Genomic DNA, 54,914 nt, shown 5'->3' with positions numbered 1-54,914 from the left:
CCGCGCCGCGATCGAGACCTATGACATGATTCGCCCCGGCGACCGCTGGCTGGTCTGCCTGTCGGGCGGCAAGGACAGCTATACGCTGCTTGCCGTGCTGCACGAGCTGAAATGGCGCGGGCTCCTGCCGGTGGAACTGCTGGCCTGCAATCTCGACCAGGGCCAGCCGGGCTTTCCGGCCACCGTGCTGCCGGAGTTCCTGACCGAGCGCGGCGTGCCGCATCGCATCGAATACCAGGACACCTATTCCATCGTGAAGGAAAAGGTGCCCGAGGGCCGGACCTATTGCAGCCTGTGCTCGCGTCTGCGCCGGGGCAATCTCTACCGCATCGCGCGCGAGGAGGGCTGTCAGGCCGTGGTGCTGGGGCATCATCGCGACGACATCCTGGAAACCTTTTTCATGAACCTGTTCCATGGCGGCAGGCTGGCCTCGATGCCGCCGAAGCTGTTGAACGAGGAGGGCGACCTCAACGTGCTGCGCCCGCTGGCCTTCGTGGCCGAGGCCGATTGCGAGCGTTTCGCCCGGGCGATGAACTATCCGGTGATTCCCTGCGACCTTTGCGGCAGCCAGGAGGGCTTGCAGCGCATGCAGGTCAAGAAGCTGCTGGACGAATGGGAATCGCGCAGCCCCGGCCGCCGTCAGGTGATGTTCCGGGCACTGATGAACGTGCGCCCCTCGCACCTGCCGGATCCGAAGCTGTTCGATTTCACCGCGCTGATGCCGGATCCGTCGGATTTTAGCGAAAAAGACGTGCCGAAGCTGCGCGAACATTAACGGAACGAAAAGCGTCGCCGGCCTAGGCTGCGATCCGTGCAACAAGATTCGGATCAGGCAATGGCTTACGGAATCGCGGCGGCCGCGTCACGGCTGGCAAGGCTTGTCAGGGGCGAGGGGGCGGCGCAGGGCAGGGTCCGGCTTGCCCTGGTGCTGCGGGTCGAGAATATCGAGATGCTGCGTGCCAGCATCGGCCCGGCGATGCTGGAGCAGATGCTGGACCGGCTCTTGCTGCGGCTGGTGGCGGATCTGCGGCTGCTGCCGCAGGGGCGCAGTCGCGGCTGCGGCGAAATTCTCGGGCTTTTCGCCATCGGGCGCCAACAGGCGGTGCCGGGCCTGCTGGCGCGGTTGCAGACCATCTGTTCGGAGGGGATCGACCTGCCGGATCTGCGCATCTGCCCGGTGGTGAATGTGGCGATCGTCAGCGACGACACCGGCCGGCAGGAGCCGGCGGCGCTCTATACCTATGGCCGCATGGCCCTGCACGGGCTGAGCCCGTTCTCGCCCACGGGACAGATCCGCTTTGTGGAAATGGGACGGCAGGCCGAGCCGGGGGTGGGGCCGGCCTTGGCGCTCGACCGGGTCGGGCTGTTGTTCCAGCCCCAGCTTTGCTGCGACACCGGCCAGATGCCGGCGCTGCGGGTCCTGCCGCGCCTGCGGATGGACGACCGGAACAGCCATGATCTGGCCGAACTCGAGGCGCGGCTCGATGACGGCACGCTGGGCCGGATCACCGCCGATGTGCTGCGCCAGGCCTTTGCCAGCCTGCGGGGCTGGGACCGGCTTGGCACGCCGGTGCCGCTGCTCTCGGTGCCGCTGTCCGACCGGGTGCTGGGGGATGCCGCCATCGCCGATACGATCCTGTGGGAGCTGGACCGGAACGACCTGTCCCCGCAGCGGCTGGAAATCGAGGTGAGCGAGCCGATCGGCCGCGGCGGCGGCCGCATGCTGGTGACCGCCAGCTTGCAGCGGCTGGCCGCCGCGGGCTGCGCCTTGGCTTTGGGCGAGTTCGGCACCGGCAGCGCCGGGCTGGACGATCTGCGCCGCTTCGGCATCGGCCGGGTGCGGATCGGCCGCGCGTTCACCGCCGAGTGCGACCGGCGCGCCGACCAGCAGCGGATGATCCTGGCCATCCTGGCGCTGGCAGAGCATCTGGGCCTGGCCGCCTTGGCCGATGGCGTGGCGACGCAGGAGGAGAATGCCTTCCTGGCCCAGATCGGCTTCAACGCGGTGCAGGGGCCGGCCGTGGCACCGCCGCTGGAGGCCGGGGCGGTCGATGAGTTCCTGCTCGAGCGCGACCATGCGCTGCCTGTGCCTTTCGACCTGCGCCGCAAGGCGTGACGGCCGGGGCCGATCCGGCATGCGGCGGCGGCCCGGGCGAAATCCGCGTCGGCCGTGCGGCGGGCCGGTCCCATGGCGAGGCAGGGCGGGGCCAGGCGGCCGGAGCGCCGCGTCGGGGTGGAAACCGACCCGGTTTTCCGGCAAATTCCCTTGACCTTTGCCGGTCGCTTCTGTTGAAGCGGCCCGAACCCTCAGACTGGGTGACGACGAAGGGCTGGTCCGGAATGCAAGACAACAACCGCAACCTCATCCTGGCGATGGTGCTTTCCGCCCTCGTCATGCTCGTCTGGTCGATCTTCTTCGCCCCCGAGCCGGTGCCGCCCGCGCAGGATACGCCGCCGGCCAGCACCCAGGGTGTGACCCAGCCCGAGACCGGCGCCCCCGCGACGCCGGGCGCGGTGCCGCAGGGCGCGGCGCCGGAACTGGAAGCCGCGGCGGCCAGCAGCGACCCCTCGGCCAATGCCGGGCGGGTCAAGATCGAATCCCCTTCGCTCGCGGGCACGATCTCGCTGGCGGGCGGTCGTATCGACGACCTGGAGCTGACCGGCTATCAGGAGACGCTCGATCCCCGGTCGCCCTTCGTGCGCCTGCTGTCGCCCACCGCGCAAACCACCGTGCAGGCCCAGGGCAGCCCGGTCGCGCCGGGTGGCGATCCGCAGCTGGCAGTGCAGAAGCCCTATTACGCGGTCTATGGCTGGATGCCGGCCGCCGGCACCGATCCGGCGCTGGTTCCCGGCCCGGCCACGGTGTGGGAGGTCGAATCCGGCTCGACCCTCGCCCCCGGCCAGCCGGTCACGCTGCGCTGGGACAATGGCGCCGGCCAGATCTTCCGCCGCACCTATGAGCTGGACGACAAGTTCCTGTTCACCGTGACCCAGGCGCTGGAAAACACCGGGGCCGCGCCCTTCTCGGCGGCGCCCTATGGCATCCTGGCGCGCCACGGCCGGCCCGACACCCAGAATTTCTTCGTCCTGCACGAGGGCGCGGTCGGCATGACCGACGGTAAGCTGCTGGAGGAGAAATACAAGGACATGGCCAAGCTCGACCCGCTGCCGGGCGAGGGGCCGGCGCAGCTGATCGAGGTGCAGGAGAACGGCTGGATCGGCTTTACCGACAAATACTGGATGACCACGCTGGCGCCCGCGCCGGGCCAGGCCTTCACCGCGGTGGTGAAATACGCCCCCGGCGCCGACATCTACCAGACCGAGGCGCGGATGCCGGTGCAGACCGTCGCCCCGGGCGCCACCGGCACCAGCTCCAGCTATCTGTTCGCCGGCGCCAAGGTCTGGGAGGTCATCAACGGCTATCAGGAAAATCCCGGCATCGACCGTTTCGTCGATTCCATCGACTGGGGCTGGTTCTATTTCCTGACCAAGCCGATCTTCCGCCTGCTGCACTGGCTGCATGGCATGATCGGCAACATGGGCTGGGCGATCATCGCGCTGACCTTCGTGCTGAAGCTGCTGGTCTTCCCGCTGGCGCGCAAATCCTACATCTCGATGGCGAAGATGAAGGAGCTGCAACCGCAGATGGAGGCGATCAAGGAACGCACCGGCGACGACCGGATGAAGTTCCAGAAAGAGGTGATGGAGCTTTACAAGCGCGAAAAGGTGAACCCCGCCGCAGGCTGCCTGCCGGTGCTGTTGCAGATCCCGATCTTCTTCGCGCTCTACAAGGTGATCTTCGTCACCATCGAGCTGCGCCATGCGCCCTGGATCGGCTGGATCCGCGACCTCGCGGCGCCCGACCCGTCGAGCCTGTGGAACCTGTTCGGCCTGCTGCCCTGGGCGGCGCCGGGCCAGGGCAGCTTCCTGCACAGCTTTACCCTGCCGGTGCTGGCGATCCTGCTGGGCATCTCGATGTGGATGCAGCAGAAGCTGAACCCGGCTCCGACCGATCCGGCGCAGAAGATGATCTTCGCCTGGATGCCCTGGGTGTTCATGTTCATGCTGGGCGGCTTTGCCTCGGGTCTGGTGCTGTACTGGATCACCAACAACACCATCACCATCATCCAGCAGTACACGATCATGTCGATGCATGGCCACCGGCCCGACTTCTTCGGCAATATCCGCTCCAGCCTGCCGTCACGGGCCAAGGCCGAAGACAAGGGCGGGGACAAGGGCGGCAAATGACCGCCCGCATCGCCCGGATACGCCGGCATCCGATCAAGGCGATCGGCGGCGAGGATCTGCGCCACACCCGCCTGGATGCGGCGCGGCGCCTGCCGGGCGACCGGCTCTGGGCGCTGCTGACCGAGGGCGGCGAGCGTCACGCCGGCGAGGTGCCGGGTCGCTGGCTGCCGAAATCCTGCTTCCTGCGCGGCGCGGCCTCGGCCGGCTTGCAGGCTGTCCAGGGCGGCTGGGGCGAAGGCGCGGAAGGCGGCCGGATCCGTCTGACCCATCCCGACCTGCCCGATCTGGACTTCGACCCCGAGACCGAGGGCGCGCGGCTGGTGGACTGGGTCCGTCCGCTCTGGTCCGAGGGGAAACCCGCCCCCACCCGCCTGGTGCGGGGGCCGACCGGCTGGACCGATGTGAACCAGCCCTGGGTCTCGATCCTGTCGCTGTCGAGCCTGGCCGATCTGGAATCGCAGCTGGGCATGAGCGTGGGTGTGGAGCGCTGGCGCGGCAACCTGTGGCTGGACGGCTGGGCGCCTTATGCCGAGCGTGACCTGATCGGCCATGTGCTGACCGTGGGCGCGGTCGAGCTGCGGGTGACCGAGACCATCGGCCGCTGCCCGGCGACCAGTGCCGATCCTGCCACGGGTCGCATCGACATCGACATGCCCGAGGCGCTGGAGGCGCAATTCGGCCATCGCGATTTCGGCATCTATGCCGAGGTGGTCACCGGCGGCGATATCGCCCTTGGCGATGAGGTCTGCGCATGAAGGTCGCCTTTCCCGTCGCCCCGGAACCCGATGCCGAGACCGCCGAGGCCGCGCGCCAACTGTTCGCAGGCCCGGTCGATTTCCTGAAGGGCGTGGTCGCCATGGACGGGCTGCCGCCCGCCGATAGGCCCGAGGTCTGTTTCGCCGGCCGCTCGAACGCCGGAAAATCCAGCCTGATCAACGCGCTGACGGGCCGGAAATCGCTGGCGCGCGCCTCGAACACCCCGGGCCGCACGCAGGAGATCAACTATTTCACCCTGGGCGAGCGCGCCTATCTGGTGGACCTGCCGGGCTATGGTTTCGCCAAGGCGCCGGTCGCGGTGGTGGCGAAATGGCAGGCGCTCTTGAAGAACTATCTCGCCGGCCGGCCGACCCTGCGCCGCGCCTTCGCGCTGATCGATTCGCGCCATGGCGTGAAGGACGTCGACCACGAGATCATGAAGCTGCTCGACCGTTCGGCCGTGCCCTTCCAGGTGGTGCTGACCAAGGCCGACAAGATCGGCGCACAGGCCATGCAGGCCACCGTCGCGCAGGTGCAGGAGGCGCTGCAAAAGCACCCCGCCGCCTACCCCGAGCTTGTGGTCACAAGCTCGGACAAGGGGCAGGGCATCGCCACGCTGCGCGCCATCATTGCCGGTCTGGACTGATCGGCACCCGCGTCCTAGGGTCGGGCGCGACGAACAGGGGCCTTCGATGAGAAAGCAGAAGATGAACCGTGACTGGATCGCCACCGCCCGCACCCTTTCCGAGGCGTTGCCCTATATGCAGCGTTATTCCGGCGCCGTGGTGGTGGTGAAATTCGGCGGCAATGCCATGGGCGACGACGAGGCCATGGCCGAGTTCGCCCGCGACATCGTGCTGATGAAGCAGGTCGGCATCCATCCGGTCGTCTGCCATGGCGGCGGCCCGATGATCAACGACCTGCTGGGCAAGCTGGGCATCGAAAGCCGCTTCGTGCGCGGCAAGCGCGTCACCACCCGCGAGACGGTCGAGGTGGTGGAAATGGTGCTGTCGGGCCTGGTCAATAAGCGCATTGTGCAGGCGATCAACGATGCCGGCGGCCGCGCGGTCGGCATTTCCGGCAAGGACGACGACCTGATGGTCTGCGAGCCGGACGACCCGGAGCTGGGCTTCGTCGGCCGCCCGGTCGAGATGAACGTGCAGATCATCCGCGACCTCTACAATGCCGGGCTGATCCCGGTCATCGCCCCGGTGGCGACGGGGATGGAGGATAACGAGACCTTCAACGTCAACGGCGACACCGCAGCGGGCGCGATCGCCGGCGCGCTCAAGGCCGACCGGCTGCTGCTTCTGACCGATGTATCGGGCGTCAAAGACGCTTCGGGCGAGGTGCTGACCGCGATGCATCCCGACCAGGTGCGGGCGATGATCGCCGACGGCACCATCGCAGGCGGCATGATCCCCAAGACCGAAACCGCGCTGAAGGCGCTGGAGGAGGGGGTGCGCGCCGTGGTGATCCTGGACGGGCGGGTGCCCAATGCCTGCCTGCTGGAGCTGTTCACCGAACATGGCGCGGGGTCGCTGATCCGCTCGACCGAGCCGCGGGTCAAGCCGCGCGGCTTGCGCCAGGGCGACAGCGGGCTGTAGGCGGCGCGACATCGCCTGAAAGAGAAGGCTTGCCCGCCCGGCGGAAGCTATGGCAGGCTCGGTTCCGCTGCCCAACCTTAACCGCATGGCCGAAAAGGCAAATCGATGACTCCACTCGGACACCGCCGTCTGATCCTGACCCGTCATGCCAAATCGTCCTGGGACGATCCGGCGCAACCGGATCACGACCGCCCGCTGAACGCGCGCGGCCGCCGCTCGGCGCGCGAACTCGGAGACTGGCTGGCCAGCCGGGGCTATGAGCCCGAGGAGGTGCTGTGCTCGACCGCCGAGCGCACGCGCGAGACCTGGGCCGGCATCGCCATGGCGCCGCTGGAGGTGCGGCCGCATCTCCGTTACGAGCCGGGGCTTTACCATGCCGCGCCCGAAAAGATGCTGGAGATCCTGCGCAGCGCCTCGGCGCCGACGGTGATGATGATCGGCCACAATCCCGGCATCGCCGAATTCGCCGCCATGCTGCCGGCGCGGGCGCCGCTGGACCCGGATTTCCGCCGCTATCCGACGGCCGCGACGCTGGTCGTCGATTTCCAGATCGACGACTGGTCGGAACTGGCCCCGGCGCAGGGCAGCGTGCTGGATTTCGTGCGCATGGACGGGCGCGCCTAGGCGCCCCGTCAGGCCCGCATCCGCGTCACCACGCGGGCGGCGAACAGCCGCTCGACATCCTCGCCCCGGCACAGCTCGGTCGCGGGCGTCTGCACCGTGGCCGAGGCGGCGGCGGCCGCCAGCCCCAGCGCGTCGCAGACTGGCCAGCCGCGGGCATGGCCCAGCGTGAAGCCGGCCAGGAAACTGTCGCCGGCGCCGACCTTGCTGACCACCTGCACCCGCGCCGCCTCGGCATGCCAGATGCCCTGGTCGGTGGCGATGATGTTGCCGTCGCGGCCGCGCGCCACGATCACCCCATGCGCGGCGCCCGAGGCGACGAGGCTGGCCGCGAAGGCGGCGGTATCGGCGCGGAAGGGCAGGGGATGGCCGGCCAGCCCCTCGGCCTCCTCGTCGTCCATGCGCAGGATCTCGACCCGCCGGTCGGTGGCGGCGGCGACCTCGGCCAGCGCCTTGCCCGAGGTATCGACGATCAGCCGCGCGCCGCTGCCGCGCAGCCGCTGGGCCAGCATGGCGGCAAAGCCCGCCGGCACGCCGGGCGGGTTCGAGCCCGACAGCACCACCAGCGCGCCGGGTTCGGCGGCGCCGGTGGCGGCCTCCAGCGCGGCCTCGACATCGGCCGCGGACCATTCCGGGCCGGGCATGACGAAGCGGTATTGCTGGCGGATGGTGCGGTCGTCCACGGTCAGCGACTGCCGCGTCTCGCCCGGGGCGGGCAGGGTGTGCAGCGGGATGCCGGTTTCCTCCAGCAGCGCGGCGATGCGCTGACCGGTGGCGCCGCCAAGCGCGACCAGCGCCGTGCTGTCGCCGCCCATGGCGCGGATCGCCCGGCTGACATTGATGCCGCCGCCGCCCGGATCGAAGCGCGGCGCCTCGCAGCGCAGCTTGACGTCGGGCACCACCTGCCGCGCTGCGGTGGTGACGTCCAGGGCGGGGTTCAGGGTGATGGTCAGGATCGGCGCCTGGTCCATCATTCCCACCAGCGGTCGATGGTGGCGATGTCCTCGTCGGACCAGCCGAAATGATGGGCGAATTCATGCACCACGACATGCGCGACCAGCTGGCCCAGCGTCACGTCCCCGCGCGAGGCCCATTCGTCCAGGATGGCACGGCGGAACAGCCAGACCGTGTCGGGAAAATGCTGCGGGTCGCTGGCCGATTTTTCGGTCATCGGCACGCCGTCATAGAGGCCGGTCAGCTCCAGCGGGTCGTCGATCTCCAGCTCGTCGAGGAATTCCTCGCTGGCGAAATCCTCGACCCGCAGCACCACCTGCGCGGCGGGACCGGCGAATTCCGGCGGCAGGCCGGCGATGGCCTCGCGCGCCAGTTCCTCGATCATGGCCGCGTCGGGGGCCTCGGCATTCTTCCAGTCAAGCATCGGTTAACCTCTGTCTTTGGTCCCGATATGGACAAAAACCGCTGTTTGTGAAAGAGCGAAGCCGACAGGAGAGCTCCCATGACCATCACCCGTTTCGCCCCTTCGCCCACCGGCCACATCCATGTCGGCAACCTTCGCACGGCGCTGATGAACTATCTGATCGCGCGCAAGGCGGGCGGCACCTTCATCCTGCGCCTGGACGATACCGACCGCGAGCGGTCGAAGCAGGAATATGCCGACGGCATCCAGCGCGACCTGGAATGGCTGGGCCTGACCTGGGACCGGATCGAGCGGCAGTCGGACCGGCTGGACCGCTATGCCGAGGCGGCCGAGGGGCTGCGCGCGGCCGGCCGGCTCTACGAGGTGTTCGAGACCCCGACCGAGCTGGACCTGAAGCGCAAGAAGCAACTCAACATGGGCAAGCCGCCGGTCTATGACCGGGCGGGCCTGAAGCTTTCGGCCGAGGACAAGGACCGCCTGCGCGCCGAGGGCCGCGACGGCTACTGGCGCTTCCTGCTGGATCAGGAGCGGATCGAGTGGCCCGACGGCATCCTGGGCGAGATTTCCATCGACGCGGCCTCGGTCTCGGACCCGGTGCTGATCCGTGCCGACGGGCAGGTGCTCTACACCTTCGCCAGCTCGGTCGATGATGCCGAGATGGGCGTCACCCATATCGTGCGCGGCGCCGACCATGTGACGAACACCGCGACCCAGATCCAGATCATCCGCGCCCTGGGCGCCGAGCCGCCGGCCTTTGCCCATCACAGCCTGCTCACCGGTGCGCAGGGCGAGGAGCTGTCCAAGCGCCTGGGCACGCTGTCGATCAAGGACCTGCGCGAAAGCGGCGTGGCGCCCGAGGCGCTGCTGTCGCTGATGGCGCGGCTGGGCTCGTCGCAGCCGGTCGAGCTGAGGATGTCGCTGGACGAGCTGGCCGAGGGGTTCGAGTTGTCGCAATTCGGCGCCTCGCCCACCAAGTTCGACGCCGAGGACCTGTGGCCGCTGACGCGCGAGGCGAACCAGTCGCGCCCCTTCGCCGAGGTCAGGGACCGCATCGCCGCGCTTGGCGTGCCCGATGCGCTGGCCGAGCGGTTCTGGCGCGTCGCCTCGCAGAACATCACCAAGCTGGACGATCTGGCCGGCTGGTGGGAGATCTTCTCGAACGGCGCCGAGCCGCAGGTCGATCCCGAGGATGCCGATTTCATCGCCGAGGCGATGAAGCTGCTGCCGCCGCCGCCCTATACCGATGCCACCTGGGGTGAGTTCACCAACGCGGTGAAAACAGCGACCGGCCGCAAGGGCAAGGGCCTGTTCATGCCGCTGCGCAAGGCCCTGACCGGCCAGGCGCATGGGCCGGACATGTCCGAGGTCATGCCGCTGTTGCAGGTCGTGCGCGCCCGCGGCTGAGTCGCCCGGGAGGAATGACGCGAAAAGGCCGTCTGTAAGGGCGGCCTTTGCCATTTCGAGAACTGCTGTCTCAAGGGCCAATTTTGTAGTTTTTGTCTGATGGGTGCGGCGGGCGCGGAATCGTCAAGCGCGAGTTGGCCCAGATACTGCCCAAAAATCAAGCAACCGCGACAGGGGGAAGCCGGCAACGCCTGGCAGATTCACAACCGGGCGGGAGCAAGAACGCGCCCCCGCCCGGTCAGGTCTGAAAACACAACCAAAAACCGCTTACCAAGGTTAACAAACAACCGCTTACGGAACGATGCCTGTATGCACTGTCGGGGTGGAGAAGGGAACATGTCCATAAGTTAGGTTCCGTTGGCTGACCTAACGGAGGCAGCCCGTTGATTTTCCGGAGGGTGCAACTTCTGGGTGCAGAGCCCGGCTTTGTGGCGGATGACCGCTCATCAGGGCTTGCCCAGCGTCGACCGATCCGGGCAGCCGGGTTGCTTGCATGAGACCATTATGCTCAATTCAACCAAGAGATGTTTCGATGCCCGACTCTCCCGCTGTGCGGGCGGGGCGGGGGCGGGACTCTCGCGCCTGACCTCTGGCGGCGCGCAGCCCGAAACCCGGCGGGAGTGCGGCAAATCCTGCCTTCGTCCTTGCTATGCGGGCTGAAATCCCATAGCTAGCGCGCTGAAACAGGCGGAGGCGCGGGACGGCAGGTTCTGGCGCCGGCGAGGCTGTGATGCCTCGGACCCGCGCGATGGTTCGTGGATGAAGGAAGACAAATGCAGGTCAAGGAAACCCAGAACGAAGGGCTGAAGCGGGGCTATGAATTCACCCTGCCCGCAGCGGATCTGGCGGCGCAGGTGGATGCGAAGCTGAAAGAGGCCCAGCCCGAGGTCGAGATGAAGGGCTTCCGCAAGGGTAAGGTGCCGATGGCGCTGCTGAAGAAGCAGTTCGGCCAGCGTATCATGGGCGATGCCATGCAGGAGGCCATCGACAAGGCGCTGCGCGACCATCTGGAGAAATCGGGTGACCGTCCGGCCCTTCAGCCGAAGATCGAGATGGTCAATGGCGAGACCTGGAAAGAGGGCGACGATGTCGTCGTCACCGTCGCTTATGAGGCCCTGCCGGCCATTCCGGAAACCGACCTGTCGGGCGTCGAACTGGAGCGGCTGGTGGTCGAGGCCAGCGAGGAGCAGGTGACCGAGGCGCTGGAGAACCTGGCCAAGAACGCCCAGAGCTTCGAGGACCGCAAGAAGGGTACCAAGGCCAAGGACGGCGACCAGGTCGTGATCGACTTCAAGGGCATGGTCGATGGCGAGGCTTTCGAGGGCGGCACCGCCGAGGATTACCCGCTGGTGCTGGGCTCCAAGAGCTTCATCCCCGGTTTCGAGGAGCAGCTGGTCGGCGCCAAGGCCGGCGACGAGGTCAAGGTCGAGGTGAAATTCCCCGAGGATTACGGCCATCCGGCTCTGGCCGGCAAGGACGCGGTCTTCGAAACCACTGTCAAGGCGGTGAAGGCCCCGAAAGCGGCCGAGCTCGACGATGAGCTGGCCAAGAAGTTCGGTGCCGAGAGCCTGGACGCGCTGAAGGGCCAGATCCGCGAGCGGCTGGAGGCCGAATACAAGGGCGCCTCGCGCCAGGTGCTCAAGCGCGCCCTGCTGGACAAGCTGGACGAGCTGGTCAAGTTCGACCTGCCCGATTCGCTGGTCGAAGCCGAGGCGCATCAGATCGCGCATCAGCTCTGGCACGAGGAGCATCCGGAGGAGCACGGTCATAACCATGGCGAGATCGAGCCCACCGACGAGCACAAGAAGCTCGCCGAGCGCCGCGTCCGCCTGGGCTTGCTGCTGGCCGAGATCGGCCAGAAGGCCGAGATCACCGTCTCGGATCAGGAGATGACCCAGGCGGTGCTGCGCCAGGCCCGGCAGTTCCCCGGCCAGGAGCGCGCCTTCTTCGAGTTCATCCAGCAGAACCCGCAGGCGCAGCAGCAGCTGCGCGCGCCGATCTTCGAGGACAAGGTCGTGGATCATATCGTCGAGGGCGCCAAGGTTTCGGACAAGACCGTGACCAAGGACGAGCTGGAAAAAGCCATCGAGGCGCTGGATCAGGCCTGATCCGCCGCTTTGCTTGCAATGAGAGAGGCCGTCCCGTGGGGGGCGGCCTTTTTCGTCGCGGCCGGGGCCTGCGGCGCGGCGTGGCGGCTGAGTATTTGCAGAACGAAGATGCGGAAGCCCGGGGGCGGCGCTGCCCCGGCATTCGAGTATCTGGAAAACGGTGAAGCGCCCGTCGAGGGCTCAGAGCCGGTGCACGCGCGGGTCGTGATCGGCCGGGCCGCCGGGGTCGGGTCCCTCCATCGGATCGTGCAGCAGCGGGTCGTCGCGCAGGTCCGGCATATGCGCCCCATGCCGGTCGTCGGGGCGCGCTTGCGACCGGGTTCGGGACGGTGGGGCTCCGGGGCGGCGGTCGATGATGTCGCGCACCATGGCTGCAGCATCGCCGAATTCCTGCATGATGGTGCTGGCCTGCCCGGCGACGGTGCGGAAGCCGGTCACGGCGGCGGTCAGCGCGCGCATCACGTTTTCGACGCCGCTGGTCAGGCTGGCGGTGTTCGCCTCGACCTCTTGCAGCAGATTTTGGCGCGGCGGACGACGGGCAGGGCGGGGCGTGCGGTCGCGTTCCGCCTGGGGGCGGATACGCACGGGACGGCGGGTTTCCTCGTCCTGCTGGCCGGCCCCGACAGGCATGGCCCTGCGTCCCGTGGCAGCGGGTTCGGCCTGGGTGCCGCGGCGGCGCGACGGCGGTCCGTCCTGCGAGACGAGGTCGAGAACATGGCGCGCGGCAAGGACCGTGCCGGCGGTGAGCGCCGCGGCGGCCAGGCCGGTACCGCCCAGGACCAGCCATTTCGCCCCGCGCGAAGGGCGTGGCCAAGGCCGGCTGCCATCGGGCGAGACATCGCCATGCGGGGGGATGCGGCGCGATTCCACCGGCCCGGGCGGGCGGCGATGGCCCTCGGGCACCGGGCGGGGGCCGAAACGGGTCTGGCTGGTCTCGTCGGCCTCGGTATGGGTGATGGGCGGCAGGTCGTCCTGATGGTGCATCCGGCAATTCCTCTGGCGAAGGGGCGCTTTGCGGCTCAACCCGCGACCCCGGGGGAATGTTCCGGCGGGCGCGGCGCGCAGGCAAGGGCCGGGCATGAAAAAACGCGCCGGGTCGCGGCGCGTCCTTTCGATTTGCGGTGAAGGCGCGATCAGTTCGCGGCTTCGTCCTCGTCGCGGCCGGCCGAGCCGATATCGTCGAAGAGCTCGGCGATCTCGAATTCCGCGGCGGCTTCCTCTTCGGCGGCCAGTTCCTGGATCGACTTGCCCGAAGCCTGCAATTCGGCCTCTTCGGCCGAGCGGGCAACGTTCAGCTTGATCGTGACATCGACTTCCGGGTGCAGGTGCACGCGGACCTCGTGCAGACCCAGATCCTTGATCGGGGCGGTCAGCACGACCTGGCGGCGCTCGATCGCGAAACCTTCGGCATTGGCGACATCGGCGGCGTCGCGCGGCGTGACCGAGCCGTAAAGCGCGCCGGCATCCGAGGCGGAGCGGATGATGACGAAGGTCTGACCGTCGAGCTTCTCGGCGATCTTCTCGGCTTCGGCGCGGGTTTCGTCGTTGCGCGAGGCGAGTTCGGCCTTGCGGGCTTCAAACGCCTGGATATTGGCGTCCGAGGCGCGCAGCGCCTTGCCTTGCGGCAGCAGGTAGTTGCGGGCAAAGCCGTCCTTGACTTTGACCACTTCGCCCATCTGGCCCAGCTTGGCCACGCGTTCCAGCAGGATGACTTGCATGGTCGTCTCTCCTTACTTCACGGCATAGGGGAGCAGGGCGAGGAAGCGGGCGCGCTTGATGGCGCGCGCCAGTTCGCGCTGCTTCTTGGCCGAGACGGCGGTGATGCGCGAGGGCACGATCTTGCCGCGTTCCGAGATGTAACGCTGGAGCAGGCGCGTGTCCTTGTAGTCGATGGCGGGGGCGTTGTCGCCCGAGAAGGGGCAGACTTTCCGGCGGCGGAAGAAGGGTTTGTTGGCCATGATCCTGGTTCCTTTCCCTTAGTTCCGGTCGTCGCGGTCACGACGCTCGCGCCGCTCGCCGCGATCACCGCGGTCGCCACGATCACCGCGCTCGCGCTCGTCGCGCTTTTGCATCTGGATCGAGGGGCCGTCCTTGTGCTCGTCCACGCGGACGGTCAGCACGCGCATGACATCGTCATGCAGGCGGGCCAGGCGCTCCATCTCCTGCACGGCGGCCGAGGGGGCGTCCGAACGCAGGAAGGCGTAATGGCCCTTGCGATTCTTGTTGATCTTGTAGGCGAGCGTGCGCACGCCCCAGTATTCGTTGTCCACGACCTTGCCGCCATTGTCGGCGATCACGGTCGAGAAATGTTCGATCAGCCCTTCGGCCTGCGCGTTCGACAGGTCCTGACGGGCGATCAGCACATGCTCGTAAAGCGGCATGTCTGCACCTTTTTTCGGGGCGCACTTCAACGGCGGGACAACCCTTCCGCGCCCCGCCACGAGAGGCTGCGCCGGTTTCGCATTTGCGGAAGGATGCGGCCTTATAGCGACCAGGCCGGGGAATGCAAGGCAAAACCCCGGGGAGCGCCGGAAAATCGCCGTCGCGGCGACACAGTTTCCGCGCTGCGGCGAAACACGAAAATGTCAGGGATCTTGTTGGAAACCTTTGTTGATGCTGGGCCATTTTCTGGCAGAACCGTTCGTGACCTTTTTCAATCCGGAGTTCAGCATGAAATCCATCTTCGCCCCTGTCGCCGCGATCACCCTGCTTGGCGCCACCGCCGCCATGGCCGAGCCCGTGGTCTATGATTTCGACCCGTCGCACAGCCAAGTCGTCTTTGAATACAACCACATGGGCTTCTCGACCAGCACGGGCATCATCAACGGTGTGACCGGCAAGCTGACGCTGGATGCCGAGAACCCGGCTCAATCCAGCGTTGAGGCGACCATCCCGCTTTCCGGCCTGCGCACCCCTGCGGAAGAGCTCGACAAGCACCTGTTCGGGCCTGATTTCTTCAATACCGATGCCAGCGGCGCGGTTGCGACCTTCAAGTCCACCAAGGTCGAGCCCGACGGTGACAAGGAAGCCAGGGTTACCGGCGACCTGACGCTGAACGGAGTGACCAAGCAGGTCGTGCTGGACGTCGATCTGAACCAGATCGCCCCCCATCCGATGACCGGCAAGGAAGCCGCCGGCTTCGATGCCGAGGCCGAGATCAAGCGTTCGGAGTTCAACCTGGGCAAGTTCGCCCCCGCCGTCGGGGACGAGGTCGAGATCAAGATCACCGTCGAGGCCGTCAAGGCCGAGTGATCCGCCGGACGGAGCGCAAGCGAAAGGGGCCCGCGAGGGCCCCTTTACCATTCCCGCCTGCGCACGCCTTACATCGGCGTGGGCAGCGGCGTCGTGTCGGTGCGCACCGGCAGGATCGGGTGGTCGATCACCGGTTGTTCGCCCGTCAAGGCGCCCAGGAAGGCGGTGATGTCGTCGGCCTGCTCATCGGTCAGTTCGGTGCCGATCTGCGCCGAGGACATGATCTGCACCGCTTCCGCCAGATCCCAGACCACCCCCGAGTGGAAATAGGGCGCGGTCAGCGCCACGTTGCGCAAGGGCGCGGCCCGGAAGACATATTCGTCATCCACGGTCTGGCTGATCTCGTAGCGCCCCTTGTCGCCCACGGGCAGCACCTCGGCGCCGGGCTTGGCGATCAGGCCGAAGGGATGGTAATCCTGCCCGCCCAGGTTCACGCCGTAATGGCAGGCGGTGCAGCCGGTATCCATGAAGGCTTGCAGCCCGCGCTTCTGCTGGTCGGACATCGCCGCATCGTCGCCGGCCAGGTAACGGTCGAAGGCGCTGTTCGGGGTGATGAGCGTGGCTTCGAACTGCTCGATCGCGGCGGCGAAGTTGTCGAAACTCACCGGATCCTGCTCGTCGGGGAAGGCGGCCTGGAAGGATTCGACATATTCCGGCATCGAGTTGATGGTCTTGACCACCTGATCGGGGGTATTGCTCATCTCGACGCCGGCCTGGACCGGCCCCTTGGCCTGTTCCGCAAGGTCGGCGGCGCGTCCGTCCCAGAATTGCGCGGCGTTGAAGATCGCGTTCAGCATGGTCGGCGCGTTGCGCGGCCCCTTCTGCCAACCGTGCCCGATCGAGGTCGGCAGGCCGTCCACCCCGCCCAGGCCGACGTTATGGCAGGTCTGGCACGAGATCAGCCCGGAACTGGACATGCGCGGGTCGAAGAACAGCATCTTGCCCAGCTCGATCTTCTCGGCGGTCAGGGGAGTGCCCTCGGGATTGTCCTCGGTCTGCTTGATGGCGGTCATCGTCTCGGGAATAGCCTCGAACACCCCCTTGGCTTCCTCGCGCAGGGCGCTGTCGTCGATGGCTTCGGTCTGTGCCATGACCGGCAGAGCGGACAGGGCAAGACTCGTCGCTGTCAGAAAGGGGACGAGTTTCACGTTTGGCCTCCTTTGGCTTGGTGGGCGCGTCTTGCAATAGTCTGCACCACGACGGCCTGCCGTGCTTTGATCTGCATCAGATGTTCCCGAGGTTCCCGCTTGTCGGCTACCCGCGCAACGGCTAATTGCGTCAAATGCTGCCGAAAGACCGCCTTATCCAGATCGTCGAGCGTTTCGAATATCTCGAGGCGCGGCTGAACGCCGGGCCTTCGGCCGACGAAATCGCCGCGATCAGCCGCGAATATGCCGAGCTGAAACCCGTCGTCGCCCAGATCGCCGAATGGCGCGCCGCGCAGGCCGGCATCTGCGAGGCCGAGGCCCTGCTGGCCGATCCCGAGATGCGCGAACTGGCGCAGGACGAATTGTCGCGCCTGCGCGCCGCGCTGCCCGATCTGGAACATGCGCTGCGCATCGCGCTGTTGCCGCGGGATGCCGCCGATGCCCGTCCGGCGATCCTGGAGATCCGCCCCGGCACCGGCGGCGAGGAGGCGGCGCTGTTCGCGGGCGATCTGCTCGACATGTACCGCCGCTTTGCCGAGTCGCAGGGGTGGCAGTTCCAATTGCTGGAGCTGGTCCAGTCCGATCTGGGCGGCGTGCGCGAGGCGGTGGCGCGGATCGAGGGCGAGGGCGTGTTCGCCAAGCTGAAATACGAATCCGGCGTGCATCGCGTCCAGCGCGTGCCCGAGACGGAATCGGGCGGCCGCATCCATACCAGCGCTGCTACCGTCGCCGTGCTGCCCGAGGCCGAGGAGGTCGACATCGACATCCCCGCCAGCGACATCCGCATCGACACCATGCGCGCCAGCGGGGCGGGCGGCCAGCACGTCAACACCACCGATTCGGCGGTGCGCATCACCCACCTGCCGACCGGAATCGTGGTGACCAGTTCGGAAAAGTCGCAGCACCAGAACCGCGCCAACGCCATGGCGGTGCTGCGCGCGCGACTCTACGACATGGAGCGGTCGCGTGCCGATGCCGAGCGCGCCGCCGACCGCAAGTCGCAGGTCGGCTCGGGCGACCGCTCGGAACGCATCCGCACCTATAATTTCCCGCAGGGCCGCATGACCGACCATCGCATCGGCCTGACGCTCTATGCGCTGGACCGCATCATGCAGGGCGAGATCGGCGAGATCGTCGATGCGCTGACCGCCCATGACCAGGCTGCGCGGCTGGCCGCGCAGGGCGCGTGATTCCATGACCGGGGCGGAGGCGCTGCGCCAGGGCACCGGCCGACTCGCCGCAGCCGGGGTGCCGACCGCGGCCGAGGATGCCCGGCTGCTCCTGGCCCATGCCCTGGAACAGCCGCGCCACCACCTCGCCGCCGCGCTGGCCGCGCCGCTGCCGGCCGAGGCGCTGCGACGTTTCGACGCAGCGCTTGCCGCCCGGGCCGCGCGCCAGCCGGTCAGCCAGATCCTTGGTCGCCGCGCCTTCTGGAAGCACGAGTTCCGCGTGACCCGAGACACGCTCGACCCGCGCCCCGAGACCGAAACGCTGGTCGAGGCGGCGCTGGCAGAACCCTTTGCCTCGGTCCTGGACCTTGGCACCGGCACGGGGGCGATCCTGATCTCGCTTCTGGCCGAGCGGCCGGGCGCGCGGGGGACGGGCACCGACATCTCGCCCGCCGCGCTAACGGTGGCGCGGGAAAACGCGGTGCGGATCGGGGTTTGCGCGGATTTCCTTGAATCGGACTGGTTCGCCTCGGTTGCGGGGCAATTCGACCTGATCGTTTCGAATCCGCCCTATATCGCGCTGGACGAAATGGCGGATCTGTCGCCCGAGGTGCGGGAATGGGAGCCGCGCCACGCCCTGACCGATGGGGCGGACGGGCTTTCCGCCTATCGCGCCATTGCCGCCGGTGCGCCGGCGCATCTGTCGCCCGGCGGCCGTCTGCTGGTCGAGATCGGCCCGACCCAGGGCCGCGCCGTGGCGGCGCTGATGCAGGCGGCCGGGCTGGTTGAGCCCCGGATTCTGCCCGACCTGGACGGGCGCGACCGCGTCGTCGGCGCCCGCAAGCCGCTTTGACCCGGCAAGGATCCGCGTCTTTCGCGGGTTTTGACGAAATTTTCGCTTGTAAGCGACGCTGCGGCGTGTTTATTCGCAGTTGTGACGGGGGCGCACCGCCCACGCACGGGTCAGTCACACTCAGATAACCCAGCCTTTCACTGGTGACGCGGGAGCCGGAGCCAAAGCCGCACCTGCGCTGACGCCCGCCTTAGGAATGACCCCAACCTCAGCCGGCCTGTGCCGGGTATAAACTGACAACAAGCTGATGAGATCATCCAAATCCCGTTCGCGTAACAAGTCGAACCGACAGCGTTCGCTGGGCAATGTCGTCAACCGCGTCTTCGATTCCTCGGGTCCCGAGGGCAAGGTGCGTGGCACGCCCCAGCAGATCATCGAGAAATACCTGACGCTCGCCCGCGACGCCCAGCTCTCCAACGACCGGGTGGCCGAGCAGAGCTTCCTTCAGCATGCTGAGCACTATACCCGCATGCTGGGCGAGGCGCAGCGCGAGCAGGCCGAGCGCCAGAGCCAGCAGCATCAAAGCCGCGATGACGATTTCGAGGCCGGCGGCCAGACCGCCGCGGCCGAGAACGGCAACGGCCATAACGGCCACCGCCATCATCAGGACCGCCAGGAGCGTCGCGACGACCGGCGCGAGGATCGCCGTGACGAACGTCGCGATGATCGCCGCGATGATCGCAAGGACGAGCGCCAGCCCGCGCCCCGGGCGGAAGAGCGCGCCGCGCCTGCCGAGCCCGGGCTGCCCCCGGTGATCGCCTCGGACGAGGAGGCCGCCGGCCCGGTCGAGACCCCGGAAACCGCCGCTACGCCTGCCGAGCCTGCTGCGACGCCGGAAGCCTCTGCCGCGATCCCCGAGGAGCCCGCCGCCGCGGCCGAACCGGCCCCGCGCCGCCGCAGCCGCAGCACGACCGCAGCGCCGCGCAGCCGCAAGAAACCGGCCGAAGACGGCGGCAAGGCCCCTGCCGCGAAATCCTCGGGCCGTGGCGCCAAGGCCGCCAAGACCCAGCCGGAAAGCGCCTCGGGCGAATAAGTTCAGCGCGGCGCGGCGGCCAGGCCCCGCGCCAGCGTGCAGAACTGCTCCAGGCCGATCTCCTCGGCCCGCGCCGTCGGCGCGATGCCGGCCTCGACCAGCAGCGCCTCGATATCCGGGTGCAACCCCTTCAGCGAGGCGCGTAGCATCTTGCGGCGCTGGTTGAAGCCCGCCGCCACCACCCGGTTCAATACCGCCGGATCGGCCGGATAGCGCGGTCCGGGCAGGGCGGTCAGATGCACCACCGCCGAATGCACCTTGGGCGCCGGCACGAAGGCTTCGGGCGGCAGGGTCATCACGATCCGCGCCTCGGTGCGCCATTGCGCCAGCACGGCGAGCCGGCCATACGCCTTGCCGCCCGGCTGCGCCACGATGCGCTCGGCCACTTCTTTCTGGAACATCAGCGTCAGCGACTGCCAGAAGGGCGGCCAGGCGGCCGGCGTCAGCCAGCGGATCAGAAGCTCGGTGCCGACATTATAGGGCAGGTTCGCCACGATGCGGATCGGCGGCGTCAGATGCGCCAGCGGATCGACCTCCAGCGCGTCGCCATGGATCACCTCCAGCCGGCCCGGATAGGCGGCGGCGATCTCGGCCAGGGCTGGCAGGGCGCGGGCATCCTTCTCGATCGCCAGGACATGCCGCGCGCCCTCGGCCAGAAGCCCGCGGGTCAGCCCGCCCGGGCCGGGGCCCACCTCGATTACGTCGCAGCCCGTCAGATCGCCGGCGGCGCGCGCGATCTTGGCGGTCAGGTTCAGGTCCAGCAGGAAGTTCTGCCCCAGCTGCTTCTTGGCGCGCAGATCGTGCCGCGCGATCACCTCGCGCAGCGGCGGCAGACCGTCGATGGTGCTCATCGCCGCCCCGCCATCTCATGCGCCATGCGCAGCGCCGCGATGACGCTTTGCGCATCGGCGATGCCCCGGCCGGCGATGTCGAAGGCGGTGCCGTGATCGGGCGAGGTGCGCACGAAGGGCAGGCCCAGCGTCACGTTCACCCCGCCGGCGAAATCCAGCGTCTTGATCGGGATCAGCGCCTGGTCGTGATAGGTGCAAAGCGCCGCGTCATAGCGCGCCCGCGCCGCCGGGTGGAACATGGTATCGGCGGGCAGCGGCCCGCGCAGGTCGAAGCCCTCCCGACGCAGCCGCTCGATCAGCGGCACCATCCAGCGCGCCTCCTCGTCGCCCATCACGCCGTTCTCGCCGGCATGGGGGTTCAAACCGGCAATCGCCAGCCGCGGCCGCGCCAGGCCGAAGTCGCGCCGCATCGCGGCATCGGTGATGCGGATCGCCTGCTCCAGCCGCAGGGGCGTCAGCGCCAAGGGCACTTCGGACAGCGGGATGTGGATGGTCACCGGCACCACCCGGCAGGGCGGCTCGACATTGGTCGAAGCCAGCATCATCACCACCGGCACGTCGCCGGCCAGATGCGCCAGATATTCGGTATGGCCGGGAAAGCCGAAACCGGCGCCGCGCTTCAGCGCTTCCTTGTTGATCGGCAGGGTGCAGATGCCGCCGGCGGCACCCGACATGGCCAGATCGACGGCGCGCGCGATGACCTCGACCACCGTGGGCGCATTGGCGGGATCGGGCCGGCCCGGCACCGCCGGCGCCGGGAAGTCATGCCGCAACACTGCCAGCATGCCTTCGGCCACCGGCTGGTCCGGCGCATCGACCTCGGCCCAAGGCGTGCCCTCGGGCAGATGCCGCGGATCGCCAAGAAACACGAAAGGCAGGCCGGCGGCCAGCGCCTTGGGCGCAAGCTCCGGCCCGACGCCCGCCGGCTCGCCGCAGGTCAGGATGATGGGGCGGGCTTCAGTCATTTTCTCCGTTTCCCAAATACTCTCTGGGGGTCCAGGGGCCGAAGCGCCCCCGGTGCTTCAGCCGGGATCACGGCCGCCGGATGATCGCATTGGCCCGCAACTCGGCCAGATAGTTGTCGGCCGCCTGTCCGACCTTGCGGCTGAAGATCTGGTTGCGCATTTCCTCGCGATCCGGCGGCGCGTCGGGATCGGGCGCCGCGGCCTCCTCGCCCTCGGCGGTGACCGGCACAGGCGCCTCTTGCCCTCCACCCGCCAGCAGCGCCGGCTGGCGCTTGCAGAGCATCAGCAATTCGGCCACCCCGCCCTGACTGACCACCGAGGTTTCGTTGTCGTCCAGCACCGCCAGTCGGATTGCCTCTGCGGACGGGATCTGGCCCTGGGACAGGGTCTGGCGCTGGATCTGTTCGGGCGGCAGGCCGCGGGCATGCACGAAAAGATCGGCGCATGTGTCGGAAAGCGCGGCGATCCGGTTCGCCTCGGCGGTGCTCGACAGGCGGAAGCGGACGTAATCCAGCACCTGTTCCCTGGCGCCGGGGCGCAGCGAGCCGCGGCTGTCGCGCAGGTAGAACAACACCACCGCGCCCTCCACGGTCAGCGGCTGGCTGATCTGGCCGTGCTTCATCGACAGGATGATCGGCCGCAGCGAGGGCGGCAGGTTCTCCAGCGGCATCCAGGGCAGGCGGCCGCTGTTCTCGGCCGAGGGCGTCACGGAATGGCGCCGCGCGGCCGCGGCGAAATCCGCCTCCGAGCGCACGCTCTGCACCAGCGATTCCGCAAGACCCATGGCCTGCGCCTCCTGGCCGGGCGGGGCGGGGATGATCAGCTCGGACAGGGCGACATGGGTGATGCGCGGCGTCTCGATCAGGCGCTGCATCTCCTGATCGACCTCGGCATCGCTGACCGATATCTGCGGCACGATGCGCTGGCGCACCACCTCGCGCCAGACGACGCCGGCGGCGATGAAATCGTGGAAGGTCTGTCGCTCGACCCCGGCCTGGGCCAGGGCGCGGGTGAATTCCTCGACGCCCAGATTGGCGCGGCCGGCGAATTCGGCCAGGCCGGCATCGATCTGTTCATCGCTGGCGGCGATGCCCATCTGGCGCGCGGCAAACAGGCGCAGGCGGTCGTCAATCAGCGCCTGTTCGGCCGAGGCCCGGTCGGCATCGGGCGCGCGCAGGATTTGCAGAAAGCGGATGCGCTGGTCCAGTTCGTAGCGGGTGACGGCCGAATCGTTGACATGGACCAGCGGCTGGAACGGATTGCCCTGCGCAAAGGCCGGGGCGCCCCCGCCTGCTGCCAGCATCGCGGCCATGGCCGCCCCCAGAAGAATTCGCCGCATCAGCTCCCTCGCCACATGGTTTCGCCGGACATTAGCGCAGGCAGGCGCGGCGCGCCACCGTTCCCGGACCGGGCTCCTGCCGGCCGAAGCCGCCCAGCCGGATGCCCAGGTCGAAACGGGTGTCGGGCCGCACCTCGTCCGAAGAGGTAAAGCGCCGCTCGACCGACATTTCGACGGTTATGCATTCGTTGCGATATTCCATGCCCAGCTGTGCCTTTTGTGCGCGATCGGCGGTGAAGTCATAGCGCGTTTCGGTCGTGGCCCACCAGCCGCGCGCCACCTGCCAGCCCCCGGCCATAGTCAGTTCCGACACATCCTCGGGCCGGCTTTCGCCTTTATCAGAATCAAGCCAGAGATAGCCGGCCGAAACCTGCAAGTCAGGCCTGAACCAGCCCAGGCGCAGCTCGTTGCGGCTGATCGAGAAGCCGTCGTCGAACAGCGCCCGGTTGGCGATGGCAAGCCCGTTCGACCCCGAGTAATGCGCTGCCAGCAGCCAATCCGAGCGCTTGCCGCCCAAGGGGCCGCCGTCCCAGAATGTCGGATCGGTGGCGCCGCTTTCGAAGGCTGCGTCGGCCTCGTCGCGAAAGACGCGCCCGGCGGTCAGGCCGATGGACCAGCCCTCCGGGTCGATCCGCGTCCAGCCGATGCCCAGATTGGCGCGCCAGCCCGATTCGCGCGCGTCCCAGCCGGGAAAGCGGTCCAGCGCGAACAGGTTGCCTTCGTCGAATTCGATCAGCCGGCTGTCCTCGTTCGGCACCTCGTCCTCGGCATCGCGTTCGGGCGACCAGACCAGCTGCGCCACCGGCTCGACGATATGGGTCACGCCGCCGGAATGGCGGGCGAAGGGCCAGCGCAGCTCGGCGGCCAGCACCGGGTCGGCGCGCATCACCCAGTCCTCGTAGTCGCTGTCCTGGTTGATCCGGTAGAAATCGGCATCCAGCCGGGTCTCCACGGCGCCCACCAGGCCGCCGGGCAGGATGGTGCTGCGATACCAGTCCAGCGCGACCGAGCCGCGCGCCATGTCGCGGCCAAGCTTGTCCTGGCTGGACGAGCGGCGATGGGCGTGCAGCGACCATTCCAGGCTGGCGATGCCGCCGATCTGCCCGGGGGTCCAGCGCCGCTTCCACAGCGCATCGGCGACGACCGAGGGCGTGAACTCCTCTGCCTCGTCCTCGCGCAGCGATTCGTAATTGCCGATCCGCGCCATCATCATGCGGTCGCGGCGCACGCGGTCCAGCGTCAGCCCGCTCCACAGCCGGTCGGCGTCCGAGATGTCGTAATCCAGCAGATAGGCGCGGTTGCTGGCCATCTGGATCTGCAAGCCCAGCATATAGCCGCGCGGCAGCTCGAACCGGGCGCCGCCGAACAGATAGCCGCGGGTCTCGCCCTCCTCGATGTCGTCGCGCGAGATGGCGCCGTTCCATTCCATCGCGCCATTGCTGAAGGCCTGGCGATAGCGCAGCTCCAGCGTGCGGGTGCGCGAGGTGGCTAGATAGGGCGTCAGCGTGATGTCGGCATGATCGCCCAGCGTGACGAAATAGGGCAGCTTGATGCCGAAGCCCAACCCCGAGGTGGTGCGGAGCTGCGGCCGCAGAAAGCCGGTCATGCGCTCGACGCTGGGATCGGGCGCGGTCAGCCAGGGCAGGCTGGCGACGGGCAGCCCAAGGGCGCGGAGCTGCGGGCGGTCGAAATGCAGCTTGCTCGTGCGCGCGTCATGGGTGATGGCGCGGGCGCGGATCTCCCACAGCGGGATCGGATCCTCGGCGCAGATCTGGCAGCTCGAGGCGACGACATTGTCCAGCCGGGTGACGGCGCCGTTCTGGCTGCGGCGCATCTCGCGCGCGGCCATCTGCATCTCGCGCGCCAGCACCAGCCGCGCGCCGCGCAGGATGCCGTCCTGCATGTTCGGGTCCAGCTGGGCGCTGTCGGCGATCAGGATGGTCTCCTGGGGCGTGCCGGCGCGGGCGGGCTCGGTCAGGTGGATCGGCCCCTCGATCAGCGCCGCGCCGGTGTCGTTGTCATAGATCACGCGCGAGGCGATCAGCCGCGCCCCGCGATACCAGATCACCACCCCGCCCGAGGCGGTCAGCTTGTTGTCCGCGCCCAGCGTGACCTGGTCGGCCAGAAGCGTGGCCGGGCTGCCGGCGCCCTCGGCCTCGCCGCCGGCGATGCGCACCGCGCCGGGCCGCGTGGCGATGCGGGGCGTATGCGAGGCCTCGGTGCCGTCGGCGAAGCGGGCATTGCTGTCGGGATCCTCCGTCGGGGCCAGGGCGGGTCCGGCCGGGGCCAGCGGCACGTCCTCGGGCTGGTCATAGACCGGCAGGGTCTGGCCGTCGGGCGTCAGGCTTTGCCCCAGCGCCACGCCGGGCAGGAACGCCGCCAGCAATGCGGCGCGTGCCGCCGTGCCGGCCCTTCCCCTTCGTCTCTTGTGCCTGCGCGCCATCAACCGTCCTCCAGCCGCAAGAGTGCCCCAAGGGCAAAGAGCAGCGCCACGATGGGCGGCGCCCAGCCGGCTAGGGCCGGCGGAATGCCGCCATTGTCGCCCAGCACCTGCGCCAGGTTGCGCAGGAAGAACAGCCCGATGCCGCAGCCGAAGGCGCCCAGCACCAGAAGCCCCATCCGGCGCCCGCGCATGTGGCGCATGGTGAACACCGCCGCGATGGCGATCATGGCCGCCATCAAGAGCGGCCGGGCCAGTTCCATCTGGAACCAGACCTTGTGACGCTGGGCCGAGAAGCCTGCCCGCTCCAGCCCCTGGATGAAGGCCGGCAACTGCCAGACCGGGATCGCCTCGGGCCGGCCGAAACTGTCGCGGATGCGCGCGGCGGTCAGGTCGGTCGGCAGTTCCAGCCGCGGCGCGGTGCGGGCCATCGCCTCGGGGTTTGGCTGGGTCAGCGGCCATTCCTTGGTGTCGGTCAGCTCCCATGCGCCCTCGGTCAGCCGCGCGCGCGCCGCGTCGATGCGGCGGGTCGGGCCGGTCTCGGGCGAAAACACCATGAAGGTCGCGTCGTAAAGCGTGGTGGCGTCCGGGCTGGCGCGACCGGCGCGGATCACCACCTGGCCCGAGGTCTCGGCCCCGTTCGCGTCGCGCGCGGGCAGCGCCTGGCGCAGCCAGACCGCATTGTCGCCGACGCTGACGGTCTGTCCGCCGCCGCTGCGCATCTGCGCGACCGCGTCGTCATAGCGTTTCGTGGTCGCCGCCACCACCGGGTTCAGGATCGCGACCGCCAGCATGCCGGCCAGCGCGGCGGTCACGGCCGGCGCCGCGAGCACCCGGATGCCCGAGCGGCCCGAGGCGCGGATCGCCACCAGTTCCGAGGTGCGCGACAGGCCAAGAAACAGCGCGATCCCTGCCAGCACGGTAATCAGCGGCAGGATGGAATAGAAACTGGCGGTGATGTTCAGGAGCGACAGCCCCGCCGCGCCCGAAAGGCCGATATTCTCGTCCGAGAAACGGCGGATCTGCTCGACGATGTCGATCAGGAACAGGATGGCGCCGAAGATCGCCGCGATCATTGCCAGCATGCGCAGGAAGCGCCGCGCGACATAGGTGGACAGGATCATGCCGCGCCCCCTTTCGCCGCCGCCTTCGGGCTGCTGCGCAGGCGTCGCGGCCGGGCGGCGAGCCACAGCACCCCGACGCAGATCGCCGCTCCGACCAGGGGCGAGACATAGATCAAAGGCCAGCGCGCGGCATTGCTGGCCACCTGGTTCTCGGCTGCGGTGCTCAGGAACTGCACCACGATCAGCGCGATCACCGCCCAGATCACCTGCCGCCAGACGCCGAAGCGGCTGAACCCGCCCAGCAGCAGCATGCCGAAGCCCAGCAGCGCCGCGACCGGCGCCTGGAAGGGCTTGGCCAGCCGCTCATGCGCCTCGGCCAGGGCCCGGTCCGGGGTGGCGCCGGTCGCGGCCAGCAGTTCGGGATCGGGGTCCAGAAGGCGCAGCGTCGAATAGGCGCGCAGGTCGCGCATGCGGCTCGCCCCCGTGTCGATCAGCGTGCCGAGGTCATAGGCCAGTTCGGAAAACCGCGTCACCGACAGGCTCTGCCGGCCGCCGGAATGGCGCAGGTTCTGCACCATGCCCTGCATCATCACCAGCCGCGGCCCCTCGTCGGTCCTGACCAGCAGCGCCTCGGTCGCGGTATAGGTGGTCTGGCTGTCGGGGTCGCGGGCATCCTCGAGGAAGAAGTCCACCAGCCGCCCGTCCGCCGCGATGTCGCGGATGTAAAGCGTCACGCCCTGCACCGGATATTGGAACGCGCCGGCGCGCAGGAATTGCGCGGTGACATTCTGCGCGATCTCGGCCTGGCGGTCGGCCAGCCGTCCCCGCGCCATCGGCACGATGGCATGCACCAGCAGCGCCACCATCAGCGCCACCAGGACGCCGAAGACCAGCACCGGCCGCGCCAGCCGCCAGGGCGAGATGCCGGTCGCCTGCATCGCCACCAGCTCGGATTCCGAGGCCAGCCGGTTGGTGCCATAGGCGCTGGCCGCGAAGGCCGCGATGGGCAGCACGACCGAGATCACCAGCGGCAGGGTCAGCGCGGTGAATTCCAGCACCACCAGCGCGGTCTGCCCGTCCGAGATCAGCTGCTCGAACAGCGACACGGCGCGGTTGATCCAGTAGACCGAGACCAGCACCAGCGCAAAGAACCCGAACAGGGTCAGGAATTGCGACAGGATGTAGCGGTCGATGCGGGGCATGGGGGCTTTCGCGGGCTCGGACCCCGCCTGATTAGCCGCTGCGCGGGCGTTGGGAAAGCCCCGGCTCTGGTCAAGCTGCCTGCGCGTGACTAGTTTCCGCCCATATGGAGCAACGCGAGGGGCAGGAGCATGACTCATCCGGTCGAAATTTCCTTTACGGCGATGGATGTCGCAGGGCTGGCCGAGCGGTCCGGCCGCGTCGCCATCCTGGTGCCGAAGGCCGGGCGGCTGCCCGCCGGCCTGCCGCGCGCCACGCGCGAGGCGCTGACCCGGGCCCTGGCCTCGGAAGCATGGAAGGCGGTCAAGCCCGGCAAGGCGCTGGAGCTGGCCTTTCCCGCCGGGCTGAAGGCCGAGGCGCTGCAACTCGTCCTGCTGCCGGCCGATGCCGATGTGGCGACGGCGCGGGCGGCGGGTGCCAGCATCGGCGCGAAGCTGGGCAAGGCCGAGACCCTGGTGCTGGCCGGCAGCCATGCGCGCGCGGCCGAGGTGGCGTTGGGGCTGGCGCTCAGGGCCTATGACTTCTCGGCCTACAAGACCAGGAAATCCGACGACGGCGCTGCTGCCGGAAGCGATGCGCCGGCCGAGCCCGCCGCCAGCACCAGCCGCACCGGCGCGCCCGAGGACGCACGGCTGTCCGATGCGGCCGGCGGTGCCGAGCCGGCCCCCGACGCTGCCCCGGGCACCACGCCGCGCGGCCGGGTGGTCTTCATGCACAAGGACCCCGAGGCGCTGGCCCGCGCCGCGGCCGATGGAGCCGCCCTGGCCGAAGGCGTGTTCTTCACCCGCGACCTGGTGAACGAGCCGGCGAACGTGCTGACCACCAGCGATTTCGCCGACCGGCTGCTGGCCATGCGCGAGCTGGGGCTGGAGGTCGAGGTGCTGGAGGAGGACGAGCTGGCCCGGCTGGGGATGCGGGCGCTTCTGGCCGTGGGGCAGGGGTCCGAGAGCCCGTCCAAGGTCGTGGTCATGCGCTGGAACGGCGGCGGCGAGGCCGCGCCGCTGGCGCTGGTTGGCAAGGGCGTGGTCTTCGACACCGGCGGCATCTCGATCAAGCCGGCCGCCGGCATGGAGGAGATGACCATGGACATGGGCGGCGCGGGCGTGGTCGCCGGCGTCATGCGGGTGCTGGCGCTGCGCCGGGCCAAGGCGAATGTCGTGGGCCTGGTCGGGCTGGTCGAGAACATGCCGGACGGCCGCGCGCAGCGCCCGGGCGACATCGTGCGCTCGATGAAGGGCGACACGATCGAGGTGATCAACACCGATGCCGAAGGCCGTTTGGTGCTGGCGGATGTGCTCTGGTATGCGCAGGACCGCTTCAAGCCCGCCGCCATGGTCGACCTGGCGACGCTGACCGGCGCCGTCATCATCGCGCTGGGGCACGAGCATGCCGGGGTGTTCTCGAATGACGACGCCTTCGCCACGGCGGTGCTGGATGCCGCCAAGGCCGAGGGCGAGGGCGCCTGGCGGCTGCCGCTGGGGCCGGCCTATGACAAGCTGATCGATTCCCGCCTGGCCGATATCAAGAACACCGGCGGGCGCCCGGCCGGCTCGATCACCGCCGCGCAGTTCTTGCAGCGTTTCGTGCGCGAGGACACGCCCTGGGTGCATCTGGACATCGCCGGCGTGGCCCTGCCGCCCGCCGAGACCGGGCTGGCGCCCAAGGGCGCCTCGGGCTGGGGCGTGATGACGCTGGACCGGCTGGTGCGCGACCGCTTCGAGAAGCAGGGCTGATGGGCTCGGCCCTGTTCTACCACCTGACGCGCTCGGGTCCGGCGCAGCTCTTGCCGATGCTGATCGGCAAGAGCCTGCAAGCGGGCTGGCGGGTCGAATTGCGGGGCAGGGACCGGGCGCGGCAGGTGGCCCTGGACGAGGCGCTGTGGCTGCGCGAGGGGTTTTTGCCGCATGGCCTGGCCGGCGGGCCGCATGATGCGCGCCAGCCGGTGCTGCTGACGGTCGAGGGGCAGGCGGCGGTCAATGCGGCGCGCTGCCTGATCGCGCTGGAAGGGGCCGAGGTCTCGGGCGCGGAATGCCTGGCGCTGGAACGGGCCTGCATCGTTTTCGACGGCAATGATGCCGAGGCGCTGGAGCGGGCCCGCGCGCAATGGCGGGTGCTGAAGGACGGGGGCGTGGCGGCGGAATATTGGTCCGAGGCCGGTGGGCGCTGGGAGCGCAAGCAGTAGCGCGGCGCCTTCGGGGGGCTCTGCCCCCCGCGTCTTGCCCGCCCCTCGACGGGGCGGGCAAGACGCTCCCCCCGGGATATTTGGGCACGAAAGAAGCCGGTCAGCGTTCGAGGATGAGCCGGTTGCCCTCGATGCTGACCCGGGCGAAGCGCGACAGGTAGGACATGCCCATCAGCGACTGGCTGAGATCGGCGCGCAGCACCACGGCGGGGACCCGGGTGTCGCGGATCTCGCCGATGGCGACCGAATCGAGCAGCACGGTGGCGGTCTGGACGATGCCGTTCGCGGTGCGCGCCTGGCCGGCATAGGCGAGCCCCTCGGGATCGATGCCGACCCGCGCCGCATCCCTCGGTCCCAGCGCGATGGTGCTGGCGCCGGTGTCGATGACGAAGCGGATGGGCGTGCCGTTCACCTCGGCCGTCAGGTGGTAATGGCCGTCATTGCCGATGGGCACCTCGATCCTGCCGCCTTCGAGCATGCGCGCCTGCGGCGAGACCGTGCTGCGGATATCGTCCCAGAGCCCGGCCAGCGCCACGACGCCCAGGAAGATCAGCGCCCAGGCCGCCGCCTGCCGCAGCGCCTGGCCCGGCCGGTTGCGCAGCTCGACCAGAAGGAAGCCCCCGACGGCGACCAGGAGCAGCGCGAGATAGGCGAAGCGGCCGAACTCCTCGCCCATCAGACCAGCCCCGAGCCCTTGAGCCCGTCGATCACGAACTGGATCGACAGCGCTGCCAGCAGCATGCCGAAAAGCCGGGTGACCACCATGGTGCCGGTGCGGCCCAGCACATGGGCGATCGGCCCGGCGATGGCGAACAGCGCCGCGGCGATCCCCAGCACGGCCAGCATGACCCCATGGATCATCAGCGTATGGGCGGGGCTCGCATCCTGACCGACCAGCAGGATCATCGTGGCCAGCGCCCCCGGACCGGCCAGCAGCGGCGTCGCCAGCGGAAAGACCGAAGGGTCGTCGTCATCGTCCCTGGCCTGGCCCTCGCGCCGCTCGGTGCGGCGTTCGAACAGCATGTCGAGCGCGGTCAGGAACAGAAGCAGCCCGCCGGCGATGCGGAAGGCGGAAAGCGAGATGCCGATGCCGGTCAGGATCGCCTCGCCCGCCAGGCCGAACAGCGTCATCAGCGCCGCGGCGATGGCCAGGGCCCGCCAGCCGATTCGCCGCCGCCGCTGCGGCGTCATGCCGCGCGTCAGCGCGATGAACAGCGGCGCCAGCCCCACCGGGTCGATCACCACAAACAGCGTGACGAAGGCGCTGATGATCTGTGTGCTTTCCATGGCCGGCAGTATTGCGTGGAACCTTCGCGCAGGGAAGCGCGGCGGCGGGGCGGGCGGCGCGATCACGCGTTTGGGGGTTTCGAATGAGGCGATCCCGACCTATATCGGGACAGATAGATGCACCGCAAGGCCCTCGGGGGCCTGCCACGGAGGTAAAACAGATGCACGCACCTTCACCCATGGCGCTATTGCTGATCGCAATCGTCGTTCTGGTTCTTTTCGGGCGCGGCAAGGTCTCGTCCCTGATGGGCGAGGTCGGCAAGGGGATCACCGCCTTCAAGAAAGGCGTCAAGGAAGGCGCCGAGGATATCGACACCGCCGCCCGCAGCGAGCCCAAGGAACTGGAGCAGCTGAAGACCGCCGACGATATCGAGCGCGCCCGTGCCGAGCTTGCCGCCGACCGCGCCAAGCTGGAAGCCGACCGCGCCCGCACCGCCGCCGACAGCGGGCTGCGCGACGTGACGCCGACCGACACGACCAAGCTCTGATCCCCTGGCCCGACGGTCATGCTGGATATCGGCTGGAGCGAATTGCTGCTGATCGGCGTGGTGGCGCTGATCGTCATCGGCCCCAAGGATCTGCCCAAGCTGTTCCATACGCTGGGCCGGATCACCGCGCGCGCGCGCGCGATGGCGCGCGAGTTCAGCAGCGCGATGGAGGATGCGGCGAAAAGCTCGGGTCTCGATGATGCGGCCAAGACGCTCAAGGACGTGAACGCGCTGACCTCGAAGCGCGGGCTGGGGCTTGACGCGCTGGAACGCGCGACCGAGCGGTTCGAGAAATGGGATCCGCTGAATCCCAAGGACGAGGCCGCCCGCAAGGCGCCGTTGCCCGATCCTTCGGCCCCGCTGCCGCCGCAGCCCGCGGCGAATGGCGGCGATGCGCCGGCCGCCCAGCCTTCCGCCTTGCCGCCCGCGCCGGGTGTCGCGGCCCCGCCGATCCCGGCGGAGGAGGCGCTGGACACCGCCGATGGCCGCCGCCGCCTGCATGCCGTGCGCCGCTCGGACCGCGCTTGACAAGACTGACATGAGAGGCCGCTTCCGTGGCGATGAAATCTGCCAAGCCGGACGATATTGACGACACCTCCGCCCCGCTGATCGAGCATCTGGCCGAGCTGCGCACGCGGCTGATCTGGTCGGTCCTCGCCTTCGTCGTGGCGATGGTGCTGTGCTATTTCGTCTGGAACCCGATCTTCGATTTCCTGACCCAGCCGATCTGCCAGGCGCTGGAAAAGCGCGACCAGGCTTGCGGGCTCATCCTGCTGAAATTGCAGGAGGGCTTCTTCGTTGCCATGCGCATCGCCTTTTTCGGCGGTTTCGTGCTGGCTTTTCCGGTGGTCGGCTATCAGCTTTGGCGCTTTGTCGCGCCGGGGCTTTACCGCAGCGAAAAGAACGCGCTGCTGCCCTTTCTGATCGCCTCGCCGGTGATGTTCCTGATCGGCGCGGCCTTTGCCTATTACATCATCCTGCCCTGGGCCTTCGATTTCTTCCTGGGCTTCCAGCAGGGGCCGCTGGTGCAGCCCGCCGATCCGGCGGCGGCGCAGGGCGCCGGTCAGGCGGTGGCCGCCAATCCGGCCGCGCCCGCGGCCGAACAGCCTTGGGCCGGCATCGTCTTTCAGGGCTCGGTCGAGGAATATCTGAGGCTGACGACCAAGTTCATCCTGGCCTTTGGTCTGTCCTTCCAGCTGCCGGTGGCGCTGACGCTGATGGGCAAGGCGGGGCTGGTGTCCTCGGAGGGGCTGGGCAGCGTGCGGCGCTATGCCGTTGTGGTGATCCTGATCCTGGCCGCCATGGTTACGCCGCCCGACGTCATCAGCCAGATCGTGCTGTTCTCGGTGATCTATGGGCTTTACGAGGTGTCGATCTTCCTCGTGCGCCGGATCGAGAAGAAGCGCGAACTGGAGGAGCAGGCCGATGTCTGAGCAAGCCCTGCTGCGCATCGCCGCGGCGCTGGAGCGCCTCTCGCCGCCGCCGGCGTCCGAGCCGAGTTTCACCGAGGCGACGGCCTATGTCTGGCAACCCGATCCCGACAGGCTGGAGCCGGTCGCCGAAGTCAACCGCGTCGATCTGGTGCAGCTGATCGGCATCGACCGCGCCCGCGACACGCTGCTGGCCAACACGCTGCAATTCGCCCGCGGTCATGCGGCGAACAACGCGCTGCTCTGGGGCTCGCGCGGCATGGGGAAAAGCTCGCTGGTCAAGGCCGTGCATGCCGAGGCGGTGCGCCAAGGCCTGCCCCTGGTGCTGGTCGAGATCGCGCGCGAGGATCTGGGCTCGGTCGGGCGGTTGCTGGCGATCCTGGGCCGGGCGAGGGACCGCCGTTTCGTACTGTTCTCGGACGACCTGTCCTTCAGCCATGACGACACGCAATACAAGTCGCTCAAGGCGGTGCTGGACGGCGGCATTTCGGGCCGGCCGGCGAATGTGATCCTTTACGCCACCTCGAACCGGCGGCACCTGATGCCGCGCGACATGATCGACAACGAGCGCTCGACCGCCATCCATCCCGGCGAGGCGGTCGAGGAAAAGGTCTCGCTCTCGGATCGCTTCGGGCTGTGGCTGGGCTTCCATCCCTGCTCGCAGGACGAATACCTGGCCATGGTGCGCGGCTATTGCGACGCCTATGGCTTGCAGGTCCCCGAGGAGCAGTTGCGTGCCGAGGCGATCGAATGGCAGGCGACGCGCGGCTCGCGCTCGGGCCGGGTGGCCTGGCAGTTCTTTACCGATCTGGCCGGGCGCCACGGCATCTCGGTCTGATCCTTCGCGGCGGGACGGGCGGGGGCCTTGGCCGGGGCTCGGTCGCGCCAGGTTTCCTTGGGTATTTGGGCAACGGTGAAGGCCGGTGGCGGGCTGTCCCGGTCGCGGGCCTGGCTCTGGGGCGGGGGCGAGCGGCGGCGGGGCAAAAACTTTGACAAAGCTGCTTTCGGCCCCTTGACGCCCCCCGCCGCGCACCGTAAATCGCACGCACTCCGTGGCGGAGTAGCTCAGCTGGTTAGAGCAGAGGAATCATAATCCTTGTGTCGGGGGTTCAAATCCCTCCTCCGCTACCACTTCCCCTTATAAAAGAGTGATCTTGCTAGGAGTTTTTCCTAGCAGACGGCTTTCGCTGCCTGGATGGCTGCCGAGCGGTGGCGGCTTTCGTGGCCTATAAGCCCACACGGGCGGCGTTGCCCGTCCCTGCGGGGGCCGCAAGCAGGTGCAAAGGCGGGCGATAGCTGCATCATCATGCACCCAGGGGCTGCGCCTGCGATGGCGAGGGAGCGTCACAAGGGGCGGTAGACCGCGATCAGCGCAACCATCACCCAAAGTGCCACCGCCGCGGCCATACCACCAAGCCCAAAGGCCAGGAGACGGATTGTTCCCTTGCGGTCGAGACCGACAAGGAACGCGGCAAGCGCCGTCATGGACAAGAAAAGCGTGGTTCCCATGCGGGCTAGCTTAAAGCGCCCACCCCGCCAAGGGCAGCCATGTGCGAATCGCACGGCTCGTTCCTGCCCAAACGGCCCCAGCGGATGCGCAAGGTTTTGCTCGGACTGGTCGCGTGAACCTTGATGGATTAATGGTCTTGAGGAACGATTTTTCAGGACGCAATGACCGACGACCCCCTCATTCTCAAGCAGATTTCCGAAGGGCGTGACAGCACAAGGGCTTATTTGCACATCGGCAAGACGGGCGGGACGACCTTCCGGGCAGCCGCCGAAAGGGTCGCTTCATCCGAGCCGTCTCGCGTGCCGCTGATCTTTCATCATGACTGGACCGTGCCAAAGATCAGGGCGGCGTTTCCCGGTATCAAGATATCCTTCGTCTTGCGCGATCCGCTGGAGCGCATCGTCAGCGGGTTCATGTCGCGCCTGCGGCAAGGGCGCCCGACATATCAAAGCCCCTGGACTGTGGAGGAGGCCACGGCCTTTCTGTACTTCAGGGACGCGCGCAGCTATCTTGATGCGATACTGTCGGCGGGGGAATATGAAATGTCCGCCGTCGATTTTGCCACCAGGTCAATCGCTCATATCCGGCGCGGCTATCGCTTTCACATCCCCAACACCGGCACGGCATCGAAATGGCTTGGTTCCGTTGGAACCTTGGCGAGTCTGGAGCATTTTGCACAGCAGCTGCTGGGCTGTCCTGGGGAGTTGGGGCATGCGCATGGCAATCCGGTTCCGGCCGACGATGTCCTGAAAAGCTACCAAGCCGATGAGCTCGACCGGCTTCGTCAGCACTTTGCGCAAGAATACCAGGTGTTTGACGATGTGATGAGGGCTGCCGGCCTATAGATCGGGATCACTGCCGACGGACTCGCGATAGGCGGGGGTTCCGGGCTAGGATCGGACAGCAGGGAAAGGGGAGGGTTCCGGCGATGCATCTCGATCCGACGGCCGATCTGGGAACGCATGAAGTCCTGAACCAGCCGGCGGACCCCGGCGACCGCGACCTGTGGCGCGATGACCCCGCCCTGCGCGCGATGCTGGAGGCGGGCGGTGTGCAGGTCGAGGGACTGGCCCGTTATGGCGCATTCCTGGGCCGGGCCGAGGCGCGTGAGGCGGCGCGGGATGCGAATCGCTTTCCGCCCGAACTGAGGCTGTTCGACAGCGGCGGCAGGCGGCTGGACGAGCTGCGTTTTCATCCCGCCTGGCACCGCTTCATGCGCGATTCCACCGCCGCTGGCTATCATTCGGTGGCATGGGAGGGAGGGCCGGCCGGCCATCTGACCCATGCTGCCATGGTCTATCTGGCCAGCCAGGTCGAGCCGGGCCATTGCTGCCCCCTGACCATGACCTATGCCGCTGTCCCGGTGGTTTCGGCGGCCGGCCATCTGCCCGGCGACTGGCGCGCGGCGCTTTTGTCGCGGCGTTACGACCCGGCGGTGCGGCCGCTGGCGGCCAAGCAGGGCGCGACGCTGGGCATGGCGATGACGGAAAAGCAGGGCGGTTCCGATGTCCGCGCCAACACCACGCGGGCCGAACGCGACGGCGGCGCCTGGCGGCTGACCGGGCATAAATGGTTCTGCTCGGCGCCGATGTCGGACGGCTTCCTGACGCTGGCGCAGAGCGGGCGCGGGCTGACCTGCTTTCTGGTGCCGCGCTGGCTAGAGGGGGGGCGCAACGCCATCCGCATCCAGCGCCTCAAGGACAAGCTCGGCAACCGCTCGAACGGCTCGGCCGAGATCGAATACCAGCGCGCCCTGGCCTGGCAGATCGGCGAGGAGGGCGACGGCATCCGCACCATCGTCGAGATGGTGCATCACACGAGGCTCGATACCGCCATGGCGCCGGCCGGGCTGATGCGGGCGGCGCTGCGCGAGGCGCATCACTGGGCCGCCCATCGCAGCGCCTTTCAGCGCCGGCTGATCGACCAGCCCCTGATGCGGGCGGTGCTGGCCGATCTGGTGCTGGACTGGCAGGGCTGCCTGGCGCTTGGCCTGCATGTCGCCGCCAGCTTCGACGGCCGCGGCGCCGAGGATCGGGCCTTTGCCCGCATCGGCGTGGCGCTGGCGAAATACCTGTCGAACAAGCTTTGCCCCCAGGTCGTCGCCGAGGCGATGGAGGTGCTGGGCGGCATGGGCTATGTCGAGGACACGCCCCTGCCGATGCTTTACCGCGAGGCGCCGCTGAACGGCATCTGGGAAGGCTCGGGCAACGTGATCTGCCTCGATGCGCTGCGCACGCTGGCGCGCGAGCCCTTGGCGGCCGAGATGCTGGCGGCGCGGCTGGATGCCGCCATGGGGCAGGAGCCGGCCTATGACGCCGCGCTGGCCGCGCATCGCGACCGCTGGGCGGGGGGCGTGCCCGAGGCCGAGGCGCGCTGGTTCGTCGAGCGTAGCGCCCTGCTGCTCGCCGCCGCCGTGCTGCTGGCTCAGGGCGATGCCGATCTGGCCGGGGCCTTCGTGCGCACGCGCCTTGGCGCAGAGCGGGGCCGCACGCCGGGCGCCATCCCCGTCACCCTGGCCGAGCCTATCCTGGCGCGGGGGTTTCTTCCGGTGGCGGAGTGATGCCGGTCAGCGCGACAGGTAGAAATCCGCGGCCCTGCCGACGGCGATTTCCATGTCGGGCGAGGCGCCGGCCATCACGTCCAGTTCGGCATAGGCGGCAAGATCCAGCCCGCTTTCCTGCGCGATGGCGCGGATCGGCACCTGGCTGTCGCGGAAATCGCCGAAGACGACGCGCCCGCCCGCCGGCCGGGGCAGGTAATCCATTTGCGAGCGCCGATAGCCGATGGTGGTCAGCTCCCCCGTCCCGGCATGGACGAAGACCAGGATCTTCCAGAAGGCGGTGGGGATCCGGCGGTTGTAATAGACCGGATCCTGGTCCGAGAGCATGGGGCCGGTGATGACCGTCACCTTCAGATTGGCGCGGTCGGTATTGTCCAGGACGTAATCTTCGAGCGCGAGCCAGACGCCGCCGTTGAAGCCCTGCCGCTGCGGAGCGGCGTTGGTGATGTGGAAGGTGTCGGCATCGGCCTGGCGCGCGATTTCCGGCGGGCCCCAGTTCGGGTCCTCGCGCCGGGTCATGTGGCCGCGGCTGAACAGGCCCTGCCGGTCGTGGCCATAGCCTTCGCGCAGGTTCTGCACCTGCGGGTCGATGCGCGGGTCGCGGCGCCAGACGTCGCTGCGCGGCACGTTGCGGTCTGACCGGCTGCCGTCGATGTTGCAGGCGCTGCAAAGCGGCAGGGCGCGCGAACGCGACATGCGGACCGAGAAATGGGTATAGCGGATCTCGGTCTCGTCCCGGCCCGGATGCCGGGCCTCGGGGACCAGGCCGACCAGGTCATCCGCCCAGCGGCCCGGGCCGGGCAGGGGCAAGGGGTGGTCCGGCAAGACGAAGCCCGGGTCGTAGCCCGGGCGGTCGTCATAGCTTTCCAGCGGCAGCAGCGCCTCGCTCACCCGCAGCGGGTCCAGCCCGGCGGGCGGACCGAAGCCGTGCCGCATCAGCGCAGCTGCGCCTTGTGCGGGGGATTGAGCCGGAAGATCTTTTCCTGCGCCAATTGCCAATGCGCAAGATCGCCCAGGCATTTGCGCACCTCGGTCATGCTGCCCTTGACCCGGATGGTGCCCGGCACGACCTCTTCGGCGGGCAGCGGCTTCAACTGGTCCAGCACCTCGGCGGTTTCCTCGCGGCTGGGGTCGCGGTCATCGGAATAGACGAGCACGCAGCTCGGGGACTTCTTGTGTTGCGCCTTCATGGTCATCACCTCTGGGCCATCATCTCTGGTCGATCAGGCCGGCGCCTTCGTATTCGGGGCCGAAACCGATCGGAACGGCGTGGCTGTTCGCCATCTTCATAATGTCGTCAGAACGCTGCTGGTTGCGCTCTGCCGAAAGGATCTCGGGGGTGCGGGACAGCAATCGCGCCACCAGCCCGGCCACGGCGGGACAGGCCATCGAGGTGCCGTCCATCACCCCTTTCGAGGTCTTGTTGACCCAAGATATAATCCCCACCCCCGGTCCGATAAAGTCCACTTCCGGGCCGATATTGCTGAATCTGGCAAAAAAGCGGTCCTGGATGGGGGCAGGGTCGTCTGCGACGTTCCGGCCGGTGATCGCGCCCTCGGGCCAGGCGTCCAGCATGCCGCCGGCCGAAACCGCCGCCACCACGCCCGAGCGCGCCGGGTATGAGACGGGCGACATGTAGTCGTTGCCGGCCGCCGCGATGCAGACCACGCCCATGGCGCGCGCCCGCCGCACCTCGCGCGAGATCGAAATCGGCTCCGAGGACTGGCCGAGGCTCAGGTTGATGATGTCGCAGCCGTCCTCGATCGCCTGGCGGATGGCGCGGGCGATGGCGAATTCGCTGGCCCCGCCGTCGCCCTTTTCGAAAACGCGATAGGAATGCAGCACGACCGCGGGCGCGACCCGCGCCACGATGCCGGCGACATGGGTGCCATGGCCGGTGCCGTTGTCGAACCATTCGTCGGCGGGTTCGGTGCCGGTGGTGTTCAGCCCGCGTTCCAGGTTCAGTCCCTTGGCGGGATCGACGCCGGTATCGACGATGGCGACCCTGACGCCGCGGCCGTCGGGTTTTTTCGCCGGCGCCAGCATCCGCTCCAGCCCGTCCTGGAAATCCGCCTGGATCGGCACCAGCGACAGAGTCAGCTCGGTCAGGCCCTCCTCCTTGACAGGGATGTTCTCGTCCCCGCCGGGCCAATGGTCGGAGAAGGGCTGGCAGATCACCGCGTCGATCCGGGTCTGGCCGGCGGGCAAAGGCGTGCGGAACCGGCCGTCCTTGTCCGTCACCGCATCCGAGATGCCGAAGCCGCGCCGGCTGTCCAGCACCACCACCACCGAGACCCCGGCGACCGGCTTGCCGCTGGCCGCATCGACGCAGCGCAGCTCAAGCTCCTTGGCCGAGCGGAAGGCGGCGGGCTTCGCCTCCTTGCGGATGATGTTCATCTGGCCGTAGCGCAGCGGATAAAGCCGCAACTCACGCCGCACGCGCAGCCCGGGATAGGCGCGTTGCAATTCGCGCGCCTGCTCGGGTGTCATGCTGACGAGCGATGCCTCGTTCTCGCCGATCGAATCGAGCAACCGGATGCGGCCGACCTCGGTGTCCAGCAGCCGCAGGCGCGGCCGCACCGCCGGCGCCGATCCCTCGCAGGCGCCCTGCGCCGTGCTGCTTGCCGGCTTTGCGCCGGCTGCGCGGAACAGCTGCCGATGCATGGCACGAAACAGTCGGAAACTGGTGGTCTCCATGCTGTCGTTGAAGACGTTGTCGTCGGGGACGATCACATAGCGGGCGGTCTTTCGGGACATGCGCATCTGCTCCTTCCTGCAATCACAAGGCTACACCTTTGACGCAGTTTCGCCAGATGCGGTTTGCGGCCCGGCAGAAAGATGCGCCGGGCCGCGCCGGTCAGCCGCATTTCGAATGGCCGCAGGAGGGGCAGGTCATGCAGCCCTCGATCATGCGCATGCCGTATTGGCCGCAAGCCGGGCAGGCCGGACCGCGCGGGCGTTCGCCCACCGCCATCACTTCGGCCTTGGGATCGGATTTCAGCCCCATGCCCTCGCCGGCCAGGAAGCCGGTGGCGATCATGTGCCGCTCGATCACCCCGCCGATGGCGGCGAGAATCGAGGGCACGTAGCGCCCCTCGATCCAGGCGCCGCCGCGCGGGTCGAAGACCGCCTTCAACTCCTCGACCACGAAGGACACGTCGCCGCCGCGCCGGAACACGGCCGAGATCATCCGCGTCAGCGCCACGGTCCAGGCGAAATGCTCCATGTTCTTCGAGTTGATGAACACCTCGAACGGCCGGCGATGCCCGCCCTGCACGATGTCGTTGATGGTGATGTAGATCGCATGCTCGCTGCCGGGGAATTTCAGCTTGTAGGTCGCGCCCTCCAGCGCCGCCGGCCGCTCCAGCGGCTCGGTCAGGTAGACCACGTCGGCGCCCTTGTCGGCTTGCGGCGCGGCATCGGTCTTTTCGCTGACCGACAGGACCGAGCCGGTGACGTCGTTCGGGCGATAGGTGGTGCAGCCCTTGCAGCCCTTGTCCCAGGCGGCCAGGTAGACGTCCTTGAAATCCTCGAAGGAAATGTCCTCGGGGCAGTTGATGGTCTTGGAGATCGAGCTGTCCACCCATTCCTGCGCCGCCGCCTGCATCGCGACATGGTCCAGCGGTGCCAGGGTCTGGGCGTTGACGAAACAATCGGGCAGGGGCGCGTCGCCCTTCAGGTCGCGCCACATCTGCACGGCGTAATCGACGACCTCTTCCTCGGTGCGCGAGCCGTCCTTTTGCAGCACCTTGCGGGTATAGGCATAGGCAAAGACCGGCTCGATGCCCGAGCTGACATTGCCGGCATAGAGGCTGATCGTCCCGGTCGGCGCGATGCTGGTCAGCAGCGCGTTGCGGATGCCGTGTTGCGCCACCGCCTCGCGCAGATCCGCATCCATGCGCTGCATGAAGCCCGAAGCGAGGTATTTCTTCGCATCGAACAGCGGGAAGGCGCCCTTTTCGCGGGCGAGATCGACCGAGGCGAGATAGGCGGAACGCGCGATGGCCTTCATCCAGGCCCGCGTCTGCTCGACCGCATCCGCCGCGCCATAGCGCAGGCCCAGCATCAGCAGCGCATCGGCCAGCCCGGTGACGCCCAGGCCGATGCGGCGCTTGGCCTGCGCCTCGGCCGCCTGCTGGGGCAGCGGGAATTTCGAGGCGTCGACGACGTTGTCCATCATCCGCACCGCGGTGCGGACCAGTTCGTCCAGCGCCTCGGGGTTCAGGCGCGCATCGGCGGTGAAGGGCGCCTCGACCAGCCGGGCCAGGTTGACCGAGCCCAGGAGGCAGGCGCCATAGGGCGGCAGGGGCTGTTCGCCGCAGGGATTGGTCGCCGCGATGGTCTCGGCATAGTTCAGGTTGTTCTGCTGGTTGATGCGGTCGATGAAGATCACGCCCGGTTCGGCATAGTCATAGGTCGCGCGCATGATGCGGTTCCACAGGTCGCGCGCCCGCACGGTGTGATAGACCTTGCCGTCGAATTGCAGGTCCCAGGAGGCATCCGCCTTGACCGCCTGCATGAAGGCGTCCGTCACCAGCACCGACAGGTTGAACATGCGCAGCCGGGCGCTGTCCTGCTTGGCCTCGATGAAGGCCTCGATGTCGGGATGGTCGCAGCGCATGGTGGCCATCATCGCGCCGCGGCGCGAGCCCGCCGACATGATGGTGCGGCACATGGCGTCCCAGACATCCATGAAGGACAGCGGCCCCGAGGCGTCGGCGGCCACGCCCTTCACCTCGGCGCCGCGCGGGCGGATGGTGCTGAAGTCATAGCCGATGCCGCCGCCCTGCTGCATGGTCAGCGCGGCCTCCTTGAGCATGTCGAAGATGCCGGCCATGCTGTCGGGGATCGTGCCCATGACGAAGCAGTTGAACAGCGTCACCTCGCGCCCGGTGCCGGCGCCGGCCAGGATGCGGCCGGCGGGCAGGAACTTGAAATCCTCCAGCGCGGCATAGAAGCGGTCCTCCCACAGCGCCGGCTCCTTCTCGACGCGGGCGAGGTCGCGGGCGACGCGGCGCCAGCTGTCCTCGACCGACAGGTCGATCGGCTGGCCCTCGGCGTCCTTGAGCCGATACTTCATGTCCCAGATCTGCTCGGCGATAGGGGCGGAGAATCGGCTCATGGCGGGCGTCCTTGGCTAGGGTCGGAATCGGGGCGAGCGGGTCTTATACAGCCGCGCCCGCCCGGTTGGAGTCGGAAAAACATGAGAGGTATGAATATAGGCGAAACCGGCGCCGATTTCCAGATCTTGCGGGCGCGCGCACGGCCCGCGCAACCTGTGGGGGCAGGCTATTGCTGCCCGCCGGCCAGCTCGTCGATGACGTTCTGCCACAGGCTGGCCGGCTGCGCGCCGGTCACGACATGGGTGTCGGCGACGATGAAGGTCGGCACCGAGTTGATGCCGCGTTGCCGGGCATGCAGCTCGCGGCTGGCGATCTGGTCGCGGTCCTCGGCCGTGGCGAGCAGGCGGCGGATCATCCGGCCGTCCATCCCGGCCTTCTCGCCGATCTCGACCAGAACGTCCGGGTTCGAGATGTTCCGGCCCTCGCGCCAATGCGCCCGCATCAGGCCGGACATGACCGGGGTCTGCACGCCCTCAAGCCCGGCCCAGTAGAGCAGGCGGTGGGCGTCGAGCGTGTTCGGCACCCGCTCGATCAACGAGGGGTTGATCCACAGGCCCAGCCGCTCGCTGGCCTCCATCACCGGCTTCATGGCGGCGATGATGCCCTTCTCGTCGGTGAATTTCATCTTCATGTAGGCGACGTAATCCATCCCGGCCTGCGGCATCTGCGGATCGAGGCGAAAGGGCTGCCAGGTGATGGCGAAGGGGTGGGCGGGGCGGCTTTCCAGCGCCCGGTCCAGCTCGGCCTTGCCGATCAGGCACCAGGGGCAGACCGGGTCGGCGAAGATGTCGAGGCGGATCTGGCCGGGAAGCGGTTCGGTCATGGCTGGTCCTTGCGATGGGCCTCGCGCAGGGCGCGGCGGTTGATCTTGCCCGTCGGCGTGCGGGGCAGGGCGGGCAGGCGGATGTATTCGCGCGGCTGCTTGTAACGCGCCAGCCGCGCCTCGGCTTGCTGCCGCATCGCCTCGGCCGTGGCGGGGCCGGTCCAAAAGGCGGCGATGATGCTCGTGCCGGGTCCCACCGGCAGCTCGGCGGCGGCGACGTCGCCGGCGTCGGGCAGGGCGGAAAGCGCGTCCTCGACCTCGCCCGGCGCGACGCGGAAGCCGCCGGCATTCATCATGTCGTCGGCGCGGCCCAGGGTGCGGATCGCGCCCTCGGGCGTGGCCTCGGCAAGGTCGCCGGTCAGGAACCAGTCGCCCCGGAAGCGGGCGGCGGTCTCCTCGGGCTGGTCGAGATAGCCCAGGAACAGGCCGGGGTCGGAGCGGTGCACGGCCAGGATGCCGGGGCCTTGGCCCGGTGCGCCGCTATCGTCGAGGATGGCGATGCGCCGGCCGGGCTGGGGGAAGCCGGCCGTGCCCTCGGGCGCCGGCCTGGCCGGGCTGCCGGACAGGAAGGTCGAGCATTCCGACATGCCCATCGCCTCGTGCAGGTCGGCGCCGGTGCGCGCCTGCCAGTCGCGGCGCAATCCGGGATCGAGCCGCTCGCCGGCGGTGAGACCATGGCGCAGCCCGGCCCAGGGCCTCCAGTCGGCGCGCAGCATGCGGCGAAAGACGCCGGGCGCGGCGGCGAGGATGGTGGCGCCGTGGCGGGCGGCGATCAGCGGGATCTGTTCGGGCGCGACGCCTTCGGCCGGGATCAGCGCCGTGGCGCCGACGGTCCAGGGGTCCATGAGCCCGGTGCCGAGGGTGAAGGTCCAGTTGAAGGCGCCGGCATGCAGCAGCCGGTCCTGGGCGGTGAGGCCATACCAGCCGTCGAACATCATCCGGCGGGCAAGGATGGCGCGATGGGCGTGGCAGACGGCGCGCGGCTGGCCGGAGGTGCCCGAGGTGAAGACGATATAGGCCAGGTCGTCGGGCGCGGCCTGTGCGAATTCGACCGGCGGCAGCGCGGCGAAATCGGCGAGCCGGGCGGCGTCCAGCACCGGTGCCGGATGGTCGGGCAGGGCGATGCCCTGGTCGGCGACGATCATCGCCGGGCGGATCGCGGCGGCGATCTTGCCGATCTCGGGCGCGGTCAGCATCGGCGAGGTCGGGACCGGCACGATACCGGCGGCGATGGCGCCGAGATAGGTCACCGGGAAGCCGGGATTGTTGCCCAGCCGCATCAGCAGCCGGTCTCCGGGTTCGAGGCCGGATTGCAGAAGGCCGGTCGCGGTGCCCAGCACCGCCTGGCGCAGCCGGGCATGCGACCAGCGGTCGGCACGGCCGAGGCCCAAGACCGACATGGCCAGCTTGTCCGGCATGGCAAGCCCCGCGCGCAGCACATGTTCGGCCAGGTTCATTCCGTCGCCCCGTTTCGGTTCCGGGCTTCGAGATAGTGGCTTGCGGCGAAGGTGGGAAGGGGGCTCTGCCCCCCGCGAGGCCGGCCCCTCGACGGGGCAGGCCTCGCGTCCCCCGGGATATTTGGACACGGAAGAAGCCGGAGGGGGGCGAATGAAAACGGCCGGCGCCTTGCGGGGCCGGCCGGTTCCAATTCCGGGTGCTGCCGAATCAGAGCAGCTTCAGATCCGAGGCCGAGCTGCGGCCATCGCGGCCCGATTGCAGTTCGTAGGCGATCTTCTGATTGTCGTTCAGGCCGGTCAGGCCGGCACGCTCGACCGCCGAGATATGGACGAACACGTCCTTGCCGCCGTCATCGGGCGCGATGAAGCCATAGCCTTTGGTGGCGTTGAACCATTTTACGGTGCCGGTAGCCATTTTACCGTCTCTCCTTCAAGTCTCCCGGGGCGAGATTGCGCCCGGGCCGTGCAGCCCTTTCCCGTCAAGTCCGGCTGCCCCGTGAAGGGAGGCGGTAGAAAGTCGTGCTCACGCGGACGAGAGGATGAACGATTCGCTGAAAAACGCAAGCACGAATGCATCGCGCAAGATGACGTAGGGTCATCTTGCGCGTTCGCATCGGCAAATTGTCGCCAAACCGGGGCGCTTAGCGCAGATCCGGCGGGGTGGCCTCGGCCCGCAGCATGGCGATGGCCGATTCGAGCCCGTGGCTTTCGCTGCCCTGGCGGTCGAGCCGGCGGATCGAGACGCTGCGCTCCTCGACCTCCTTCAGGCCCGCGGCCATGATGACCGGCACCTTGCCGACCGAATGCTCGCGCACCTTGTAGTTGATCTTTTCGTTGCGGATGTCGGCCTCGGCCCGTAGCCCGGCCGCGCGCAGGGCGGCCACGACCTCGTGGACGTAATCGTCGGCGCCCGAGACGATCGAGGCGACCACCACCGGGCGCGGTGCCAGCCACAAGGGCAGTTTGCCGGAATAGTTCTCGATCAGGATGCCGATAAAGCGTTCGAAGCTGCCCAGCACGGCGCGGTGCAGCATGACCGGCATGTGCTTCGCCCCGTCCTCGCCGACATATTCCGCCTCGAGCCGCTGCGGCAGGTTGAAGTCGCATTGGAAGGTGCCGCATTGCCATTCGCGGCCGATGGCGTCGGTCAGCTTGAAGTCGAGCTTCGGCCCGTAGAAGGCGCCGTCGCCGGGATTGACCTCATAGGGCAGGCCCAGATGCTCGATGGCGCCTTTCAGCGCCGCCTCGGCCTTGTCCCAGATCTCGTCGCTGCCCACGCGCACGTCGGGGCGGGTCGAGAGCTTGATGTCGAATTTCTCGAAGCCGAGATCCTTGTAGACCGAGGACAAAAGCCCGATGAAGCCGGCGCATTCCGCCTCGATCTGGTCCTCGGTGCAGAAGATATGCGCATCGTCCTGGACGAAGCCGCGCACCCGCATCAGCCCGTGCATCGCGCCCGAGGGTTCGTAGCGGTGGCAGGAGCCGAATTCGGCCAGCCGCAGCGGCAGGTCGCGATAGGATTTCAGGCCCTGATTGTAGACCTGCACATGGCAGGGGCAGTTCATCGGCTTGAGCGCGTTGATGCGCTTTTCCTTGGCGCCTTCCTCGTCCACCTCGACGATGAACATGTTCTCGCGATAGGCTTCCCAATGGCCGGATTTCTCCCACAGGATGCGGTCCACGACCTGGGGTGTCTTGATTTCCTTGTAATCGGCGCGGATCAGCCGGCGGCGCATATAGGCCTCCAGCTCGCGATAGATCGACCAGCCGTTCGGGTGCCAGAACACCATACCCGGCGCTTCCTCCTGGAAATGGAAGAGTTCCATTTCCTTGCCCAGCTTGCGGTGGTCGCGCTTGGCAGCCTCCTCCAGCATGGTCAGATGCGCCTTGAGGTCGTCGCGGTTGCGGAAGGCCACGCCGTAGATGCGTTGCAGCATCGGCCGCGAGGCGTCGCCCAGCCAATAGGCGCCGGCGACATGGGTGAGCTTGAAGGCATCGGCCGGCACCTGGCCGGTATGTTGCAGATGCGGGCCGCGGCAGAGGTCCTGCCAGTCGCCATGCCAATACATCCGCAGGTCCTCGCCCTCGGGGATGCGGTTCACCAGCTCGACCTTGAAGGGCTCGTTCCGGTCCTCGTAATAGGCCAGCGCGCGGGCGCGGTCCCAGACCTCGGTGCGGACCGGGTCGCGGGCGGCGATGATCTGCTTCATCCGCGCCTCGATCTTGCCCAGATCCTCGGGGGTGAAGGGCTCGGCGCGGTCGAAGTCGTAGAACCAGCCCTGGTCGCGCACCGGGCCGATGGTGACCTTCACGTCCGGCCAGAGCTCCTGCACCGCGCGGGCCATGATATGGGCGAGGTCGTGGCGGATCAGCTCCAGCGCCGGCTCGCTGTCCTTCATGGTGTTGATGGCGATGCGGCCGCTGGCCGTGATCGGCCATTGCAGGTCGATATGCCGCCCGTCGAGGCTGGCGGAGATGGCGTTTTTCGCCAGGCTGGGGGCGATGGAGGCCGCGACCTCGGCCGCGGTCACGCCGGCGGGATAGTCGCGCGCATTGCCATCGGGAAAGGTCAGGGAGATCTGGGACATGGAGTCCTCCTCGTCGGTTTGGCGCCCACGGAACGCCCGGTTGCGGGTATGTCGCGCGGGTGTGGCGCGATTGCCGGGCGTTGTCAATGCGGCTAGGGTCGCGGGGGGCTTTGCGCCCCCCGTCGCGCGAGGCGCGACTCCCCCCGCAGAGTATTTGGGAAACGGAGAAATGACGCAGTTTCTGGAAGGGCCGCAGGGGCGGCGCATCGCCTATGAGCGGATCGAGGGGCAGGGGCCCGGCGTGGTGTTCCTGGGCGGTTTCAGGTCGGACATGCAGGGCACCAAGGCGCTGTGGCTGGAGGATTGGGCACGGGCGCGGGGCCAGGCCTTCCTGCGCTTCGACTATTCGGGCCATGGCGAATCCTCGGGCGCCTTCGAGGAGGGCTGCATCGGCGACTGGTTCGCCGATGCCATGGCCGCGATCCGGGGGCTGACCGAGGGGCGGCAGGTGCTGGTCGGTTCCTCGATGGGCGGCTGGATCGGGCTGCTGCTGGCGCGGACCATTCCCGAGCGGTTGGCCGGGCTGGTTACGGTGGCGGCGGCGCCGGATTTTACCGAGCGCGGCTATTGGGCGGGGTTCTCGAATGCCGAGCGCGCGGCGCTGCTGGAACGGGGCCGGGTCGAGCAGCCCAGCGATTACGACGACGAGCCCTATGTCATCACCCGCCAGCTGATCGAGGACGGGCGCGACCATCTGGTGCTGGACCAGCCCTTGCCACTGTCCTTCCCGGTGCGCTTCCTGCAAGGCACCGAGGATGCCGACGTGCCGATGTCCTGGGCGCTGGATCTTCTGGCCCATGCGAGCGGCGAGGACATGCGGCTGACCCTGGTCAAGGGCGCCGATCACCGGTTCTCGACCCCCGATTGCCTGGCGCTGATCGGCGCGGCGCTGGAGGAGGTGCTGGCGCGGGCGGCGTGAAAGGGGGCGCGGCCGGCGGGCCGCGCCTTGTTTCCGCGGGGGTCAGACGGCGATCTTGGCGTCGCGCTCGGAGAGGCTGATCACCCCGCCTTCGACCGGCTCGGGACCGCGGCGGCGACGCTTGCGTGGGCCGGCAGGCTGGATCTGCTCATCGATGAAGTCCAGCACCAGCGGGCGGATGTTCAGCCGCCAGCTCTTGCCGGCGAAGATGCCGTAATGGCCGGCGCCGGGTTCCAGATGCTGGGTCTTGCGGGTTTCCGGCACCCCGGTGCAGAGCGCCAGCGCCGCGACGCATTGGCCGGGGGCCGAGATGTCGTCATTGGCGCCCTCGACCGTCATCACCGCGACATCGGTGATCTTGCCCAGGTCGACCGGCTTGCCGTTCACGGTGAAGCGGTTCTGCGCGATCTCCCGCTCCTTGAAGATGCGTTCGACCGTCGAAAGGTAGAATTCGGCGGTCATGTCCATCACGGCGAGATATTCGTCGTAGAAGGTGTTGTGCTTGTCGCCTTCGGACGCCTGGCCGCGGGCCTCGGCGAAGATCTTGTCGAGGAAGGCCTTGGCATGCGTCTCGGCATTCATGGCGATGAAGGAGCTGAGTTGGGCCAGGCCCGGATAGACCATGCGCCCGGCGCCGCGATACTTGAAGCCGACCTGCTGGATCATCAGGTAGTCCAGCTCGCCCATGGTGATGCGGTTGCCGAAATCGGTCACCTCGGTCGCCGCCGCGTCGGGGTCGATCGGGCCGCCGATCAGGATCAGCGAGCGCGGCTGGGCCTTGGGGTCCTCCTCGGCCAGCAGCGCGGTCGCGGCCAGGGCCAGCGGGGCCGGCTGGCACACGGCGATCACATTGGTGTCGGGGCCGAGATGGCGGATGAAATCGACCAGATACTGGGTGTAATCGTCGATGTCGAACTTGCCGCAGCTGACCGGGATGTCACGGGCATTGTGCCAATCCGTCACATAGACTTCGCAATCGGGCAGCAATGATGTGACCGTGGTGCGGAGGAGAGTGGCATAATGGCCCGACATCGGTGCGACCAGCAGAACCTTGCGCGCCTGGGGCGCGCGGCGGGCGACGCGGAAATGTACGAGATCGCCGAAGGGGCGCTCGATCACCGGCTCGACATAGACGACATGGTCCTGGCCGTCTTCGGAGACGATGGGCGGGATTTCCCAGTCCGGCTTGATGACCATGCGCGCAAAGCTGCGTTCGGTCACCCGGCCCCAAGCCGACATCAGCTTGAACAGGGGATTCGGCAGCAAGGCGAAGGCCGGGTAGGAGGCGAGCGCCCGCGCGCTGGCGCCCATCCATTCGTTGGTGTTGCGGATCGTCTCCATCGCGTCGTAGGAGATGATCCCTCTCAAGCCCTTATAGGTCGTCATTCCAACCTTCTCCCATGAACCCGCCGGATTCGGCCTTGCCAGGGAAGGACACGGCTTTACCTGCGTATTGCGCTGAGCATAATGCTTTTACGGTTCAGGGAGGATTGTCAATTATGGCGGGCAAGGACGAAAGATCGGAAGCGGGTGGCGCGGGCGACGCTGCGGCCAAGCCGCGCGGGGGTCGCGGGACGGCAGCAGGTGGCCGCTCTGCGGCGAAGGCGGCGAAGCAGGATCCGGCCCCGGCCGATGCGGAAAAGCCGGCGCGCGCCCGCCGGGCGAAGGCCGCCCCCGCAGCAGAGGCGCCGCAGGAGCCGGTGGCGCCGGCCGAGCCCAAGGCGGCCGCCAAGCCGGCGCGCGCCAGGACCGCCGCCGACAAAGCCGCTACGGCCAAGCCTGTCGTGAAATCGGGCAAGCGCAAGCCCGTGTCGCGGGCGCGTGCGGCCAGCCGCAACGATCCGCGCCCCGGGCCGCGCCGCAAGCCCTCTGCCAAGGCCGCCGCCAAGGCGCAGGCCGAGTCGGCCTCGCTCAGCGCCGTCGACGAGGCGCTGCGCCCACTGGGCGCCGTCGGTCCGGGCGCCGTGCCGCCCAGGGCCGCGCCTGTCGCCACGCCGCCCGCCGCGGCCGCGACCGGACAGCCCGCCGGGTCCGCTGCCGAGCCCTCCGCGCCTGCCGCTGTCACCACCACCTTTGCCGAGGCGGCATTCGGGGTCGGCAGCCGTCTTCCCGAGCAACTGGCCCAGAACATCGAACGCATCGAAACGCTGACCCAGCGCCTGGTCAGCGCGCTGGCCAAGCGCCGTCCGCACAGCCCCGGCGTCGAGATGCCCGGCCCCGACCTGTTCGCCACCGCGACCAGCGCGTGGCTCAAGCTCTTGGCCGAGCAGCCCGAGCGCGTGCTCGGCCAGCAGGTCAGCTATTGGGGCGAGACGCTGCGCCATTTCGCCGAGGTCCAGGCCGCCCTTGCCCGCGGCACGCTGACGCCGCCGCCCAGCGAGGGCCCCAGGGACCGGCGCTTCTCGAACCCGCTGTGGGAGGCGCATCCCTTCTTCAACTTCGTCAAGCGGCAATACCAGATCAACGCCCAGGCGCTGCAAGAGGCGGCCAGCGCGCTCGACCTGCCCGAGATGAGCGACCGGCGCCGGATCGAATGGTTCACCCGCCAGATGATCGACATGATGGCGCCGACGAACTTCCTGGCCACCAACCCCGACGCGCTGGAAAAGGCGCTGGAGACCGAGGGCGAGAGCCTGGTCAGGGGGCTGGAGAACCTGGTGCGCGATGTCGAGCAGAACAATGGCGAGCTGATCGTTTCGCTGGCCGACCGCGAGGCCTTCCGCGTGGGCGAGAACATCGGCACCAGCGAGGGCACGGTGGTCGCGCGCACCAAGCTCTACGAGCTGATCCAGTACAAGCCGACCACCGGGCAGGTGCACGAGATCCCGCTGGTGCTCTTTCCGCCCTGGATCAACAAATTCTACATCCTCGACCTCAAGCCGCAGAACAGCCTTATCAAATGGATCGTCGATCAGGGCCATACCCTGTTCGTGGTGGCTTGGAAGAACCCCGATCCCAGCTATGGCGACACCGGCATGGACGATTACGTCTCCGCCTATCTGGAGGTGATGGACCGGGTGCTGGACCTGACCGATCAGAAAAAGCTGAACGTGGTCGGCTATTGCATCGCCGGCACCACGCTGGCGCTGACGCTGTCGCTGCTGAAGCAGCGGGGCGACGACCGGGTGAACTCGGCCACCTTCTTCACCGCCCTGACCGATTTCGCCGATCAGGGCGAGTTCACCGCCTATCTGCAAGAGGATTTTGTCTCGGGCATCGAGGAGGAGGCGGCGCGGACCGGCGTGCTCGGCGCGCAGCTGATGACGCGCACCTTCAGTTTCCTGCGTGCCAACGACCTGGTCTGGGGGCCGGCGATCCGCAGCTACATGCTGGGCGAGACGCCGCCCGCCTTCGACCTGCTGTTCTGGAACGGCGACGGCACCAACCTGCCCGGACGCATGGCGGTGGAATATCTGCGCGGCCTGTGCCAGCAGAACCGCTTCGTCAGGGAGGGGTTCGACCTGATGGGCCATCGCCTGCATGTTCGCGATGTGACCGTGCCCCTTTGCGCCATCGCCTGCGAGACCGACCACATCGCCCCCTGGCGCGACAGCTGGCGCGGCGTGGCGCAGATGGGCTCGACCGACAAGACCTTCATCCTGTCCGAATCGGGCCATATCGCCGGCATCGTCAACCCGCCCAGCAAGAAGAAATATGGCCATTATACCTCGGATGCCGGGTTCGAGCAGGGCGAGCAGCACTGGCTCGACAAGGCGCAGCACCACGAGGGCAGCTGGTGGGGCCGCTGGGGTGAATGGCTGGCCCGGCGGGCAGGGGACATGATCGAGGCCCGCGGCCCCGGTGAGGGCTTTGGCCCTGCGCCTGGGCTTTACGTCCACGAGCGGGCATAAAAATTTCTGCACCGCAGCAAGAAAATCTTGCAATGCTGCGGTGCAGAAAGTATATGTTGGTCAGAACAGTTCAACCGGTGCCGAAGCTTCGCGCCGATCCAAGGAGAGAGCACATGGCCAAGACCCCCGACTTTACCAAGACCCTGCAAGAAGTGATGGCGAAATTCCCGGTCGACACCTCGTCGTTCCAGGACGCTTTCAAATCGCAAACCGCGCTGGGCGAAAAGATGGCTCGCGTCGCGCTGGCCGCTGCCGAGCGTTCGACCGAGATCTCGGCCCAGTGGGCCAAGGACACCATCGCCCGCATGGGCGAGCTGACCTCGTCCAAGGAAGAGCCGGCCGAATACGCCAAGGCGCTGAGCGATTTCGCCACCGCCGCCGCCGAGATGGCTGCCGAGCACATGGCCGCCTTTGCCGAAGTGGCGAAGAAGGTCCAGATGGACACCGTCGACCTGATGCTGACCGCCGGCAAGGATCTGGCTGCCGACGCCCAGAAGGCCGCTGAAAAGGCCACCCGCGAGACTCAGGCCGCGGTCAAGAAAGCCGCCGCCGCCGCGACCACGGCCAGCACCGTGACCAAGGCCTGATTTCAGACCTTGACGGTTTCAAGTTAAAGGGGGCAGTTCGCTGCCCCCTTTTCTCATGCCCGCCTCCAAGGCCCTGCCGTTTGCGGCATCTCGGAGGCGGCTTCGGTACAGATTGGCGATTTTCTTTGCATTTTTCCGGGCCATTTCCCATCATGCTGCAAATGCATTGCCGGAGGAGCCATGGCTGAGGCCGAGAACACGACCCCGCTTCTGATCAAGCGCTATGCGAGCCGCCGCCTCTACAACACCGAGACGAGCGATTACGTCACTCTCGAAGATATCGCGGGTTTCATCCGTGCCGGGCGCCAGGTGCGCATCGTCGATCTCAAGACCGGCGATGACCTGACCCGGCAATATCTGTTGCAGATCATCGCCGAGCATGAGGGCCGGGGCGAGAACGTGCTGCCCATCGATGTCTTGATCGACCTGGTGCGCAGCTACACTACCCAGGCGCAATCCGTGGTGCCGCAATTCCTGGCCGCCAGTTTCGAGATGCTGCGCGAGGGCCAGTCCAAGATGATGGAAAACCTGTCGACTTTCCCGAATCCGATGTCCTCGATGCCGGGCTTCGAGGCGCTCCAGCGCCAGCAGCAGTTGTTCTTGAAGGCGATGGCGGCGGGCTGGGGTGCGGGCAGCAGCGGCCCCGACATGGAGGAGATGGAAGGGGAGGAGCCTCGCCGCGCTGGCAAGAAGGGGTCCGAGCCCGAGGACATGGCCGAGATCCGCCGCCAGCTTGCCGAGTTGCAGAAGCGGATTTCGAAGCTTTGAGAGAACTGCGTCTTGCGCCCCGCGGTCCGTCGCGCTAGAGGAACCGCCACGGACGGTTGGCCGAGTGGTCGAAGGCGCACGCCTGGAAAGTGTGTAGGCGGGGAACCGTCTCGAGGGTTCGAATCCCTCACCGTCCGCCACTATCACCCTTTCGAACCCGTTCAGGCCGCTTGCCCGCGGCGGATTTTCTCCCGTTTTCAAAGAGGTTTGCCGGATGGGTGCGAACCGCTGAGACGCGGGTGCGCAGCGATTTCCGTCTCTGAATGGCCTCTCGTCTCTGGTCGGGCGAACCGCGCCGATTTCGGTTCGGTCGAAAATTTTCACGCCTTTCCAATGACCTGACTCGCAGTCCCGCCAAAACTGCGCGCCCTATTTCCATCGCTATCGACCGAAACGGAGACCGAACAAGCAGGAGGCGTATCCAATAGGTACGGTGGCAGAACGGCGCGTAGCGGTGGCGGATCAATCGGCGACGGGCTCAGCGAAGCCATTGATGACAAGAGCACATCGCGCCTCTAGCCTGGCGGCATGGCGAGTGGCCCCTGGACCGATGAAGAGAACGACCTGATCGTCGCGACTTACTTCGCGATGCTGGCCGACGACATCGCCGGGCGCCGCTACAGCAAGGCCGAGCATCGCCGGGCGCTCCTGCCTCTGCTGAACGACCGGTCGGAGGGATCGGTCGAGTTCAAGCACCAGAACATCAGCGCGGTGCTGACGGGGCTCGGCGAGGACTGGATCCCCGGCTACAAGCCCGCCTTCAATTTCCAGATGACGCTGGTCGACGCGGTGGCGCGGTGGCTGGATCTGCATCCGGATTGGCTGGGCCGGTCTCCAGGCATGAGGCCTGCGGACGGCATGCGCGAGGCCGCACGGATCTGGATCGGTCCGCCGCCCACGCTGTCAAACCAGCCTCCGCCGCAGGAGCTGGACCAGATGCTGCACATCACCAGGAAGTTCGACGTGGCAGGCCGGGACGAGCGCAATCGCGTCCTCGGCCGCGCGGGTGAGGAGCGCGTCCTGGCGCACGAGCCTGCCACGCTGAAGGCCGCAGGACGGGATGACCTCGCGCGAAAGGTCCGCTGGGTCTCGGAAGAAGACGGCGATGGCGCGGGCTATGACATCGCCAGCTATGCGCCCGATGGCCGCCTGCGGCTGATCGAGGTGAAGACGACGAACGGTTGGGAACGCACGCCGTCGACCCCGGGAACCTACACAGCCCCTGCTCGGTGAAGACGACGAACGGTTGGGAACGCACGCCGTTCCACATCACGCGGAACGAGCTGGCCGTCGCCGACGAGCGGCGCACGGACTGGTGTCTGTTCCGGATGTGGAATTTCTCGCGCGAGCCGAGGGCCTTCGAGCTCTACCCGCCGCTCGATGCGCATGTCTCGCTGACGCCGACGTCGTTTCAGGCCAGCTTTCACTGAGATCCGGCGGAGCCGGCGTGCCAAGATAGCACGATTCACTTACGCCCGAAGTACTCGTCTTCGGAAAGCCCAATTACTTGATTTTGTCGCGACAGCGCCTCGCGCCAACCAAAGCGAAGTTTCTCGATTAGCGGTTCTCTGCGCCCGAAGATCTCGGAGTTTGTGACCCTTAGGCTCCAGACCCATTGCTTTCAGGCCTTTGGCGTGCTTCAGGCTCCGCAAGGAGAGCTGATCGATGAGCAATCTTTTCTGGCTGAGCGAGGCGCATATGGAGCGGCTACGGCCCTTCTTTCCCAAGAGTATCCGAAGATCAGAAAACAGTCCGGGGGACTGTTTTCCTGAGGATGGGCAAGCCGCGCGTGGATGCCCGGCATGTGCTGAGCGGGATAATCTTCGTCAATCGCAATGGCTTGCGGTGGTGTGACGCGCCGAAGGAATACGGCCCGGCCAAGACCCTCTACAACCGTTGGAAGCG

The 54,914-nt window shown here is 67.9% G+C and carries 50 protein-coding genes, 2 tRNA genes and 2 pseudogenes (1 of these 54 running past the window's edge); 29 read left to right on the top strand and 25 right to left on the bottom strand.

Going from position 1 to position 54,914, the window contains the following annotated elements:
* The 7 genes from ttcA to AQY21_RS24215 all read left to right on the top strand — a co-directional run.
* Positions 1-775 carry the 3' portion of a tRNA 2-thiocytidine(32) synthetase TtcA gene (gene ttcA / locus AQY21_RS24245; protein ID WP_058100154.1) on the top strand. It extends 119 nt beyond the left edge of the window, so only the last 775 of its 894 coding nucleotides appear in the window; the start codon falls outside the window, past its left edge; it ends in the stop codon at positions 773-775.
* A 60-nt stretch (positions 776-835) separates the two neighbouring features.
* Positions 836-2,116: an EAL domain-containing protein gene (locus AQY21_RS24240; RefSeq protein WP_058100153.1), complete on the top strand. Its 1,281-nt coding sequence runs from the start codon at positions 836-838 to the stop codon at positions 2,114-2,116.
* 224 nt (positions 2,117-2,340) lie between these two features.
* Complete coding sequence (gene yidC / locus AQY21_RS24235; protein ID WP_058100152.1) at positions 2,341-4,248, top strand: membrane protein insertase YidC; 1,908 nt, start codon at positions 2,341-2,343, stop codon at positions 4,246-4,248.
* A complete protein-coding gene (locus AQY21_RS24230) occupies positions 4,245-5,003 on the top strand; it encodes an MOSC domain-containing protein (RefSeq protein ID WP_058100151.1) in 759 nt (252 codons plus the stop codon). The genes yidC and AQY21_RS24230 overlap by 4 nt, the downstream gene beginning before the upstream one ends.
* A complete protein-coding gene (gene yihA / locus AQY21_RS24225) occupies positions 5,000-5,650 on the top strand; it encodes a ribosome biogenesis GTP-binding protein YihA/YsxC (RefSeq protein WP_058100150.1) in 651 nt (216 codons plus the stop codon). Before AQY21_RS24230 ends, yihA begins: the two co-directional genes overlap by 4 nt.
* A 61-nt stretch (positions 5,651-5,711) precedes the next feature.
* The gene (argB, locus tag AQY21_RS24220) at positions 5,712-6,611 is read left to right on the top strand and encodes an acetylglutamate kinase (RefSeq protein WP_058100149.1); all 900 of its coding nucleotides are present in this window, start codon (positions 5,712-5,714) and stop codon (positions 6,609-6,611) included.
* Between the two features lie 105 nt (positions 6,612-6,716).
* Positions 6,717-7,235 carry a histidine phosphatase family protein gene (locus AQY21_RS24215; RefSeq protein WP_058100148.1) on the top strand — a complete coding sequence of 173 codons (519 nt, stop codon included), beginning with the start codon at positions 6,717-6,719 and terminating at the stop codon, positions 7,233-7,235.
* An 8-nt stretch (positions 7,236-7,243) separates the two neighbouring features.
* Here the strand turns inward: AQY21_RS24215 and AQY21_RS24210 are convergent, their stop codons facing one another.
* On the bottom strand, positions 7,244-8,203 hold the full coding sequence (locus AQY21_RS24210; RefSeq protein ID WP_058100147.1) for a 1-phosphofructokinase family hexose kinase: 960 nt from the start codon (positions 8,201-8,203) through the stop codon (positions 7,244-7,246).
* Complete coding sequence (locus tag AQY21_RS24205) at positions 8,203-8,610, bottom strand: metallopeptidase family protein (protein ID WP_058100146.1); 408 nt, start codon at positions 8,608-8,610, stop codon at positions 8,203-8,205. The genes AQY21_RS24210 and AQY21_RS24205 overlap by 1 nt, the downstream gene beginning before the upstream one ends.
* A 78-nt stretch (positions 8,611-8,688) precedes the next feature.
* On the opposite strand from AQY21_RS24205, the gene gltX reads away from it, so the two are divergent.
* Positions 8,689-10,014, top strand: a complete 1,326-nt coding sequence (gltX, locus tag AQY21_RS24200; RefSeq protein ID WP_058100145.1) for a glutamate--tRNA ligase — start codon at positions 8,689-8,691, stop codon at positions 10,012-10,014.
* 773 nt (positions 10,015-10,787) lie between these two features.
* Entirely contained in the window at positions 10,788-12,122 is a 1,335-nt protein-coding gene (gene tig / locus AQY21_RS24195) for a trigger factor (RefSeq protein ID WP_058100144.1), read from the top strand.
* Between the two features lie 180 nt (positions 12,123-12,302).
* Here the strand turns inward: tig and AQY21_RS24190 are convergent, their stop codons facing one another.
* The 4 genes from AQY21_RS24190 to rpsF form a co-directional block, all read right to left on the bottom strand.
* On the bottom strand, positions 12,303-13,106 hold the full coding sequence (locus AQY21_RS24190; protein ID WP_058100143.1) for a hypothetical protein: 804 nt from the start codon (positions 13,104-13,106) through the stop codon (positions 12,303-12,305).
* 149 nt (positions 13,107-13,255) lie between these two features.
* Positions 13,256-13,840 carry a 50S ribosomal protein L9 gene (gene rplI / locus AQY21_RS24185; RefSeq protein ID WP_058100142.1) on the bottom strand — a complete coding sequence of 195 codons (585 nt, stop codon included), beginning with the start codon at positions 13,838-13,840 and terminating at the stop codon, positions 13,256-13,258.
* Positions 13,841-13,852: 12 nt separating this feature from the next.
* Complete coding sequence (rpsR, locus tag AQY21_RS24180) at positions 13,853-14,080, bottom strand: 30S ribosomal protein S18 (RefSeq protein WP_011747229.1); 228 nt, start codon at positions 14,078-14,080, stop codon at positions 13,853-13,855.
* Positions 14,081-14,098: 18 nt separating this feature from the next.
* A complete protein-coding gene (gene rpsF, locus AQY21_RS24175; protein WP_058100141.1) occupies positions 14,099-14,503 on the bottom strand; it encodes a 30S ribosomal protein S6 in 405 nt (134 codons plus the stop codon).
* Positions 14,504-14,792: 289 nt separating this feature from the next.
* On the opposite strand from rpsF, the gene AQY21_RS24170 reads away from it, so the two are divergent.
* Positions 14,793-15,374, top strand: coding sequence for a YceI family protein (locus tag AQY21_RS24170; protein WP_058100159.1), 582 nt, complete (start codon positions 14,793-14,795; stop codon positions 15,372-15,374).
* Positions 15,375-15,442: 68 nt separating this feature from the next.
* On the opposite strand, the gene AQY21_RS24165 is transcribed toward AQY21_RS24170, so the two are convergent.
* Positions 15,443-16,465, bottom strand: coding sequence for a cytochrome-c peroxidase (locus tag AQY21_RS24165; RefSeq protein ID WP_058100140.1), 1,023 nt, complete (start codon positions 16,463-16,465; stop codon positions 15,443-15,445).
* 191 nt (positions 16,466-16,656) lie between these two features.
* Here AQY21_RS24165 and prfA point away from each other — a divergent pair, with 191 nt between their 5' ends.
* The 3 genes from prfA to AQY21_RS24150 all read left to right on the top strand — a co-directional run bounded on the left by prfA (position 16,657) and on the right by AQY21_RS24150 (position 19,577).
* The gene (gene prfA / locus AQY21_RS24160) at positions 16,657-17,712 is read left to right on the top strand and encodes a peptide chain release factor 1 (protein ID WP_058100139.1); all 1,056 of its coding nucleotides are present in this window, start codon (positions 16,657-16,659) and stop codon (positions 17,710-17,712) included.
* A gap of 4 nt (positions 17,713-17,716) precedes the next feature.
* Positions 17,717-18,544 carry a peptide chain release factor N(5)-glutamine methyltransferase gene (prmC, locus tag AQY21_RS24155; protein ID WP_058100158.1) on the top strand — a complete coding sequence of 276 codons (828 nt, stop codon included), beginning with the start codon at positions 17,717-17,719 and terminating at the stop codon, positions 18,542-18,544.
* 247 nt (positions 18,545-18,791) lie between these two features.
* On the top strand, positions 18,792-19,577 hold the full coding sequence (locus tag AQY21_RS24150; protein WP_058100138.1) for a DUF4167 domain-containing protein: 786 nt from the start codon (positions 18,792-18,794) through the stop codon (positions 19,575-19,577).
* 2 nt (positions 19,578-19,579) lie between these two features.
* On the opposite strand, the gene rsmA is transcribed toward AQY21_RS24150, so the two are convergent.
* The 6 genes from rsmA to lptF form a co-directional block, all read right to left on the bottom strand.
* Entirely contained in the window at positions 19,580-20,428 is an 849-nt protein-coding gene (rsmA, locus tag AQY21_RS24145; RefSeq protein ID WP_058100137.1) for a 16S rRNA (adenine(1518)-N(6)/adenine(1519)-N(6))-dimethyltransferase RsmA, read from the bottom strand.
* Entirely contained in the window at positions 20,425-21,393 is a 969-nt protein-coding gene (gene pdxA / locus AQY21_RS24140; protein WP_058100136.1) for a 4-hydroxythreonine-4-phosphate dehydrogenase PdxA, read from the bottom strand. Before pdxA ends, rsmA begins: the two co-directional genes overlap by 4 nt.
* A gap of 67 nt (positions 21,394-21,460) precedes the next feature.
* Positions 21,461-22,747, bottom strand: coding sequence for a peptidylprolyl isomerase (locus AQY21_RS24135; RefSeq protein ID WP_255374817.1), 1,287 nt, complete (start codon positions 22,745-22,747; stop codon positions 21,461-21,463).
* Between the two features lie 16 nt (positions 22,748-22,763).
* Entirely contained in the window at positions 22,764-25,175 is a 2,412-nt protein-coding gene (locus AQY21_RS24130; RefSeq protein WP_058100134.1) for an LPS-assembly protein LptD, read from the bottom strand.
* Complete coding sequence (lptG, locus tag AQY21_RS24125; RefSeq protein ID WP_058100133.1) at positions 25,175-26,296, bottom strand: LPS export ABC transporter permease LptG; 1,122 nt, start codon at positions 26,294-26,296, stop codon at positions 25,175-25,177. The genes AQY21_RS24130 and lptG overlap by 1 nt, the downstream gene beginning before the upstream one ends.
* A complete protein-coding gene (gene lptF / locus AQY21_RS24120; RefSeq protein WP_058100132.1) occupies positions 26,293-27,438 on the bottom strand; it encodes an LPS export ABC transporter permease LptF in 1,146 nt (381 codons plus the stop codon). The genes lptG and lptF overlap by 4 nt, the downstream gene beginning before the upstream one ends.
* Before the next feature lie 129 nt (positions 27,439-27,567).
* Here lptF and AQY21_RS24115 point away from each other — a divergent pair, with 129 nt between their 5' ends.
* Positions 27,568-29,169, top strand: coding sequence for a leucyl aminopeptidase (locus AQY21_RS24115; protein ID WP_058100131.1), 1,602 nt, complete (start codon positions 27,568-27,570; stop codon positions 29,167-29,169).
* Positions 29,169-29,618, top strand: coding sequence for a DNA polymerase III subunit chi (locus AQY21_RS24110; RefSeq protein ID WP_058100130.1), 450 nt, complete (start codon positions 29,169-29,171; stop codon positions 29,616-29,618). Before AQY21_RS24115 ends, AQY21_RS24110 begins: the two co-directional genes overlap by 1 nt.
* 100 nt (positions 29,619-29,718) lie before the next feature.
* On the opposite strand, the gene AQY21_RS24105 is transcribed toward AQY21_RS24110, so the two are convergent.
* Complete coding sequence (locus AQY21_RS24105) at positions 29,719-30,294, bottom strand: TIGR02281 family clan AA aspartic protease (RefSeq protein WP_058100129.1); 576 nt, start codon at positions 30,292-30,294, stop codon at positions 29,719-29,721.
* Positions 30,294-30,905 (bottom strand): MarC family protein, encoded by a 612-nt coding sequence (locus AQY21_RS24100; protein WP_058100128.1) that lies wholly within the window; start codon positions 30,903-30,905, stop codon positions 30,294-30,296. Before AQY21_RS24100 ends, AQY21_RS24105 begins: the two co-directional genes overlap by 1 nt.
* A gap of 161 nt (positions 30,906-31,066) precedes the next feature.
* Here AQY21_RS24100 and AQY21_RS24095 point away from each other — a divergent pair, with 161 nt between their 5' ends.
* The 5 genes from AQY21_RS24095 (at position 31,067) to AQY21_RS24075 (ending at position 33,954) form a co-directional block, all read left to right on the top strand.
* The gene (locus tag AQY21_RS24095; protein ID WP_058100127.1) at positions 31,067-31,393 is read left to right on the top strand and encodes a twin-arginine translocase TatA/TatE family subunit; all 327 of its coding nucleotides are present in this window, start codon (positions 31,067-31,069) and stop codon (positions 31,391-31,393) included.
* A gap of 18 nt (positions 31,394-31,411) precedes the next feature.
* Positions 31,412-31,921, top strand: coding sequence for a Sec-independent protein translocase protein TatB (tatB, locus tag AQY21_RS24090; RefSeq protein WP_058100126.1), 510 nt, complete (start codon positions 31,412-31,414; stop codon positions 31,919-31,921).
* A gap of 32 nt (positions 31,922-31,953) precedes the next feature.
* On the top strand, positions 31,954-32,826 hold the full coding sequence (gene tatC / locus AQY21_RS24085) for a twin-arginine translocase subunit TatC (protein WP_058100125.1): 873 nt from the start codon (positions 31,954-31,956) through the stop codon (positions 32,824-32,826).
* The gene (locus AQY21_RS24080; RefSeq protein WP_058100124.1) at positions 32,819-33,661 is read left to right on the top strand and encodes an ATP-binding protein; all 843 of its coding nucleotides are present in this window, start codon (positions 32,819-32,821) and stop codon (positions 33,659-33,661) included. Before tatC ends, AQY21_RS24080 begins: the two co-directional genes overlap by 8 nt.
* A 216-nt stretch (positions 33,662-33,877) precedes the next feature.
* Positions 33,878-33,954, top strand: a tRNA-Met gene (locus AQY21_RS24075).
* A 213-nt stretch (positions 33,955-34,167) separates the two neighbouring features.
* On the opposite strand, the gene AQY21_RS29110 is transcribed toward AQY21_RS24075, so the two are convergent.
* Positions 34,168-34,332: a hypothetical protein gene (locus AQY21_RS29110; RefSeq protein ID WP_161906109.1), complete on the bottom strand. Its 165-nt coding sequence runs from the start codon at positions 34,330-34,332 to the stop codon at positions 34,168-34,170.
* Positions 34,333-34,494: 162 nt separating this feature from the next.
* Here AQY21_RS29110 and AQY21_RS24065 point away from each other — a divergent pair, with 162 nt between their 5' ends.
* Entirely contained in the window at positions 34,495-35,178 is a 684-nt protein-coding gene (locus AQY21_RS24065) for a hypothetical protein (RefSeq protein ID WP_058100122.1), read from the top strand.
* 83 nt (positions 35,179-35,261) lie between these two features.
* Positions 35,262-36,893, top strand: a complete 1,632-nt coding sequence (locus tag AQY21_RS24060) for an acyl-CoA dehydrogenase family protein (RefSeq protein ID WP_058100121.1) — start codon at positions 35,262-35,264, stop codon at positions 36,891-36,893.
* A 6-nt stretch (positions 36,894-36,899) separates the two neighbouring features.
* Here the strand turns inward: AQY21_RS24060 and AQY21_RS24055 are convergent, their stop codons facing one another.
* The 8 genes from AQY21_RS24055 to thrS all read right to left on the bottom strand — a co-directional run bounded on the left by AQY21_RS24055 (position 36,900) and on the right by thrS (position 46,884).
* Entirely contained in the window at positions 36,900-37,829 is a 930-nt protein-coding gene (locus tag AQY21_RS24055) for a DNA/RNA non-specific endonuclease (protein ID WP_058100120.1), read from the bottom strand.
* Entirely contained in the window at positions 37,829-38,083 is a 255-nt protein-coding gene (locus AQY21_RS24050) for a hypothetical protein (RefSeq protein WP_152988332.1), read from the bottom strand. The genes AQY21_RS24055 and AQY21_RS24050 overlap by 1 nt, the downstream gene beginning before the upstream one ends.
* Positions 38,084-38,102: 19 nt before the next feature.
* Entirely contained in the window at positions 38,103-39,650 is a 1,548-nt protein-coding gene (locus tag AQY21_RS24045; protein WP_238986892.1) for a S8 family serine peptidase, read from the bottom strand.
* 100 nt (positions 39,651-39,750) lie between these two features.
* Positions 39,751-42,015 carry an adenosylcobalamin-dependent ribonucleoside-diphosphate reductase gene (locus tag AQY21_RS24040; RefSeq protein WP_058100117.1) on the bottom strand — a complete coding sequence of 755 codons (2,265 nt, stop codon included), beginning with the start codon at positions 42,013-42,015 and terminating at the stop codon, positions 39,751-39,753.
* Positions 42,016-42,182: 167 nt separating this feature from the next.
* Positions 42,183-42,839, bottom strand: a complete 657-nt coding sequence (locus AQY21_RS24035; RefSeq protein WP_058100116.1) for a DsbA family oxidoreductase — start codon at positions 42,837-42,839, stop codon at positions 42,183-42,185.
* Positions 42,836-44,296 carry a class I adenylate-forming enzyme family protein gene (locus AQY21_RS24030; protein WP_058100115.1) on the bottom strand — a complete coding sequence of 487 codons (1,461 nt, stop codon included), beginning with the start codon at positions 44,294-44,296 and terminating at the stop codon, positions 42,836-42,838. The genes AQY21_RS24035 and AQY21_RS24030 overlap by 4 nt, the downstream gene beginning before the upstream one ends.
* A 208-nt stretch (positions 44,297-44,504) precedes the next feature.
* Complete coding sequence (locus tag AQY21_RS24025; protein WP_011747293.1) at positions 44,505-44,711, bottom strand: cold-shock protein; 207 nt, start codon at positions 44,709-44,711, stop codon at positions 44,505-44,507.
* Positions 44,712-44,937: 226 nt separating this feature from the next.
* Positions 44,938-46,884 (bottom strand): threonine--tRNA ligase, encoded by a 1,947-nt coding sequence (gene thrS / locus AQY21_RS24020; protein WP_058100114.1) that lies wholly within the window; start codon positions 46,882-46,884, stop codon positions 44,938-44,940.
* Between the two features lie 169 nt (positions 46,885-47,053).
* Between thrS and AQY21_RS24015 the strand changes: the two genes are divergently transcribed.
* Complete coding sequence (locus tag AQY21_RS24015; RefSeq protein ID WP_058100113.1) at positions 47,054-47,803, top strand: carboxylesterase; 750 nt, start codon at positions 47,054-47,056, stop codon at positions 47,801-47,803.
* 42 nt (positions 47,804-47,845) lie between these two features.
* On the opposite strand, the gene phaZ is transcribed toward AQY21_RS24015, so the two are convergent.
* Entirely contained in the window at positions 47,846-49,189 is a 1,344-nt protein-coding gene (phaZ, locus tag AQY21_RS24010; protein ID WP_058100112.1) for a polyhydroxyalkanoate depolymerase, read from the bottom strand.
* Positions 49,190-49,302: 113 nt separating this feature from the next.
* On the opposite strand from phaZ, the gene phaC reads away from it, so the two are divergent.
* The 6 genes and pseudogenes from phaC to AQY21_RS23980 form a co-directional block, all read left to right on the top strand.
* Positions 49,303-51,654 carry a class I poly(R)-hydroxyalkanoic acid synthase gene (phaC, locus tag AQY21_RS24005; protein ID WP_082658253.1) on the top strand — a complete coding sequence of 784 codons (2,352 nt, stop codon included), beginning with the start codon at positions 49,303-49,305 and terminating at the stop codon, positions 51,652-51,654.
* Positions 51,655-51,767: 113 nt separating this feature from the next.
* The gene (locus AQY21_RS24000; RefSeq protein WP_058100111.1) at positions 51,768-52,241 is read left to right on the top strand and encodes a phasin; all 474 of its coding nucleotides are present in this window, start codon (positions 51,768-51,770) and stop codon (positions 52,239-52,241) included.
* Between the two features lie 180 nt (positions 52,242-52,421).
* The gene (gene phaR, locus AQY21_RS23995; RefSeq protein ID WP_058100110.1) at positions 52,422-53,009 is read left to right on the top strand and encodes a polyhydroxyalkanoate synthesis repressor PhaR; all 588 of its coding nucleotides are present in this window, start codon (positions 52,422-52,424) and stop codon (positions 53,007-53,009) included.
* A 50-nt stretch (positions 53,010-53,059) separates the two neighbouring features.
* Positions 53,060-53,149, top strand: a tRNA-Ser gene (locus AQY21_RS23990).
* Between the two features lie 388 nt (positions 53,150-53,537).
* Positions 53,538-54,439, top strand: a pseudogene (locus AQY21_RS23985) (DUF3883 domain-containing protein).
* A gap of 235 nt (positions 54,440-54,674) precedes the next feature.
* Positions 54,675-54,914: pseudogene (locus AQY21_RS23980) on the top strand (transposase); the annotation flags it as partial.

Source organism: Paracoccus sp. MKU1, assembly GCF_001447385.1.
In the GTDB taxonomy this organism is placed as follows: Bacteria; Pseudomonadota; Alphaproteobacteria; order Rhodobacterales; family Rhodobacteraceae; genus Paracoccus.
Note: the sequence above shows the minus strand (reverse complement) of the source record. Positions and strands in the feature narration are given on the sequence as shown.

What these genes read in the sequence shown, in the direction of transcription:
- AQY21_RS24240 (WP_058100153.1), top strand. Translation starts at nt 836, where the DNA reads ATGGCTTACGGAATCGCGGCGGCCGCGTCACGGCTGGCAAGGCTTGTC.
- yidC (WP_058100152.1), top strand. Translation starts at nt 2,341, where the DNA reads ATGCAAGACAACAACCGCAACCTCATCCTGGCGATGGTGCTTTCCGCC.
- AQY21_RS24230 (WP_058100151.1), top strand. Translation starts at nt 4,245, where the DNA reads ATGACCGCCCGCATCGCCCGGATACGCCGGCATCCGATCAAGGCGATC.
- yihA (WP_058100150.1), top strand. Translation starts at nt 5,000, where the DNA reads ATGAAGGTCGCCTTTCCCGTCGCCCCGGAACCCGATGCCGAGACCGCC.
- argB (WP_058100149.1), top strand. Translation starts at nt 5,712, where the DNA reads ATGAACCGTGACTGGATCGCCACCGCCCGCACCCTTTCCGAGGCGTTG.
- AQY21_RS24215 (WP_058100148.1), top strand. Translation starts at nt 6,717, where the DNA reads ATGACTCCACTCGGACACCGCCGTCTGATCCTGACCCGTCATGCCAAA.
- AQY21_RS24210 (WP_058100147.1), bottom strand. Translation starts at nt 8,203, where the DNA reads ATGGACCAGGCGCCGATCCTGACCATCACCCTGAACCCCGCCCTGGAC.
- AQY21_RS24205 (WP_058100146.1), bottom strand. Translation starts at nt 8,610, where the DNA reads ATGCTTGACTGGAAGAATGCCGAGGCCCCCGACGCGGCCATGATCGAG.
- gltX (WP_058100145.1), top strand. Translation starts at nt 8,689, where the DNA reads ATGACCATCACCCGTTTCGCCCCTTCGCCCACCGGCCACATCCATGTC.
- tig (WP_058100144.1), top strand. Translation starts at nt 10,788, where the DNA reads ATGCAGGTCAAGGAAACCCAGAACGAAGGGCTGAAGCGGGGCTATGAA.
- AQY21_RS24190 (WP_058100143.1), bottom strand. Translation starts at nt 13,106, where the DNA reads ATGCACCATCAGGACGACCTGCCGCCCATCACCCATACCGAGGCCGAC.
- rplI (WP_058100142.1), bottom strand. Translation starts at nt 13,840, where the DNA reads ATGCAAGTCATCCTGCTGGAACGCGTGGCCAAGCTGGGCCAGATGGGC.
- rpsR (WP_011747229.1), bottom strand. Translation starts at nt 14,080, where the DNA reads ATGGCCAACAAACCCTTCTTCCGCCGCCGGAAAGTCTGCCCCTTCTCG.
- rpsF (WP_058100141.1), bottom strand. Translation starts at nt 14,503, where the DNA reads ATGCCGCTTTACGAGCATGTGCTGATCGCCCGTCAGGACCTGTCGAAC.
- AQY21_RS24170 (WP_058100159.1), top strand. Translation starts at nt 14,793, where the DNA reads ATGAAATCCATCTTCGCCCCTGTCGCCGCGATCACCCTGCTTGGCGCC.
- AQY21_RS24165 (WP_058100140.1), bottom strand. Translation starts at nt 16,465, where the DNA reads ATGGCACAGACCGAAGCCATCGACGACAGCGCCCTGCGCGAGGAAGCC.
- prfA (WP_058100139.1), top strand. Translation starts at nt 16,657, where the DNA reads ATGCTGCCGAAAGACCGCCTTATCCAGATCGTCGAGCGTTTCGAATAT.
- prmC (WP_058100158.1), top strand. Translation starts at nt 17,717, where the DNA reads ATGACCGGGGCGGAGGCGCTGCGCCAGGGCACCGGCCGACTCGCCGCA.
- AQY21_RS24150 (WP_058100138.1), top strand. Translation starts at nt 18,792, where the DNA reads ATGAGATCATCCAAATCCCGTTCGCGTAACAAGTCGAACCGACAGCGT.
- rsmA (WP_058100137.1), bottom strand. Translation starts at nt 20,428, where the DNA reads ATGAGCACCATCGACGGTCTGCCGCCGCTGCGCGAGGTGATCGCGCGG.
- pdxA (WP_058100136.1), bottom strand. Translation starts at nt 21,393, where the DNA reads ATGACTGAAGCCCGCCCCATCATCCTGACCTGCGGCGAGCCGGCGGGC.
- AQY21_RS24130 (WP_058100134.1), bottom strand. Translation starts at nt 25,175, where the DNA reads ATGGCGCGCAGGCACAAGAGACGAAGGGGAAGGGCCGGCACGGCGGCA.
- lptG (WP_058100133.1), bottom strand. Translation starts at nt 26,296, where the DNA reads ATGATCCTGTCCACCTATGTCGCGCGGCGCTTCCTGCGCATGCTGGCA.
- lptF (WP_058100132.1), bottom strand. Translation starts at nt 27,438, where the DNA reads ATGCCCCGCATCGACCGCTACATCCTGTCGCAATTCCTGACCCTGTTC.
- AQY21_RS24115 (WP_058100131.1), top strand. Translation starts at nt 27,568, where the DNA reads ATGACTCATCCGGTCGAAATTTCCTTTACGGCGATGGATGTCGCAGGG.
- AQY21_RS24110 (WP_058100130.1), top strand. Translation starts at nt 29,169, where the DNA reads ATGGGCTCGGCCCTGTTCTACCACCTGACGCGCTCGGGTCCGGCGCAG.
- AQY21_RS24105 (WP_058100129.1), bottom strand. Translation starts at nt 30,294, where the DNA reads ATGGGCGAGGAGTTCGGCCGCTTCGCCTATCTCGCGCTGCTCCTGGTC.
- AQY21_RS24100 (WP_058100128.1), bottom strand. Translation starts at nt 30,905, where the DNA reads ATGGAAAGCACACAGATCATCAGCGCCTTCGTCACGCTGTTTGTGGTG.
- AQY21_RS24095 (WP_058100127.1), top strand. Translation starts at nt 31,067, where the DNA reads ATGCACGCACCTTCACCCATGGCGCTATTGCTGATCGCAATCGTCGTT.
- tatB (WP_058100126.1), top strand. Translation starts at nt 31,412, where the DNA reads ATGCTGGATATCGGCTGGAGCGAATTGCTGCTGATCGGCGTGGTGGCG.
- tatC (WP_058100125.1), top strand. Translation starts at nt 31,954, where the DNA reads ATGAAATCTGCCAAGCCGGACGATATTGACGACACCTCCGCCCCGCTG.
- AQY21_RS24080 (WP_058100124.1), top strand. Translation starts at nt 32,819, where the DNA reads ATGTCTGAGCAAGCCCTGCTGCGCATCGCCGCGGCGCTGGAGCGCCTC.
- AQY21_RS29110 (WP_161906109.1), bottom strand. Translation starts at nt 34,332, where the DNA reads ATGGGAACCACGCTTTTCTTGTCCATGACGGCGCTTGCCGCGTTCCTT.
- AQY21_RS24065 (WP_058100122.1), top strand. Translation starts at nt 34,495, where the DNA reads ATGACCGACGACCCCCTCATTCTCAAGCAGATTTCCGAAGGGCGTGAC.
- AQY21_RS24060 (WP_058100121.1), top strand. Translation starts at nt 35,262, where the DNA reads ATGCATCTCGATCCGACGGCCGATCTGGGAACGCATGAAGTCCTGAAC.
- AQY21_RS24055 (WP_058100120.1), bottom strand. Translation starts at nt 37,829, where the DNA reads ATGCGGCACGGCTTCGGTCCGCCCGCCGGGCTGGACCCGCTGCGGGTG.
- AQY21_RS24050 (WP_152988332.1), bottom strand. Translation starts at nt 38,083, where the DNA reads ATGAAGGCGCAACACAAGAAGTCCCCGAGCTGCGTGCTCGTCTATTCC.
- AQY21_RS24045 (WP_238986892.1), bottom strand. Translation starts at nt 39,650, where the DNA reads ATGTCCCGAAAGACCGCCCGCTATGTGATCGTCCCCGACGACAACGTC.
- AQY21_RS24040 (WP_058100117.1), bottom strand. Translation starts at nt 42,015, where the DNA reads ATGAGCCGATTCTCCGCCCCTATCGCCGAGCAGATCTGGGACATGAAG.
- AQY21_RS24035 (WP_058100116.1), bottom strand. Translation starts at nt 42,839, where the DNA reads ATGACCGAACCGCTTCCCGGCCAGATCCGCCTCGACATCTTCGCCGAC.
- AQY21_RS24030 (WP_058100115.1), bottom strand. Translation starts at nt 44,296, where the DNA reads ATGAACCTGGCCGAACATGTGCTGCGCGCGGGGCTTGCCATGCCGGAC.
- AQY21_RS24025 (WP_011747293.1), bottom strand. Translation starts at nt 44,711, where the DNA reads ATGGCTACCGGCACCGTAAAATGGTTCAACGCCACCAAAGGCTATGGC.
- thrS (WP_058100114.1), bottom strand. Translation starts at nt 46,884, where the DNA reads ATGTCCCAGATCTCCCTGACCTTTCCCGATGGCAATGCGCGCGACTAT.
- AQY21_RS24015 (WP_058100113.1), top strand. Translation starts at nt 47,054, where the DNA reads ATGACGCAGTTTCTGGAAGGGCCGCAGGGGCGGCGCATCGCCTATGAG.
- phaZ (WP_058100112.1), bottom strand. Translation starts at nt 49,189, where the DNA reads ATGACGACCTATAAGGGCTTGAGAGGGATCATCTCCTACGACGCGATG.
- phaC (WP_082658253.1), top strand. Translation starts at nt 49,303, where the DNA reads ATGGCGGGCAAGGACGAAAGATCGGAAGCGGGTGGCGCGGGCGACGCT.
- AQY21_RS24000 (WP_058100111.1), top strand. Translation starts at nt 51,768, where the DNA reads ATGGCCAAGACCCCCGACTTTACCAAGACCCTGCAAGAAGTGATGGCG.
- phaR (WP_058100110.1), top strand. Translation starts at nt 52,422, where the DNA reads ATGGCTGAGGCCGAGAACACGACCCCGCTTCTGATCAAGCGCTATGCG.